At 72.2% G+C, this 45913-nt stretch carries 41 protein-coding genes and 1 riboswitch; of the genes, 21 read left to right on the top strand and 20 right to left on the bottom strand.

Annotated features, from left to right (window positions below):
* Window positions 1–172: 172 nt before the first annotated feature.
* Window positions 173–281: riboswitch (glycine riboswitch) on the top strand.
* 181 nt (window positions 282–462) lie between these two features.
* The 6 genes from gcvT to FM076_RS23580 all read left to right on the top strand — a co-directional run bounded on the left by gcvT (window position 463) and on the right by FM076_RS23580 (window position 6658).
* Complete coding sequence (gcvT, locus tag FM076_RS23605) at window positions 463–1593, top strand: glycine cleavage system aminomethyltransferase GcvT (RefSeq protein ID WP_173872947.1); 1131 nt, start codon at window positions 463–465, stop codon at window positions 1591–1593.
* 113 nt (window positions 1594–1706) lie between these two features.
* The gene (gcvH, locus tag FM076_RS23600) at window positions 1707–2087 is read left to right on the top strand and encodes a glycine cleavage system protein GcvH (RefSeq protein ID WP_173872946.1); all 381 of its coding nucleotides are present in this window, start codon (window positions 1707–1709) and stop codon (window positions 2085–2087) included.
* A gap of 64 nt (window positions 2088–2151) precedes the next feature.
* The gene (gene glyA / locus FM076_RS23595; RefSeq protein ID WP_173872945.1) at window positions 2152–3426 is read left to right on the top strand and encodes a serine hydroxymethyltransferase; all 1275 of its coding nucleotides are present in this window, start codon (window positions 2152–2154) and stop codon (window positions 3424–3426) included.
* Between the two features lie 311 nt (window positions 3427–3737).
* A complete protein-coding gene (locus FM076_RS23590; protein WP_173872944.1) occupies window positions 3738–5120 on the top strand; it encodes an L-serine ammonia-lyase in 1383 nt (460 codons plus the stop codon).
* Window positions 5121–5913: 793 nt separating this feature from the next.
* Window positions 5914–6276, top strand: coding sequence for a helix-turn-helix transcriptional regulator (locus tag FM076_RS23585; protein ID WP_173872943.1), 363 nt, complete (start codon window positions 5914–5916; stop codon window positions 6274–6276).
* Complete coding sequence (locus tag FM076_RS23580; RefSeq protein WP_173872942.1) at window positions 6266–6658, top strand: DUF6221 family protein; 393 nt, start codon at window positions 6266–6268, stop codon at window positions 6656–6658. The genes FM076_RS23585 and FM076_RS23580 overlap by 11 nt, the downstream gene beginning before the upstream one ends.
* Before the next feature lie 24 nt (window positions 6659–6682).
* On the opposite strand, the gene FM076_RS35070 is transcribed toward FM076_RS23580, so the two are convergent.
* Together FM076_RS35070 and FM076_RS35065 are read right to left on the bottom strand one after the other, a co-directional pair.
* A complete protein-coding gene (locus FM076_RS35070; protein ID WP_345945185.1) occupies window positions 6683–7396 on the bottom strand; it encodes a hypothetical protein in 714 nt (237 codons plus the stop codon).
* A complete protein-coding gene (locus tag FM076_RS35065; protein ID WP_345945184.1) occupies window positions 7383–7991 on the bottom strand; it encodes a helix-turn-helix domain-containing protein in 609 nt (202 codons plus the stop codon). The genes FM076_RS35070 and FM076_RS35065 overlap by 14 nt, the downstream gene beginning before the upstream one ends.
* A gap of 229 nt (window positions 7992–8220) precedes the next feature.
* Here FM076_RS35065 and FM076_RS23570 point away from each other — a divergent pair, with 229 nt between their 5' ends.
* Window positions 8221–9324, top strand: a complete 1104-nt coding sequence (locus FM076_RS23570) for an NAD-dependent epimerase/dehydratase family protein (RefSeq protein WP_173872941.1) — start codon at window positions 8221–8223, stop codon at window positions 9322–9324.
* Here the strand turns inward: FM076_RS23570 and FM076_RS23565 are convergent, their stop codons facing one another.
* On the bottom strand, window positions 9325–10200 hold the full coding sequence (locus tag FM076_RS23565; protein ID WP_173872940.1) for a glycosyltransferase: 876 nt from the start codon (window positions 10198–10200) through the stop codon (window positions 9325–9327).
* 82 nt (window positions 10201–10282) lie between these two features.
* On the opposite strand from FM076_RS23565, the gene FM076_RS23560 reads away from it, so the two are divergent.
* Window positions 10283–10966: a transferase gene (locus tag FM076_RS23560; protein ID WP_173872939.1), complete on the top strand. Its 684-nt coding sequence runs from the start codon at window positions 10283–10285 to the stop codon at window positions 10964–10966.
* 1341 nt (window positions 10967–12307) lie between these two features.
* Here FM076_RS23560 and FM076_RS23555 read toward each other — a convergent pair.
* The 3 genes from FM076_RS23555 to FM076_RS23545 all read right to left on the bottom strand — a co-directional run bounded on the left by FM076_RS23555 (window position 12308) and on the right by FM076_RS23545 (window position 14667).
* A complete protein-coding gene (locus FM076_RS23555; protein WP_173872938.1) occupies window positions 12308–12499 on the bottom strand; it encodes a hypothetical protein in 192 nt (63 codons plus the stop codon).
* A 92-nt stretch (window positions 12500–12591) separates the two neighbouring features.
* Entirely contained in the window at window positions 12592–13815 is a 1224-nt protein-coding gene (locus FM076_RS23550; RefSeq protein ID WP_243274615.1) for a low temperature requirement protein A, read from the bottom strand.
* 102 nt (window positions 13816–13917) lie between these two features.
* Entirely contained in the window at window positions 13918–14667 is a 750-nt protein-coding gene (locus FM076_RS23545) for an SDR family oxidoreductase (RefSeq protein ID WP_173872937.1), read from the bottom strand.
* Between the two features lie 375 nt (window positions 14668–15042).
* Between FM076_RS23545 and FM076_RS23540 the strand changes: the two genes are divergently transcribed.
* From FM076_RS23540 to FM076_RS23520, 5 genes are all read left to right on the top strand, one after another.
* Window positions 15043–15717 (top strand): LysE family translocator, encoded by a 675-nt coding sequence (locus FM076_RS23540; RefSeq protein WP_428814986.1) that lies wholly within the window; start codon window positions 15043–15045, stop codon window positions 15715–15717.
* Between the two features lie 409 nt (window positions 15718–16126).
* Entirely contained in the window at window positions 16127–17077 is a 951-nt protein-coding gene (locus tag FM076_RS23535; protein WP_173872936.1) for a hypothetical protein, read from the top strand.
* 27 nt (window positions 17078–17104) lie between these two features.
* Window positions 17105–17299, top strand: coding sequence for a hypothetical protein (locus FM076_RS23530; protein WP_173872935.1), 195 nt, complete (start codon window positions 17105–17107; stop codon window positions 17297–17299).
* A gap of 79 nt (window positions 17300–17378) precedes the next feature.
* Window positions 17379–17789 (top strand): DUF6153 family protein, encoded by a 411-nt coding sequence (locus FM076_RS23525; RefSeq protein WP_173872934.1) that lies wholly within the window; start codon window positions 17379–17381, stop codon window positions 17787–17789.
* Between the two features lie 91 nt (window positions 17790–17880).
* Complete coding sequence (locus FM076_RS23520) at window positions 17881–18543, top strand: DUF305 domain-containing protein (RefSeq protein ID WP_173872933.1); 663 nt, start codon at window positions 17881–17883, stop codon at window positions 18541–18543.
* Between the two features lie 191 nt (window positions 18544–18734).
* Here FM076_RS23520 and FM076_RS23515 read toward each other — a convergent pair whose 3' ends face one another.
* Together FM076_RS23515 and FM076_RS23510 are read right to left on the bottom strand one after the other, a co-directional pair.
* Window positions 18735–19643, bottom strand: a complete 909-nt coding sequence (locus tag FM076_RS23515) for a PDR/VanB family oxidoreductase (protein WP_173872932.1) — start codon at window positions 19641–19643, stop codon at window positions 18735–18737.
* 23 nt (window positions 19644–19666) lie between these two features.
* Window positions 19667–20296: an MSMEG_1061 family FMN-dependent PPOX-type flavoprotein gene (locus tag FM076_RS23510; RefSeq protein WP_173872931.1), complete on the bottom strand. Its 630-nt coding sequence runs from the start codon at window positions 20294–20296 to the stop codon at window positions 19667–19669.
* 177 nt (window positions 20297–20473) lie between these two features.
* On the opposite strand from FM076_RS23510, the gene FM076_RS23505 reads away from it, so the two are divergent.
* Window positions 20474–21130, top strand: a complete 657-nt coding sequence (locus FM076_RS23505) for a TetR/AcrR family transcriptional regulator (protein WP_173872930.1) — start codon at window positions 20474–20476, stop codon at window positions 21128–21130.
* 82 nt (window positions 21131–21212) lie between these two features.
* On the opposite strand, the gene FM076_RS23500 is transcribed toward FM076_RS23505, so the two are convergent.
* From FM076_RS23500 to FM076_RS23450, 11 genes are all read right to left on the bottom strand, one after another.
* Window positions 21213–21503 (bottom strand): hypothetical protein, encoded by a 291-nt coding sequence (locus FM076_RS23500; RefSeq protein ID WP_173872929.1) that lies wholly within the window; start codon window positions 21501–21503, stop codon window positions 21213–21215.
* Between the two features lie 381 nt (window positions 21504–21884).
* Window positions 21885–23813, bottom strand: coding sequence for a glycosyltransferase family 2 protein (locus FM076_RS23495; protein ID WP_173872928.1), 1929 nt, complete (start codon window positions 23811–23813; stop codon window positions 21885–21887).
* Window positions 23814–23852: 39 nt separating this feature from the next.
* Window positions 23853–25934, bottom strand: coding sequence for a SpoIIE family protein phosphatase (locus tag FM076_RS23490; protein ID WP_173874956.1), 2082 nt, complete (start codon window positions 25932–25934; stop codon window positions 23853–23855).
* Between the two features lie 277 nt (window positions 25935–26211).
* On the bottom strand, window positions 26212–26748 hold the full coding sequence (locus tag FM076_RS23485) for a Dps family protein (protein ID WP_173874955.1): 537 nt from the start codon (window positions 26746–26748) through the stop codon (window positions 26212–26214).
* A gap of 168 nt (window positions 26749–26916) precedes the next feature.
* The gene (locus tag FM076_RS23480) at window positions 26917–27447 is read right to left on the bottom strand and encodes a DUF1360 domain-containing protein (RefSeq protein WP_173872927.1); all 531 of its coding nucleotides are present in this window, start codon (window positions 27445–27447) and stop codon (window positions 26917–26919) included.
* Between the two features lie 77 nt (window positions 27448–27524).
* The gene (locus FM076_RS23475) at window positions 27525–27848 is read right to left on the bottom strand and encodes a plasmid stabilization protein (protein ID WP_173872926.1); all 324 of its coding nucleotides are present in this window, start codon (window positions 27846–27848) and stop codon (window positions 27525–27527) included.
* A 246-nt stretch (window positions 27849–28094) separates the two neighbouring features.
* On the bottom strand, window positions 28095–28388 hold the full coding sequence (locus FM076_RS23470) for a hypothetical protein (protein WP_173872925.1): 294 nt from the start codon (window positions 28386–28388) through the stop codon (window positions 28095–28097).
* A 52-nt stretch (window positions 28389–28440) separates the two neighbouring features.
* The gene (locus FM076_RS23465) at window positions 28441–28941 is read right to left on the bottom strand and encodes an ATP-binding protein (RefSeq protein WP_243275064.1); all 501 of its coding nucleotides are present in this window, start codon (window positions 28939–28941) and stop codon (window positions 28441–28443) included.
* A 397-nt stretch (window positions 28942–29338) separates the two neighbouring features.
* Window positions 29339–30130, bottom strand: a complete 792-nt coding sequence (locus FM076_RS23460) for an enoyl-CoA hydratase/isomerase family protein (protein ID WP_173872923.1) — start codon at window positions 30128–30130, stop codon at window positions 29339–29341.
* 146 nt (window positions 30131–30276) lie between these two features.
* Window positions 30277–31548, bottom strand: a complete 1272-nt coding sequence (locus FM076_RS23455; RefSeq protein ID WP_173872922.1) for an Ig-like domain-containing protein — start codon at window positions 31546–31548, stop codon at window positions 30277–30279.
* Between the two features lie 255 nt (window positions 31549–31803).
* Window positions 31804–33081 (bottom strand): L,D-transpeptidase, encoded by a 1278-nt coding sequence (locus FM076_RS23450; protein ID WP_173872921.1) that lies wholly within the window; start codon window positions 33079–33081, stop codon window positions 31804–31806.
* Between the two features lie 325 nt (window positions 33082–33406).
* Between FM076_RS23450 and glgX the strand changes: the two genes are divergently transcribed.
* Window positions 33407–35593: a glycogen debranching protein GlgX gene (gene glgX / locus FM076_RS23445; protein ID WP_243275063.1), complete on the top strand. Its 2187-nt coding sequence runs from the start codon at window positions 33407–33409 to the stop codon at window positions 35591–35593.
* 101 nt (window positions 35594–35694) lie between these two features.
* Window positions 35695–36984 (top strand): MFS transporter, encoded by a 1290-nt coding sequence (locus FM076_RS23440; protein ID WP_173872919.1) that lies wholly within the window; start codon window positions 35695–35697, stop codon window positions 36982–36984.
* 219 nt (window positions 36985–37203) lie between these two features.
* Here the strand turns inward: FM076_RS23440 and FM076_RS23435 are convergent, their stop codons facing one another.
* A complete protein-coding gene (locus FM076_RS23435; RefSeq protein ID WP_180218598.1) occupies window positions 37204–38211 on the bottom strand; it encodes an FAD-dependent oxidoreductase in 1008 nt (335 codons plus the stop codon).
* 172 nt (window positions 38212–38383) lie between these two features.
* On the opposite strand from FM076_RS23435, the gene FM076_RS23430 reads away from it, so the two are divergent.
* From FM076_RS23430 to FM076_RS23410, 5 genes are all read left to right on the top strand, one after another.
* Window positions 38384–38971: a TetR family transcriptional regulator gene (locus tag FM076_RS23430; RefSeq protein ID WP_173872917.1), complete on the top strand. Its 588-nt coding sequence runs from the start codon at window positions 38384–38386 to the stop codon at window positions 38969–38971.
* Between the two features lie 259 nt (window positions 38972–39230).
* A complete protein-coding gene (locus FM076_RS23425) occupies window positions 39231–40832 on the top strand; it encodes a M4 family metallopeptidase (protein WP_345945181.1) in 1602 nt (533 codons plus the stop codon).
* Between the two features lie 384 nt (window positions 40833–41216).
* On the top strand, window positions 41217–43277 hold the full coding sequence (locus FM076_RS23420; protein WP_173872915.1) for an alpha-1,4-glucan--maltose-1-phosphate maltosyltransferase: 2061 nt from the start codon (window positions 41217–41219) through the stop codon (window positions 43275–43277).
* On the top strand, window positions 43264–44973 hold the full coding sequence (treS, locus tag FM076_RS23415) for a maltose alpha-D-glucosyltransferase (RefSeq protein WP_173872914.1): 1710 nt from the start codon (window positions 43264–43266) through the stop codon (window positions 44971–44973). The genes FM076_RS23420 and treS overlap by 14 nt, the downstream gene beginning before the upstream one ends.
* Before the next feature lie 32 nt (window positions 44974–45005).
* The coding region (locus FM076_RS23410) for a maltokinase N-terminal cap-like domain-containing protein (RefSeq protein ID WP_430625931.1) at window positions 45006–45913 on the top strand (908 nt) is incomplete at its 3' end.

Raw genomic sequence — 45913 nt, 5'->3', positions numbered from 1 at the left:
CACAGCTCAGGCTGCCCACAGGTGCCCCCTCCCAGACGCGGCGGCCGGGCCGCCGCTGCCGCCAAGTGTAAAGAAGAGGTAATGCGATTCAAGGCGGACGGCTTCCGCTCAGGGGCAGCCACGGCGCGCTCACCCGTGCGATGATGTGCGCACCAACTGCATACCGGCCGTTCGAACCCGCGCGGGAGAGTCCCCGGCGCGCAGCGCGAGCCGCACGCCAGGGCGCCGAAGGAGCAAGATCCTCCCTTGAATCTCTCAGGCCCCGTTACCGCACGGGTGAGGCAGATCTGAAAAGCGGACCCCGTCTCGCGCCCCGTGCGGCTGCGGTGGTCCCACCCAAGGTGCAAGCCGCGCTCCGGCCGCTTCGGAGCTGTCGGCGAACCTCTCAGGTTCCGATGACAGATGGGGAGGACATCCGTTGTCACACCCCTCTTCGGAACCGATCCGCACCTGGGAGCCCGAATGACCGAGCCGGCCACCCGCAAGACCGCCCTGGACGCCACGCACCGCGCGCTGGGCGCGACCATGACCGACTTCGCGGGCTGGGACATGCCGCTGCGCTACGGCAGCGAGCGGGAGGAGCACCTGGCCGTGCGCTCCGCCGCCGGCCTGTTCGACCTCTCCCACATGGGGGAGATCACCATCACCGGACCGCAGGCGGGCGAGCTGCTGGACTACGCGCTGGTCGGCAACCTCTCCAAACTGGCCGTCGGCCGTGCCCGCTACACCATGATCTGCGACGAGGACGGCGGCATCCTCGACGACCTGATCGTCTACCGGCTGGGCCAGCAGGACGAGCAGGAGTACATGGTCGTCGCCAACGCGGCGAACGCGCAGACGGTGCTGGACGCGCTGGTCGCGCGGCAGGACGGGTTCGGCGCCGAGGTGCGCGACGACCGCGACAAGTACGCGCTCATCGCCGTCCAGGGCCCGGCCGCCGCGGGCATCCTGAAGAAGCTCACCTCCTACGACGTGGACGGCCTGCGCTACTACGCGGGCGAGCGCGACCTCGTCGCCGGCAAGCCCGCCCTCATCGCCCGTACGGGGTACACGGGCGAGGACGGGTTCGAGCTGTTCGTCTCCCCCCAGGACGCCGTCGAGGTGTGGGAGGCGCTCACCCGGGCGGGAGGGGACGCGAACCTGGTGCCGTGCGGGCTCAGCTGCCGCGACACGCTGCGCCTGGAGGCGGGCATGCCGCTGTACGGGCACGAGCTGTCCACCTCGCTGACCCCCTTCGACGCCGGTCTGGGCAGGACCGTCAAGTTCGAGAAGACCACGAACGAGGGCCGCTTCGTCGGCCGGGACGCCCTCGCGGCGGCGGCCGAGCGCGCCGCGACCGCGCCGCCCCGCAAGCTGGTCGGCCTGGTCGCCGAGGGGCGCCGGGTGCCGCGCGCGGGCTTCGCCGTGCTGGCCGGCGGTGACACCGTGGGCGAGGTCACCTCGGGCGCCCCCTCCCCCACCCTGGGCAAGCCCATCGCCATGGCGTACGTCGAGTCCGCGCACGCCGCGCCGGGGACCCGCCTCGCGGTGGACATCCGCGGCTCCCAGGAGCCCTACGAGGTCGTGGCGCTGCCCTTCTACAAGCGGGGCTGACCCGCCGCCGGCCCCGGCGGCCGCACCGGCGGCCGCGCGGCCGGCCCGGCCGGCCCGTTCCACCTGCCAAGACCGCTTTCCGTCCCACCTCACGCATCCGGGAGAATCGACCCATGAGCAACCCTGAGCAGCTCCGCTACAGCAAGGAGCACGAGTGGCTGTCGGACGCCGAGGACGGCGTCGCGACGGTCGGCATCACCGAGCACGCCGCGAACGCGCTCGGCGACGTCGTCTTCGTCCAGCTCCCCGAGGTCGGGGACACCGTCACCGCGGGTGAGACCTGCGGCGAGCTGGAGTCCACCAAGTCCGTCAGCGACCTCTACTCCCCGGCCTCCGGCGAGGTCACGCAGATCAACCAGGACGTCGTGGACGACCCGGCGCTGGTGAACTCCGCCCCGTTCGAGGGCGGCTGGCTGTTCAAGGTGAAGGTCACCGAGGTGCCGGACGACCTGCTGACGGCCGACGAGTACGCCGCGTTCGCCTCCGGTTCCTGACGCTCCCGCCTCGGGCGACCGAGGCCGCCCGCCCCGCCGCCTTTTTCCCAGGGATGGTTCTTCCATGTCGCTACTGAACGGCTCTCTCCACGAGGTCGACCCCGACGTCGCCGCCGCCGTCGACGCCGAACTCCACCGTCAGCAGTCCACCCTCGAGATGATCGCCTCGGAGAACTTCGCTCCGGTCGCCTCCATGGAGGCACAGGGTTCGGTCCTCACCAACAAGTACGCCGAGGGCTACCCGGGCCGCCGCTACTACGGCGGCTGCGAGTACGTCGACGTGGTCGAGGACCTGGCCAGGGACCGGGTGAAGGCGCTGTTCGGCGCCGAGGCGGCCAATGTGCAGCCGCACTCGGGCGCGCAGGCGAACGCCGCCGCGATGTTCGCCCTCCTCAAGCCGGGCGACACCATCCTGGGCCTGGACCTGGCGCACGGTGGGCACCTCACCCACGGCATGAAGATCAACTTTTCGGGCAAGCTCTACAACGTCGTCGCCTACAAGGTCGACGAGGCCACCAGCCGGATCGACATGGACGAGGTCGAGCGGCTGGCCAAGGAGCACCGCCCGCAGCTGATCATCGCGGGCTGGTCCGCCTACCCGCGCCAGCTCGACTTCGCGGCCTTCCGCCGTGTCGCCGACGAGGTCGGCGCGTACCTCATGGTGGACATGGCGCACTTCGCCGGGCTGGTCGCGGCGGGACTGCACCCGAGCCCGGTGCCGTACGCGGACGTGGTCACCACCACCACGCACAAGACCCTCGGCGGCCCCCGAGGCGGCGTGATCCTGGCGAAGAAGGAGCACGCGAAGAAGATCAACTCCGCGGTCTTCCCCGGCCAGCAGGGCGGTCCGCTGGAGCACGTCATCGCCGCCAAGGCGGTGGCCTTCAAGGTCGCCGCCAGCGACGAGTTCAAGGAGCGCCAGCGCCGCACCCTCGCCGGCGCGCGCATCCTCGCCGAGCGCCTGCTGCGGCAGGACGCGGTGGACGCGGGCGTCTCCGTGCTGTCCGGCGGCACCGACGTGCACCTCGTCCTGGTCGACCTGCGCAACAGCGCGCTGGACGGGCAGCAGGCCGAGGACCGGCTGCACGACATCGGCATCACCGTCAACCGCAACGCGGTCCCCAACGACCCGCGTCCCCCGATGGTGACCTCCGGCCTGCGCATCGGCACGCCCGCGCTGGCCACCCGGGGCTTCCAGGACGAGGACTTCACCGAGGTCGCCGACATCATCGCCGAGGCGCTGCTGCCCGACTTCGACGACGCGAAGGGCAAGGCGCTGGCCGCCCGGGTCTCCGCCCTCGCCGGGAAGCACCCGCTCTACCCCACACTGGGCAAGTAGGGCCCGCGCTCCTGTCCGGCTCCCCCGGCCCGCACGGGGCGGGGAGGGCCGGGCGGGGCGCCCCCGGAGAGCCGGACAGGGGCGATGCCGAGGGCGGGCAGGGCGCCACCCGGAGAGCCGGACAGGGCAACACGCGAGAGCCGGACGGGCCGACTCGCGAGAGCCGGACAGGACAACGCCCGAGGACCACCCCGCCCCGCACGCACCACCCGCCCCACCGCACACCCCACACCGCACACCCCACACCGCAACCAGCACATCCCCCGCGCCCCACAAAGGCAGACGCCCACCAGGGCAAGGAGAGCCGCACCATGGCCATCTCGGTCTTCGACCTCTTCTCCATCGGCATCGGACCGTCAAGTTCCCACACCGTGGGCCCCATGCGCGCCGCCCGCATGTTCGCGCGGCGCCTGAAGAACGAGGGCGCGCTGGCGCACACGGCCTCCGTACGGGCTGAACTCTTCGGCTCGCTGGGCGCGACGGGCCACGGCCACGGCACGCCGAAGGCGGTTCTGCTGGGCCTGGAGGGCGAGTCCCCCCGCACGGTGGACGTCGAGACCGCGGACGAGAAGGTGGCCCGCATCCGGGAGCAGGGCCGGCTGCGGCTGCTCGGCGCCGAGATCGGGGACGCGCACGAGATCGCCTTCGACGAGCGCACCCAGCTGATCCTGCACCGCCGCCGCTCCCTCCCCTACCACGCCAACGGCATGACGCTGTTCGCCTACGACGAGGCGGGCGCACCGCTGCTGGAGAAGACGTACTACTCGGTCGGCGGCGGCTTCGTCGTGGACGAGGACGCGGTCGGCGAGGACCGCATCAAACTGGACGACACCGTGCTGCGCCACCCCTTCCGCACCGGTGACGACCTGCTGCGCCTGACCCGCGAGACGGGCCTGTCGGTCTCCCGGCTGATGCTGGAGAACGAGAAGGCGTGGCGCACGGAGGAGGAGATCCGCGCGGGACTGCTGGAGATCTGGCAGGTCATGCGGGACTGCGTGGCGCGCGGCCTCGCGCAGGAGGGCATCCTCCCCGGCGGACTGAAGGTCCGCCGCCGCGCCGCCACCTCGGCACGGCAACTGCGCGCCGAGGGGCGCGCCGAGGCGCACGCCATGGAGTGGACGACGCTCTACGCGATGGCCGTCAACGAGGAGAACGCGGCCGGCGGCCGGGTGGTGACCGCGCCGACCAACGGCGCGGCCGGCATCATCCCCGCCGTCCTGCACTACGCGCACCACTTCGTCCCCGGCACCGACGACGACGCCGTCGTCCGCTTCCTCCTGGCCGCCGGCGCCATCGGCATGCTCTTCAAGGAGAACGCCTCCATCTCCGGCGCCGAGGTCGGCTGCCAGGGCGAGGTGGGCTCGGCGTGCTCCATGGCGGCGGGGGGCCTCGCCGAGATCCTCGGCGGCAGCCCCGAACAGGTCGAGAACGCCGCCGAGATCGGCATCGAGCACAACCTCGGCCTCACCTGCGACCCGGTCGGCGGGCTCGTGCAGATCCCCTGCATCGAGCGGAACGGCATGGCCGCCGTCAAGGCCGTCACCGCGGCCCGCATGTCCCTGCGCGGCGACGGCCGCCACCACGTCTCCCTCGACAAGGCCATCAAGACCATGCGCGAGACGGGGGCCGACATGAAGGTCAAGTACAAGGAGACCGCGCGGGGCGGGCTCGCGGTGAACGTCATCGAGTGCTGACCGCACCTGCTCCGACCAGGTGATTCATGTCTTCCAGCTCTGTCACGGGCTTGCTCTTCTGTACGGCGGATCGTCCCTGGGAACTCCCTGTGACAGAGCTGAAAGTCCCTGAAAAATCCCTGGGATATCGCCGCCAAGCCGGGTCGGTAATCCGGTCACGGACAGAGCTTCGCGCCACGAAGAGCACGCGTCTCCCGACCACGCCGAAAGCGCTGAGATGTCGCCGATGGCGGGAGGCTCCGTGCGCCAGAACCCCTGAGACGACGAACCGTTGACCTGCGCATCACTAGCACGCAGGCTTTCATGTCGGCTCGAGCCCGCTGATGCCGCAGAGTGGCATCGCGCCTGGCCAGAGCCCATGCATGGATCCAGACATGTCCCGCTCTCGTATCGCACGTCCCTGAGCGTCCCTTCAACCGCCGTCCAATTTGCGGCTGGACAGGACGACGGCACTGCACCGACCGACCGGTTGTCGACCCACTGCACAATGGCCTCCTTGCGCCGTCGAGGGCGGACGCGGGCTCGGACCACGTTCCTCCTGTCTGGCTCGGGACACGCCCAGCTCCGCATGCCTACCTGGCCACCGTGCATCGGGCACAGAAGGTGCATCGTTTTCACTCTGGTTTCTGGTTGCACCACGTCGGCCATCAGCCCAGCGCCGGACGCGGCCGTCCGTCCCGGAGGCGCGGGGTCCACCGGGACCTGGCCGCGTCAAGCACTGCGGCCGGGGAACATCCCCGCAGGCGCGGGGTCCACACCCCGAGAACCCTGATCCAGAGGGGGTCCGCGCTTGATGACGGTCACCGATATCGCGGAGGAGCACGGGGTCAGTCGGCAGACGGTCCACGCCTACCGTCGGCGCGGGATCTTCCCGCAGCCTGTTGAGGGCGAAGGCAGCACGCGTCCTCGGTTCCGTGCCGACGAGGTGGCCGCGTTCTTCTCGGCGAACCCGAAGCGGCCGGGCAAGCGAACCGACCTCGTCTCGCAACCCAGAGGAGAGACTGGCGTGACGAACTACATCCTGACGATGCGTGTCGAAGCGGACTCGGACGTGAGCCCGGAGGAGATCCGCAACGGGATCTACGACGCGCGTGAGTACGTCCCCTTCAGCTTCGAGATCCTCAACGTGGCCGAGGAGCAGCGCGATGGTGACTGACCTGGTGGCGTTCCTGCGGGCGCGGCTCGATGAAGACGAAGCGCTGGCACGATCTGTCCGGTGGGATGGCTCGGAGGCTAGCCTCGAATGGCAGCTGCGTGCATCCGCCGCTGTGGATGTCGGCGGCGACGAGTTCTACGCGGGCGACTGCACTGTGGCCAATCACGTCGTCCGGCACGATCCGGCCCGCGTCCTCACCGAGGTGAATGCCAAGCGCGGTGTTATCGCCCTGGCGTCCCAGGCAACCGAAGAGGCCGCATCGGAGGACTTTCTACTTCGAGTGCCAGCTCAAGCACAGCTCGGCGTTCTCAAGCCGGTGCTGCGCCTGCTCGCACTGCCCTACGCCGATCACCCGGACTACCGAGAGGAATGGCGGCCGTGAGCGCGGGTGGGTCCGAAGGCGTCGTCAGGTGATTAGCAGGCCGGACGCACGCTCGGATAGCTCGCGAGCGGTGGTGTCGTGTGGATACCGGGCCAGGCGTACGCGCATGTCCTCTGCCGCGTCCCGTACCCGCACGGACTGGACTCCTTCGGCGCAGTCCAGGAATTGCGACCAGGCGCTTAGGGCGCCGTCAAAGTCGCCTTGACGGAGGCGGATGTCCCCGAGGTGGCCGAGGACATTTGCCCGGGTGCGGCGCCGGTCGAGTCCGTATGTCTCCGTCGCGTGCTGCACGTGTTCTTGCGCGGCGGTCAGGTCGCCCATCTTCGCCAGGATCATGCCCGACGCGTAGGCCCAGCGTCCGATCGTGAAGTGGGACGACCAAGATTCGCCGGGAGGTGCGCTGGCGGTGCTCTCGATGTGAGTCTGGGAGGCGGACAGCGCCTTAGTCGCAGCGGCGCGGTCGCCGTCGAGGGCCGCGGCTTCTGCGTAGGTGGACTCGTAGTAAGCGCGGGCCCGTGGGTCGTTCAAGTGCTTCGTATAGCTCATGGCCTTCTCGGCGAGCGCATACGATTCGGCTCGTCGCCGGGGGCCGAGGGCGATGGACTGAATGGCCAGGCCGCGCAGGGCGGTTGCGGCGAGTTCGGGTTCCCGGGCTTCGTCGGCGAGGCGCCAGGCGTGTGCGTAGTAGTGGCGGGTGAGGTCCTGGTGGCGCTTGTCGTCTCCTTCATCTTGCGACATCCAGCCGATTAGATGGACGAGTTGGGAAGTGGCGGCGTACAGGGCGCGCCCGGTGGGCTTCGCTGTAGCGACCGTTGAGCCAAGGGCCGGCGTTCTGGGTGAGGTAGCGGACGGCAAGGTGTTTGACGTGCCCGCCTCCGTATTCGGCAGCGTTGTCGCCCAGCGTCTTGACCATGGTCTTGATGGCCTGTACTTCCCCTTTGCCGACTCGTATCGCGTCAGCGGGAGCTGAGCGGCACCGGCGGGTGACGGCGTCGGCGTCGGGGATGCCGAGAAACGACAGTGCGCCGCCTGAAGCGGCCAGGAAAGTCCGACGGTTCACATCGCTCCTTCCAAGGGCCAGGACTGAGGCCACGGTATCCATGGCCGGAGCCGCTTGCGTGCCGGAACCGAGGTCCGGCAGCTCAACCCCTAAGACACCCGTCACCGCGGGGAGCCACAACTGCCCCGGTGCCCTTTCTCCAGCCAGCAGTTTCCGTGCGTACTGACGTGACATGCCCCGTGGTCCCCGCCCGGCGGCAACACCGAGTTCCCGGGCAAGCTTGGATGGGCCCCAACCGCGCTCCGCACAGGCTTGGCGGATCAGCTCCGCCATCCCCTCCGACTCCGTCACCGTCCCCCCTCTCTGGGTTACAGAGGGCTACGCAGGGTTACATGGTGGGGCCTATTGCCGCCTGCTGTCAGCTAGTTGACTCCACTTCACGCCGCCGGAAGCAGTCCCGTAGGGCGCTTCGATCCACCGGCGCGTGGAGGACACGGGTCCCGTACTTCCGTACCAGCCAGGGCCCGGCCTTCGCTCTCCCACCTACCGCAAGGGAGGCAACGTGAGTGCCACGTATCTGTCAGAGGTAGCCAACCGGACCGTTCTGGTGACCGGAGGAGCTGGCCTGGTCGGGAGTCGCATCACGGCCCAGCTCGCGCAATTGGGCGCCCGCCCGCGTGTGTTGTGCACGCTGGATGCGTATCCCCGCCACACCTACCGCGACGTGTTCGGGATCGACCCTACCGACCCGAACGTCATCGTCGCCAACATCCAGAAGCCGGACGTCGTGAGGGAGGCGGTGGCCGAATCCGACTACGTGATCCACGCCGCCGCCCTCGCCGACGTCGCCGCCTGCACCCGCACGCCCACGGCAGCGATTCACACCAACATCACCGGCACCCAAGTGCTGCTCGATGCCGTGGCCGCCTGCGACCGGGTCCGCCGCCTCGTCTTCGTCTCCTCGGCCAGCGTCTACGGCAACGGTAACCCGGAGGACTGGGCACGCCCGTGCGAGGAATACCGGACCGTGCGCAAGCTGCTGGAATCCGTCTACGGGCGGGTCCCGCCGCAGTTCCACGAGCAAACGCCACTGCGGCCGATGTCGGTCTATGCCAACACCAAGGCGTGGGGCGAGACGCAGACCGCTCTCACGCTGGGCGCCGTGGACACCTCATACACGGTCGTGCGGTACTTCTCCGTCTACGGAGAGCCGCAGGTCATCAAGGAGAACAGCCACTCGTGGGTCGTGGCCTGGTTCGCCACCCGCGCCGTTCTGGGGCTGCCCCTGTACCTCAATGGCGGCGGCCACCAGGTCCGGGATCTGGTCCACGTCGAGGACATCGCCGCCGCCACCGTGCGGGCCCTTGTCGCCCCGCGGGCCCACAATGAGACGGTCAACATCGGAACCGGCACCCCCACCAGCATCCGCACCGTGGCCGAGCTGGTCGCCGAGCAGTACCCAGGCACGCGGTTCGTGGAGACGCCGATGCCACCCGGTGACCTGCTCGGCGGCTACGCGTCCACCCACCGCATGGAAACGGTGCTCGGCTGGCGGCCCACGATCACCGTCAAGGACGGAGTGGCCCGCTACGCGGACTGGCTGGACAAGACGCCCGAGGCGATCCCCGCGTGGCTGCGAGCCGAGTCCGAGGCTGCGACCGCCTGATCAGATGACCGGAGGCCGGCCGAGGCGGGTCATGCGCCACACCGTCGCCCACCGCATCGGCCGGCGGGGCGGACAGGGGGTGCGCACTCCTTCGGCGAAACCGCCCCACCACGCCCGCAGCCCGCCCCACGAGCGGGTGCGGGCGAGGGTGAGGAGCGTCCAGGTGCCCAGGTAGGCGGGGACGAGGGGCAGCGGGAGGTGGCGCTTGGCGAGCCACACCCGGTTGCGTGCCACCATGCGGTGGAAGACCGCGTGGCGGGTCGGTGACGTCCACGGATGCTGGAGCACCAGCTCCGGCTCGTAGAGCACCTTCCAACCCGCGTCCAGGGCCCGCCACGCGAGGTCCGTCTCCTCGTGGGCGTAGAAGAAGGCGTCCGGCCAGCCGCCGATCTCCTCCAACATCCGCATCGACAGCCCATGCCCACCTCCGAGGAACGTGGTGACCGGTCCGCCCCGCATCGGGTCGCCTGCGCGCAGCCGCGGCACGTGCCGGCGCTGGGTGCGGCCCCGCTCGTCGGCGATGCGGAAGCTGACGACGCCCAGCCGCTCGTCGCGCTCGTACAGCTCGACGAGCCGGGTGAAGACGTCCGGGCTGATCAGCAACCCGTCGTCGTCCAGGTCCACCACCACATCGACGTCCCCGAAGGCCGCCAGCCGGGTCAAGGCGGCGTTCCGGCCGCCAGCTACGCCCAGATTCTCCGGCAATTCCAGGCCGGTAACCCCCTCCGGGAGCGTTGGCAACGGCGCCCCGTTCCCCACCACCACCACCCGCTGAGCAGGCGTCTCCTGCACGGCGACCGACTCCAGCAGTTCCATCAGCTCGGCAGGCCGGTTGCCCATCGTCAGGATGGCGACGCCGATTCGCGGGTGATTCACAGATGAACGCTCCGTCCCTTGGGGCTTACGCAGATGCTAACGACCCGGGGACGGGACCCGACCCCCTCAAAGGAGGTTGTTCATGCCTCAGCTACGAATCGGCGACTACATCACCATGCCCGGCTCCGGGCTACTTACCGGCACTCCGTACACCGACCTAGAGCAGGCCGACCTTGCCCAATTCCTGGCGACCTGGGAGGAGTGGCACCACCAAGCGCTCAGTGTGCTCCGGCACCGCATCCATCCGACAGCCGAGATCCACCGCACAGCACTCATCGGGGATGATGTGATCATCGGCCCCGGCGTCCGCGTGTGGGAGTTCTCAACGGTACGGGCCGGATCTGTACTCGGCGCAGGCGTCAGCGTCGGCTTCAACTGCGAGGTCACCCGCGCCTTCGTGGGCGACGGAACCGTACTCGGGCACCGGATCGGCCTCAACCGCACCCTCGTCGGCGCCAGGGCTCACCTATCGGCGAACGTGACGGCCGCAGCCATCAGCTTGTGGAGCCCCCGCCTGAGTCGGCCTGAGCGCGAGATCCGTTTCCGGGTACCAGGAGGGATCTATCGCTGCGGCACGCCACGCTTCGGCGTGCTCCTCGGCGACGGTGTCCAGACCGGCAACAACATCAGCCTCGGCCCCGGCCTGGCAGTCGGCCGTGACTGTCGCATCGCGAGCGGCGTAACCCTAGCTGGGCGCACCTTGCCCGAGCGCAGCATCGTGACCGCGCCCCACACCGCCGAAACGCACGTGCGACGCAGTCGGTAAGCCGTGCTCCGTGGTGTAGAGCGCCGCGCCAAAGGAGGCATGGCCGCCAGCGACGGCATTCTGACCGCCCGTGGCGTGCGCCGTGCCGCCGAACTGGACGAGCGGGCCGTCACCTTCCTCGTCGACAACGCGTAAAAAGTGCACCGTCCGCAGACATGGCCCGCAATGACACAGCCCCGTCTGGATACTTCCGAGCGGGGCTGCGTCGTGTCTGACGATCAGGCGTCCTGGCGAGATGCCACTTCCGCACTCAGCGCTGAGACGAACGCGGCGCGTCTGCCAGCGTCATGCCGCTCGACGGCGGGCCCGCTCGCGGCGCTTGGCATCCCCCCCGCCGAGCCCGTTGCTCCGCCGCGTCCAACGCCGCTCGCAGCTCGACCAGGGAGCATCCCCGCAGGCGCGGGGTCGACACTTGCTGACCATAGCGTTTGTAGTGACGGGCAAGCATTTTCCTTCAGTTCGTTTACGAGACAGGACCTCCTGCTCCGATTCACGAGCCGGTTAACCCCGAAACTGACTCGTACGTCGCCCTTACGCTCCCGCCGGGCCATCTTGAGCTGGCCGCCGCAGACCGAGCACACTGCAACAAGTCGAAGCCGACGGTGTGCGGGGCGGTATAACGCCGCAGTTGAGGTCACCTTGACCACCCGGGAATGAGCGCGTGGCCGCTTCGATTCCTGCCTGTCAGTAATCCTGCTGAAGCGGGGAGGAGTACATGGTCGACCTGAAGGTATTCCGGGTCAGAGGTGGTCAAGCGACGGAGATACCGGGTGCGTCGGTGCCGGTGGAGCGTCAGCTGCAGTCGCTGATCGAGGCGAGCATGGAGGCGACTCGGCATCCGGCTCCTGGCCACGGAGTACCGGACTGGTCGGCACCTGGGTCGGGTCGAGTCGCTCGGGCTGGATGAGAGCGGCACTCCGGTGATCGTCGAGTACAAGCGGTCGCGGGATCAGAACGTCATCAATCAGACGCTCTCCTGTCTGGTGTCGCTGCGGGATCACCATCATGAGTTCGAGCGGCTGGTCGCCGACCGACTCGGTGAGCGGACGTCTCCGGGCCGGAGACCCCTCCCGGTACCGCTCTGCTGATCGGCGCCGCCCTCGCAACTGGCGCGCGGATCGCGGCGGTCCACCTGCGCCCGTCGTATACCCACGCCTCCGGCCGCGAGCCGAACTGGCGCAACCTCACGATCCAGTACGCCGTCCACGCTCACCTCGACGACACGGAGGCTGTGCAGGCATGGCTGGCGATGCGAACCTCGACGAGATGGCCACCGTCCACGACACACTCGTCCTCGAACGCCCAGACGGGGTGGGCAAGAGCACGCTCGCGGAGCGCTTATCAGCGCAGCACGGCTTCCAGGTGATCCATTCTCACCGGACGCCTGATCATCTCGACCTGGCCACCCGGTACCGCGAACTCCTCGACCGTGCAGGCCGCATCCTCTTCGACCGCTGCTTCGTCAGTGATCAGGAGTCGGCCGCGGTGAAGGTACATGGAGACCGCGCGGGGCGGGCTCGCGGTGAACGTCATCGAGTGCTGAGCGCCCGGGGCCCTCTCCGGGCGCACGCGCGTCACCGCCAGGTGACCCGTCCCCGCCCGAGTCCGCGCGGGCGGGGACGTCCTCACCGTCGCGCAGCCGCGGGCCCGCCCCCTCTCCCGCGGCGGCGGAACACGACGAGGTTGGCCGCCAGTGTCGCGGCGACGGCCAGGCCCATGCCCAGCACCGCGGGCCCCACGCCGAGCGCGGGCGCGGCCAGGGCCAGGGCCGACACCACGAGTGCGCCGGCCACGACCAGCAGGCCGTGTCCGACGGCGCCGGTGCCGGCCGCGCGGTGCAGGACGCCCAGCAGCAGGAGCACGGCGACCACGGGTACCGCCACGGTGAGGGCGGCGGCCCGCTCGGACAGGTGGGCGTGGTGCTCGGCGGCGTCCAGTGCCGTCTCCAGCCCGGCACCGAGCGCGGCCAGGGCGGCGAAGACCCCGTAGTGCCCGTAACCCCACACCAGGGCGATCCGCAGGCTGGTCAGTCCGGCGCCGCCGCCGGTGAAGTAGATCCACCACAGGGCGAGGACGAGCAGCAGCCCGCCGGCGGCGATCAGCACGATGGCGGCGGACAGGCCGTGTCCTGTCACCGCCGACCGCACGGCCGCGAGGCTGGCGAGGATGACCTCGCCGAGCACGATGATGGTGAACAGGCCGTACCGTTCGGCGATGTGGCCGGGGTGCCAACTGGTCGCGCCGCCCCGGTGTTCCGCCCAGGCGGGCACCGCGAGTTCGGCCGCCACCAGGACCACGAAGGTGGCCGGGGCCCCCGCGCCCGTGCTCCACAGCCGGGCGACCCACCCGGCTTGTACGACGGCGATGCCCGCCGCGTACCGCAGCGCGGTCCGGCGGCCCTCCGGGTGCTCGGCCGCGGCCCGCAGCCACTGGGTGAGCAGCGCCAGGCGCATGACGACGTACCCCGCGACGACGGTCGCGAAGTCCCCGTCGAACGCCGCCCGCACCCCCGTGGCCAGCACCAGGACCCCGGCCATCTGCACCAGCGTCAGCGCCCGGTAGGGCACGTCGTCGGTGTCGTAGGCGGAGGCGAACCAGGTGAAGTTCATCCAGGCCCACCAGATCGCGAAGAAGACGGCGGCGTACCCCGCCAGGCCGCTGCCGAAGTGGCCCTCGGCCAGGGCGTGGTGGAGCTGCACGGCGGCCTGCGAGACGGCGGCCACGAACGTCAGGTCGAACAGAAGCTCCAGCGGTGTCGAGGCGCGGTGCTCCTCGCCCGGATCGCGCCCGCGCATCACCCGCCGCAGCGGTCCGCCCCGCTCCACCGCACTGTCACCGCCGCTGCTCATCCGGCCTCCTTCGCGTGCCGGGCCCGGCCGGCCCCGGAGCAGAGGGTTGGGTCCCGTGGCGGTGCCGGGCAATGCCCGCGGGCCGGCCGGGGCGCGGCGGGGTCAGCGGGTGGTGTAGCCGCCGTTGGCGAACAGCGTCTGGCCGGTGATCCACCAGCCCTCGGTGGCCAGGAACCGGATCAGGGGGACGATGTCCTCGATACGGGTGAGCTGGTCGCCCATGGCCTGCGAGGCGTGGAACCGAGCCCGCTCCGGCGTCTCCTGCGGGTAGAAGAACGGTGTGTCCATCGGTCCCGGGGCCACCACGTTCACCGAGATGAACCGGTCGGCGAACTCCTTGGCCGCCGCCCGGGTGAAGTGCTCCAGCGGTGCCTTGCCGCCCGCGTACGTGGAGTAGCCGTCCGTGAAGGCCGCCAGCAGGGACGTGCCCAGGCTGATGATCCGGCCGTGGTCGTTGAGGCGCCGCCCGGCCTCCTGGAGGAAGAAGTACCCCGCCTTGGCGTTGATTCCGAACATGCGGTCGTATTCGTCCTCGGTGGTCTCCAGGATCGGCTTGCGCAGCACCATCCCGGTGGTGTTGACCGCGACATCGACGCCGCCGTAGGTGTCCACCGCGGTCTCGAACAGCCGCCGCACGTCCGTGACCCTCGTCAGATCCCCCTGCACGGACACGGCCTTCCCGCCGCCGTCCTGGATGGCCCGGACGGTCTCCTCGGCCTCCTTCTCCGAGGTGTGGTAATGCACCACGATCCTCGCCCCGTCCTCGGCGAACGTCCTGCTGATCAGAGCGCCCAGGTTCTTCTCGCCCCCGCCGATGACGGCCACCTTGTCGCGCAGCGTGGTGTCGGCCATGCCCAGCACCTCCTTGGAGGGTGATCCGTGCGGTGGTCGCTTCCTCCTACCTAAGCGGATATTCCGGACATGAGCCACCGGGGCCGCCGCGCAGCCCACAACAGGGCAATCGGGTACGTGACGCGGGCGGACGTGTCCGGGGACCGGCGTCCGGGGCACAGCCGGCGCCGGCTCCAGCACCCCTGCCGCACCACGGGGTTCCACCAGCACCGCCCAGTGCGCCGACAACGAGGTCAGACCCTTCGGCGAGCAGGAGGGGAGCAGGGAGGACGACACTCCCGGGGTGGGTGACTGTCCCGGTTCGACGCGCTGAGCCCCGCACGGCCGTGAGCTGCTACGTTGCACCCAGGCGAACGTATGTGCGGAGGTCATGCCGTGATCGGGCTGGGAGCGATAGCGGGGATCGCGGTGGTGGAACTCGGCATGGTGCTGACACCGGGACCGAACATGGTCTACCTGGTCTCCCGCTCGATCGCCCAGGGCCGCCGGGCGGGGCTGGTCTCGCCGGCCGGGGTCGCCCTCGGCTTCCTGGTCTACCTCGTCGCGGTGTCCGCCGGTATCGCCACGGTCTTCGCGCTGGTACCGGAGATCTACCTGGCGATCAAGCTGGCGGGAGCGGGCTATCTGCTCTGGCTGGCCTGGAAGGCCGTCCGGCCGGGCGGCCGGTCCGCCTTCGCGCCCCAGGAACTGGCACCGGACGGGGACCGCAAGCTCTTCCTGATGGGCCTCCTCACCTGCGTGCTCAACCCCAAGGTGGCCATCCTCTACATCTCGCTGCTGCCGCGGTTCGTCGACCCGGAACGCGGCGATGTCGGCCTCCAGGGGCTGTTGCTGGGGGCTCACCCAGATCGCGGTCGGAGTCGCGGGCAACGCGTTCTTCATCGTGATAGCCGGCTCCGTCGCCGGATTCTTCGCCCGCCACCCGCTCTGGCAGAGCGTGCACCGCTATGTGAGGGGCACCGCGCTGGCCGGCTTCGCCGTCCGGATGGCCACCGAACGCAACGGCGCGGTGGCCGCCCTGCGCTGAGTCCGGCCACATCCGAGGGTTGAGGGGGCGGGGCGGGGGAAGCGTTCTTCACCCGCCCCGCCCCCTCGCGTCGCATGGGGGTCGTACGGAACCGGTCCCTTCCCCAGGTCGGTGGGGGGTGGAAGTGGCGGAGGCGGAGGCTGTGGTGCTTCCCGCGCTCTCCGCACTGCCCGGGTGACAGCTTCCGTCGGTGGTGCAGCAGAACGAGGTGCCCGCGGTCCGGTCCACGAGCGTTTCCGGCATGGGGATTGCTCTCCGAGAAGCTTGTCCGGCACCTCGATACATACCCCGCGCGGTAGGTCGGCACTGACGGCGTGTACCCCCTCCCCCTGTCCATCGCAAATCGTCCTCCGACTTGACTTCTTACCCCCCGGGGGTATGTTCCTCGTGTGGCCCGCAGGGGGCCGTACCGCGCAGGGACAGGGAGCCACCATGAACACCGCAGGAAAGATCGCCGTCTTCACCGCCGTGCTCGCCGCCACCTTCTCCGGCGCGTACGGCATCGGCGCGGCCGTCGACCCGATCACCTCGCCGCAGGCGAGCGGCCACGGCGATCACGGCGGCCAGGATGCGCGCGGGAAGCCGGGCGCCGCGGAGCACGGCGGAGCCCAGGAGCCGCCCGGCGGCCTCCAGAGTGCGGAGCGCGGTTACCGGCTCGACCTGCGCACCCCGCGGCTGACCGCAGGCAAGAGCGGGGAGCTGCGCTTCGTGGTGCGCGACAAGGAGGGCGACGCCGTCGTCTCCTACAAGAAGGAGCACGAGAAGGAGCTGCACCTGGTACTCGCCTCGCGCGATCTGGCCACCTACCGCCATCTGCACCCCGAGCGCGACAAGAGCGGGGAGTGGAGCCTGCGCACCGAGCTGCCGCGCGCCGGGGACTACCGGCTCTTCGCCGACTTCGTCCCGCGCGGCACCTCCGAGGGCGTCACCCTCGGCACCGACCTCGCCGTCTCGGGGACGTACGAGCCCGAGGAGCTGCCGGAGCCCGCCCCCACCGCCACCGTCGAGGACGGATACCGGGTGTCCCTGGACGGGAAGCTCACACCGGGGTCCGCGCGGGAGCTGAGGCTGAAGGTGTCGCGCGACGGCAAGCCTGTCACCGATCTCCAGCCCTACCTCGGCGCCTACGGGCACCTGGTGGCGCTGCGCGCCGGTGACCTGGGGTACCTGCACGTCCACCCCAACGGCACGCCGGGCGACGGGAGGACCAAGGCCGGGCCGGGCGTCTCGTTCACCACCACCGCGCCGAGCGAGGGCAGCTACCGCCTCTTCCTCGACTTCAAGCACGAGGGCAAGGTCCGCACCGCGGCCTTCACCGTGCGAGCGGGCGCCGGAAAGGACGGTGCCGCACCGGCTTCCCCGCCCGCACACCACCAGCACTGAACCGAAGTCACCATCGGAAGGACGAGCATGGCACCGCGCGCGGACGCGCTCCGCAGGACCCTCGCGCACCCCGTCGTCCGCGTCGTCCGCGCGGCGAGCGCGGCGCTGCTCCGGGCGGTGGCCACTCGCCTGGAGCAGTCCGCCGGGACCGGCGGAACGGGCGGAAGCGGCGGCACGGGCGGCACCGCACGCGCTAACGGCTGCCCAGGACGCGGCCGTTGACGGCCTCCGCTACGGGTGCACCACGGCGTCCCGACCCCGTTCGACCCCCGGCGCTCCCCCGGTCCCTACGATGGGCGCCGTGAACCGGAACGAGCACCGCCCGACCCCGCAGCGAGCGCTGTGGGCGCGCGCCGTGCTCGTCGCCCTGCTCCTGGCGGGGCTGCTGGGCATGCACGGTCTGGGTTCCGTCCCCGCGCCCGGTGACGCCGGGCACCACGGCACCGTGCGCGCGGCCCAGCACCGGATGACCACGAGCGACCGGGCACAGGATCGGGCGTGCCACGGCGGCGTCCCGGCGCGGCACAGCGCGCACGCCGACGATCTGTGCGTGGCCGCCGGGACCTCCGGTGCCCCGGCGCTGCCGGCCCTGGCCGTCTCGCCGCTCCCCCTGGCCGGCCCGCCCCCTCGGCGGCAGGTCTCGGCCCCCCGTGAGGCGGAGGGCGGACGGGCGCCACCGTCCCTGTCGGAACTCCAGCTCCTGCGGATATAGACGCCGCCCGCGCCGCGCGGGCCCTCCTTTCGGGGAACGGGCCGGCGTGCGCACCGGCATGTACACATCCGCACCACACAGGAGTTCACGCATGACCACGCACCGTTCCCTCTTCCGCGGCGCGGCCCTGACCGCCGCCGCCGTGACCGCCTCGCTCGCCCTGACCGCCTGCGGCGACGACGATGCCTCCGGCGGCCACAACGGTCACGGCGGCGGCTCGTCCTCGTCCGCCTCGCCGAAGAAGGACGGGAACCACAACAAGGCGGACGTCGACTTCGCCACGGGCATGATCCCGCACCACCGCCAGGCCGTGGAGATGTCGGACCTGGCGGCCTCCCGCGCCTCCTCCGGCCAGGTCAAGGATCTCGCCAAGAAGATCGAGAAGGCGCAGGCGCCCGAGATCAGGACGATGTCCGGCTGGCTGGAGTCCTGGGGCGAGAAGGTCCCCGAGGACATGTCGGGGATGGAGCACGGCGACATGGACCACGGGAACCACGGAGATCCCGGGGACGGCTCCGGGATGCCCGGGATGACGGACCGCAAGCAGATGGAGGAGCTGGAGAAGTCCTCCGGCAAGACGTTCGACACCCGGTTCCTGACCATGATGGTCGAGCACCACAAGGGCGCCGTGGAGATGGCCCGGACCGAGAAGAAGCACGGGACGTACGGGCCCGCCAAGAAGCTCGCCGACGAGGTGATCACCGCGCAGACCAGCGAGATCACGCGGATGAACAAGCTGCTCGGCAAGGGCTGACGCGCCCGGGGCGCCTGGCGGCCCAGTGCCCGGCGCCCCTCACCCGGTGGTGAGGGGTGCGGGCACCTCCGTCACCGCCCTCCCCCACCGCCCGCCGTCGGCACCCGCCGTCGGCACTCGCGGCGCACCGGTGTCCTGGCCGGCCCCGCACATCGCCCGGCCCTCCCCGAACCGCCGGAACCAGCGGCCGTTCACAGGTCCACGACGAGCCGTTCGGACACGGCGCGCGAGACACAGGGGTACATCCGGCCCCGGGGAGCGCCGATGTCGTCCCGGTGCTCCGGCTCCCCGTCGAGCAGGGCGAGTTCGCAGCTTCCGCAGACACCCTCGCGGCACCCGGAGGCCACCGGGAGTCCGGCGTGGACCAGGGCGTCCAGCAGCGAGGTGTCCGCCGGGACCTGGACGGTGCGGCCGGAGCGGGCGCACACCGCCTCGAACGGGGTGTTGGCGGGGAACGTCCTGGCCGCCGGACGGAACCGCTCCACCTGGAGCTGCCCGGCGGGGAACGCGGCCTGTGCGGCGGCGAGCATCGGCGCCGGGCCGCAGCAGTAGACCAGGGCGTCCGGGTGCAGCGTGGCGGCCAGGGCGGCGAGATCGGGCCTGCCGTCACGCCGCGTGGCGGCGACGCGTACCCGGCCGGGGTGGCGGGAGCGCAGTTCGTCGAGGAACGGCATGCTCGCGGTCGTCCGCCCGACGTACACCAGCGACGCCGGGACGCCCGCGCCGGCCGCCGCCCGCAGCATCGGCAGCAGCGGGGTGATGCCGATGCCGCCGGCCAGGAACAGGTACTCCGCGGCGGGCAGCAGCGGGAAGTGGTTGCGCGGCAGCGACACCTCCAGCGGGCGGCCCTGGCGCAGGAAGCGGTGGACGTACTCGGAGCCCCCGCGGCTGAGCGGATCGTGCCGTACCGCCACGCGGTAGCGCTCCCGGTCGGCCGGGTCCCCGCACAGCGAGTAGGAGCGGGTGAGCCAGTTGGGCAGGCTCAGGTCGATGTGCGCTCCCGGCTCCCAAGGGGCCAGCGGCCCGTCGGTACCGCGCAGGGTGAGGGAGACGACGTCCTCGGCGACCGGCTCGATCCGGTCGATGACGGTCTGCTGCATCGGTGCTTCACCTCGGGGCGTGGTCAGTAGAGATGCCGGTAGTTTTCTTGGAGTGCCTGGTCGAGCTGCGCCGGGGGGATGTCGAGCCCGAGCTGCTCGGCCACCATCTCGCCCATCGTCGGCATCTCGCCGGCGAGCGCCTGGCTCGCCGGGTCCCACAGCCGCGACCGGATGAGCGCCCGGCCGCAGTGCCCGTACGCCTCCGCCACCTCCACGACGATCGCCAGCTTCGGCTGCCTGGCCTCGGTCTGCATACGGGCCAGCACCTCGGGCTCGTCGGTGGGGTACGCGCTGCCGTTGACCCGCAGCGTCTCCCGCATGCCCGGGATGAGGAACAGCAGCCCGATCCCGTCGTTCTCGGCGAGATTGCGGAACGAGTCGGCGATCCGGTTGCCGGGCCGGTCGGGAATGGCGAGCGTGTGGGCGTCGAGGACCTTCACGAACCCCGGATAGTCGCCGCGCGGTGAGCAGTCGGCACGTCCCGCGGCGTCCGCGGTCGCCATGGTCAGGAACGGCGAATGCGCGATGAAGCGGCGGAACTGGTCGTCGATGTGGTCGAGGATCTTGTCCTTGACCCGGCCCTCGGGCTCCCCGAGCCGGGCTCGGACCTCGGCCGGCGGCACCGGCCGGGGGCGCGTGCGGGCATGCGTCATGAAGGCTCCTTCCGGATGCGGGACAGCGCGCCGGGCGCCCGGGACCTGGCGTCGCGGCCGGGTCCGCGCCCTCTGCGATCGGCGGCACCCTTGTGCTGCGCCGCAGCTCATGGCCCTATTCTGAGCAATAACTCAGGTCTTTGCCACTCGCTTTCGAGGCGCTGCCCAGGAGGTGCCATGCCGTCCGACCGACGGGGACTTCAGCCACGTAAACAGCCACGCCAGGCCCGGGCGGAGCTGACCCGGCAGCGCATCCTCGCCGCCGCTGCTCACGTTTTCGCCGAGCACGGGTACGCCGCGGGGACCACCAACCGCATCGCCGCACAGGCGCGGGTCTCGATCGGCTCGCTCTACCAGTACTACCCGAACAAAGATGCGATCCTGCTCGAACTGATGACCATGCACCTCGACGCCGGCATGGACATCAGCAGACAGCAGCGCGACGACGAACTCCCCGACGCCCTCGAAGACATCATCCGCGGCCAGGTGCGAGCCGCCATCCACAACCACCGCCACGACCCGAACCTGCTCAGGATCATGTTCGAGCAGACACCGCGCTCCCCCGAGCTGCTGGAGAAGATCGCCCGGAACGAGCGCGAACACGTCGCCTTCGCCGAGCGGTTGCTCGCCCGGCACCCCGAGGTACGCGTCGAGGACACCCACGTCGCCGCCCGGCTCCTCGTCTCCACGGTCGAACGGGTGGTCCACCACCTCATCGCCGAACCCGACACGATCGACGCCCACCGGCTGGAGGACCAGCTCGTCGCCATGCTCACCGCCTACCTCACGGCACCGCCGAAGGGGGACGGCGGGGACGGGAAGGAACCCTCCTGACCGCCGGAGGGCACCCGCCCGTGCGGCTGCCGGGTCCGGCGGCCGGCCCTCGGCCACCGGGTCCGGGCGGTCCCGGTACCGCTCAGGGGGCCGAGGGCGCCGCCACCGGCTTGAGGACCTCCTTGGGCTTGACCAGCGCACGCCCCTGGTCCTCGTCGCCCGCGCCCGCGCCCTCTCGGACCGCGCTCCCGTCGGCGTACGAGCGCCACGAGCCGACACCCAGCACGACACCGACCGCGAGCGCGAGGGCGCCCAGCACGTCGGCCGCCTGGACACCGGGCCGCCGCCCGTCCCCGGACCGTGCGCCCGATCGGTCCTCGGCACCGCCGCCGCGACGGCCCCGCCGCGTCTCCTCGTTCCGCGGTTCGCCCACTGCTCTCACCTGCCCCGTTCTCACGCCTCGCCGACCGGCCGCCGTCCCGCCCGCAGCACGCGGACCGTGGCGGCCGAACCGCCCCGTCCGGTGATCTGATGCGCCACGCGGCCCGAAAGTTCACGGGGAACGCGCCCCGGCAAAGGCGACGAGCCGGCCGGGGGCCGGGCACCGGCAGGGCGGGAGGGCGCCGGTAAGGGGGAGGGCACCGGTAAGGGGCGAGGCGGGCACCAGCCAGGGCCAGGCGCCGGCTGGGGGCAGACACCAGCCAGAGGCAGGCACCGGCTGGGGGCAGACACCGGCCAGGGACAGACACCTGCCAGGGGCACGCACCTGCCGGGCCCGGATGCCTGCCGGGCCCGGGTGCCTGCCGAGGGCCGCTCAGCGGCGGGCCGTCGCCCGGCCCCGGTCCCGGGTCCGGCGGGCCCCGTTCTCCTGGTCGTGCGACCGCCGTCCCCGCGGAAGACGCGGCCGCGGCCGACGAGACGGCGAGGCGTCCGGCCCGGCCGACTCGGTGGCCGGGCCGGTGTGCCCGGCCGGTTCGGTCGACGCGTCCGGCGCGTCCGGTTCGTCCAGCGCGTCAGGCGCGTCCGGTGCGTCAGGCGGGACTCGCTCGGTCGAAGCGGCCCCCGCCGCCGAAGCGATCCCCGCGGCCGGGGCGGGCCGCTCGGCCCGGTCCGGGATCTGGAGGGTGTGGCCGGGCAGGGGCTGGGCGGTGCGCCAGCCGCCGACGCCCAGTTGGAAGCGGAGGTCCCAGGTGCCGGGGGCGAGGGGGTGGCCGTGGTCGGCGGTGGCCGGGTCGACGGTGAACTCCGCCTCGTAGCGCAGCGTGAGCGCTCCCGGCCGCCGGCGGCGGCCCCGCAGCAGCGAGGCCGCCCTCGCGGCCAGCCGCCGCAGCCGGCCGCCCGCCGCCCGTACGTCCTCGGTGACCGGTTCCTCGGTGACCCGCCAGGTGGCGGGCAGGTTCAGCACGGTGCCGCTCTCGCGGTGCCGCAGCTGGCCGCGGACGTTGCTGCGCCGTACGGCCCTGGCGAAGTCCGCCGCGTCGGCGACCGGGGAGACGGCCGCGACGCGGGGCGGCAGGCGCAGCAGGAGACGGCCCCGGCCCGGTCCGTCGGGGCGCTGGAAGACGAGCGGTACGGCGCCGCGCCCCCTGCCCCGGCGGCGGACCAGCGAGCTGGAGCAGCGGACCTGGAGCCGGCCGTCCCGCCACCGGGCCGACTCCGCCTTCGGGCGGTGGACGATCCCGGCCTCGAAGGCGGCCAGCTCCTCCAGCAGCGCGCGGTCACCGTGCCGGGCGAGGGCCGCGACGACCCGCAGCCGGGTGGGCAGTGCCGCGTCGGCCTCCGGCGGCATGCCGGCGGCCAGGGCGCCGACCGCGTCGATCCACGCGGCCCGGCGCTCCGGGGGCTGGTCCAGCAGCCGCTTGCCGGCGACCCGGTCGAGCGCCTTGTTGCCGTACCACTTGGCGGCGAGCCGGTGGCGGTGCCGGCCGGGCGGGACCTGGGTGTCCGGCGCGTCCAGGATGGCGAGGACCTTGCGGACGCTGTCCACGTAGGGGCCGGGCTCGATCGTCGTGTAGCTGACGTTGTGCTTGCCGTCGGTGTGCCGCACCCAGTGGTAGCAGGTGTAGTCGTGGACCGTGGCGACCCGGTCGGTCAGCAGGAAGGCGCGCAGGGTGAACATGTGGTCCTCCAGGCGCACCCTCCCCTCGGGGAAGCGCAGGCCGTGGGCGTCGAGGAAGGACCGGCGGAAGAGTTTGTGCACCGTCATCGAGGCGAGCAGGGTCGTGTCGGTGCGCAGATCGCTGGAGGTGAGCGGCTTCTCGAACAGGGCGCGCGGCGCCTTCCGCCCGTGCCCGGCCATCCGGCCGATGACGATGTCGGCGCCGGTCTCGCACGCGCGCGCGTAGGTGCGCTCCAGCGCCTCGGGAGCCAGGTGGTCGTCGTCGTCCACGTAGTGGACGAACTCGCCGCGCGCCGCGTCCGTGCCGATGTTGCGCGGCCGCCCCGGCCAGCCGGAGTGCTCGGCGCGCAGCACCCGCACCGTCTCCTGGGCGCCCTGCCGGGCGATCTCCGCCTCCAGCAGCGCCACGGTCTCGTCGCTCGACCCGTCGTCCACATAGACGACCTCGAACAGGGAACGGGGCATGGTCTGCGCCAGGAAGGAGCGCAGGCCGGTGAGCACCGCCTCCCCCGTGTTGTACGTGGGGACGACGACACTGACCTTGAGCTGCTCGGACCCCGGCTCCTGGCGGCTGCTCGCGGATGCGGATATGGACTGCACTGCGGCCTTTCGGGTGGTGGACATCCTTGTGCCGCGTGCCCGTCGCCGTGCGGTTCATTCCCCCTAGGAGGACGTGAGGGGGATCTCGCACCAGACGCGCTTGCCGTTGCCGCGCGGCTCGACGCCCCAGTCGGTGGCCAGCTCCTCGATGAGCATCAGGCCGCGGCCCGAGGTGGACTGCTCGGTGGCGGCGCGGCGCTGCGGGGAGGCCGGCGAGGTGTCGGTGACGGCGATACGCAGGGCCCGGCCGCCGTTGCGGACCGGGCGGGCGGTCAGCGTGGCGTCCCCCTCGGTGTGCAGCAGCGCGTTGGTGGCCATCTCGCTGGCGAGCAGCTCCGCGGTGTCGCAGAGGGACCCCAGCGACCAGCGGCGCAGCGCGGTGCGCAGCGCCTGCCGGGCCGCGTGGAGGGAGTGGGGGTCGTTGGGGGAGATGGAGACGGCCATCTGGGGCGCGGCGTGGCTCCTGCCCGCGGCGCGCCGGAGCAGCAGCAGGGCGACGTCGTCCTCCTGTCCGGTGAACGCGGACATGGTGTGCAGCAGGTGGTCGGCCAGCGGGTCGGGGCGCACCGGACCGGACCGCAGCGCTTCGACGAGCTGGTCGCGGCCCTGGTCGATGTCCTGGGTGCGGGACTCGATGAGCCCGTCGGTGCACAGCAGCAGGGTGGAGCCGGGTTCCAGGACCGTCTCGGTGGTCGTGTAGGCGGGGTGGGCGGAGGGTGCGGCGAGTCCGAGCGGCAGCCCGCCGGGGGTGTCCAGCCAGACGCAGCTGCCGTCGGGGCGGCGCAGCAGGGGCTCCAGGTGCCCCGCGCGGACGCTGACCGCGACCCCGGTGTGCGGGTCGAGCAGCACCAGCAGGCAGGTGGCGAACCGGTCGGTGTCCAGTTCGGCGAGGAACGCGGAGGCGCGGGCCATCACGGTGGTGGGCGGATGCCCCTCGGCGGCGTAGGCGCGCAGGGCGATGCGCAGCTGTCCCATCACGGCCGCGGCCGTCACGTCGTGCCCCTGGACGTCGCCGACGACGGCGGCGATCCGCCCGTCCGGCAGCGTCACGGCGTCGTACCAGTCGCCGCCGATGCCGCCCCTGGTCCGCGCCGGCCGGTAGCGGGTGGCCATGGTCAGGCCGGGGAGATGCGGGATGTGGCCGGGGAGCATGGCCGTCTGCAGTCCGGCGGCCAGCTCGTGTTCCTGGTCGTAGAGCAGTGCCCGCTGGAGTGACTGGGCGATGGTGCTGCTGAGCGCGGTCAGCACGGTGCGCTCGTCGTGGGTGAAGCGGGCCCTGCCGTGGAAGGTGAGGCCGACGGCGCCGATGGGCAGGTCGTGCGCGATCAGCGGCAGGTAGACGGCGGCGGTGGCCCACGGCACCATCCGCAGGTAGCCGCGCAGCCCCGGGTAGCGCCGGACGAACTCCTCCCGGTCGGTGACGAACACCGGCTGCCGGGTGCGGACGGCCTCGCTCAGCGGCAGCGGCTGGTCGATGCGGGCCAGGTGGAAGTCGCGGACGAGGTCGTCGGGTACGCCGTTGGAGCCGACCAGTCCCAGACGGCCGTTGTCGACCAGGCCCAGGATGATGCTGGCGGCACCGAGCCGGTGCAGCAGCCGGGTGGAGGTGAGCGCCTCGGCGACGTCGCCCACCGTGACGGTGGGGGCGAGGGCCTCGTTGACGTGGCCGACGATGTCGGCCTGGCGGCGCCGGTCGCTCTTGGCCTGGCGCAGCTCCCTCGTCTGGTCGACGGCCCGCAGCTCCTGGCTGGCGTCCCGGATGATGCCGATGACCTGGCCGGGGCGGCCCCGGTCGTCGGAGACGACGGTGCCCTGGGTGTGGGTCCAGCGCAGCGAGCCGTCCCGGTGCCGGACCCGGAAGTAGAGGCTGTAGCCCGTCCGCTCCTTGAGGGCCCGGCCCACCTGGGCCTGGATCTCGGGGAGTTCCTCCGCGAGCATGTGCCGCGCCAGTGTCGCCGGGCGGTTGTCGTACTCCCCGGGCAGGAAGCCCATCACGGCCAGTCCGGCGTCGTCGAACCGCATCTTTCCGGTCGTCAGGTCCCACACGAAACTGCCCATGCCGTTGACGGCGAGAGCGACGTGGGCGGCGACCGGGGGGTCGCCGCGCGGGCCGGACCCCCTGTTCGGTTCGCGGAAGCGGTGCATCGCTGTCTCCCGGTAGCGCGGCCCCGGAACGTCCCCGCTCAGCGGCAGCCCCGGTAGCCCCCTGACCGAGGCCACCTCCCCCATCATGCGGCGGCGGTGCCGGGCCCGCCCGTCGGGACCCGGCACCCGCGTGACCCCCGCACGGGGGAGCCGCCCACCGGGGCGGCCGGACCGGCGAGAGCCCCGCCGGGTGCGGCGGGGCTCTCGCCGGTCGGTGCCGGAAGGCGCACGAGGGGGCGGTGTGCGGGAGGGTCAGGGGCAGGCCGGGCCCGGGCGGTCAGGGCTTGCCGCGGGCCTGGTCGGCGGCCTTGCCCGCCGCCGCCTTCTCCGAGTCGTCCGGGCCGGTGGAGAGCCCGCCCCCGGAGTTCTCGATGTGGGCGCGGACGAACCACTGGAAGAGTTCCAGCTGGCGCAGGTGCTCGATCAGCAGGTCCTGGGTGACCGGGTCGGAGGTCTCGGTGGCCTGCACCGCCTTGCGGTGGTCCTCGATGACTCCGGTGTAGACGACATCGAGGGCCCCGAGGTGTTCGATGGCCTCGGCCCGGCCGAGCGCGTAGTCGTCCCAGGTGCGCTCGGCGACCAGCCGCCCCGGGGTGCCCCAGGGGGAGCCGCCGAGGGTGGAGATGCGCTCCGCCGTGTTGTCGATCATCTCACGGACGGCCTCGACCTGGGGGTCGAGCATCTCGTGGACGGCGATGAAGTGCGGCCCGACGACGTTCCAGTGGACGTGCTTGAGGGTCAGCGCCAGGTCGTTGAGGGCGTGCAGGCGCATCCGCAGGAGCTGGATGACGTCGCCGCCGTCGCTCTTGGACATGCCAGGAACGGTGTAGGACGGGGTCGAGCCGTTGTTGGAAGCGTTGGCTGCCACGATGCACTCCAATCCTCAGAGTCCTCAGAGATCGCAGACGTGAACGGGGGGATACGGGACGGGGTCTGCGCGGCCTGCGCGAGGGCGGTACCGGCGGGGCCGCCGGCGGTCCGGTCAGTCCTGTGGCGAGTGCCGCTCCTGCGCGGCGGCGTACGCGAACTGGAGGAAGTCCGAGCCCGCGACGGCCGCCAGCCCGCTGAGGCAGGTGCGGGCGGTGGCGGGGGACGCCGCGTGCAGGACGAGCAGCGCGGAGGCCGCCCAGGGGGCCAGGCAGAACGGGCAGGTCACCAGCTCCCCCACGGCGTGCCGCAGCCCGGTGCCGCGGACCTCCTCCGCCACCTCGGCCGGGGCACTGGTGCCCCGGTACCGGGTGAAGGGCGCCCGCAGCGGGCTGACCACCGCGTCCTTGGCGAGCATCCTGGAGAGCTTGTGCGTGGCCAGTGTCAGCAGCACCAGCTCACGGGGGCTCAGGTCCTGCGGAGCCCGGCGCCCGGCGCGGCGCGCGGCGAGCGCGGCCCCGGCGATGCCGGTGCCGAAGGACGCGAGGACGGTCAGATAGCCCGCGAGCGGCCGCTCGTCGTCCGGCGCGTAGTGGTGCTCGTGCTTCCGAGCCACCTCGCGGGGTGTCCGCGGCTTGTCCGGCATACAGCGCTACCTCCCATACCGTGCGCCACGGGGTTCCCGTCCGGCCTGCGGCCAAACGCCCGCCCGGCCCGGGGTCCTCAGCGGCCGAGCGCGCGCTGGAGTTCCTGCTTGTTCATGTGGGAGCGGCCCTTGACGCCACGCTGCCTGGCCTCGTTGTAGAGCTGGTCGCGGGTGGGGCCGCCGGAGCCGGTGTGGGAGCGCTGCCCCCCGCGCCGGGGTGCGGACTTGTCGCGCACGGAGGTGCGGCTGGCGCTCTTGGACTCACCCTTCTGGGCGCGCTCCTTGTTCACCGTGCGGGCCGCGATCTCCTTGGCCCGGCCGGTGGAGGTGCCCCGCTTCCTGGCGCCCTCCTTGATGTGCTCGTACTGCCGCTCGCGCTTGGAGTTCGACCCTGCAGGCATGGTTCCTCCGTACCGTGTCGTGCGTACCGGTTCACCCGATATGGGGCTTTCGTTCGCCTCCATCGTCGGCCCTCCCGGGCCGGACGGCGACCGCACCGGCGCGTTCGACGGCGCGGGTTCCACGCACACGGAGCGCCACACATGAACCGGCCGCCGGGCCGGGCACGCCGGGCAGCAAGCCGAATCCCGCGAACCGTGCCCCCGGGAACCGTGCCACCCCGGCCGAACCGGACCGGGCGAGCCGGGTCAGGGGCGCCGGGCGTCGCCCGTGCGGGTGTAGCGGCAGGTGAACTCGACGGGCTGCTCCAGCTCCAGCACCGTGCGCCCGTCCTCCTCCCCCAGCCGGTACCCGGTCTCCAGCGTTCCGTCCGCCGGGACGGAAGGGCCGCCGCCCTCGGCGAGGGACGTCTCGCGCAGCACCAGCAGGCCCGGACGCGGGCAGCTCCAGGTGAGACGGGTGGTGTCGTCGGCACCGGCGGCGTTCGTCAGCCTGCTCCAGCCCGTGCCGTCGGGCGCGAGGACGAGTTCACTCGCCTCCATGGCCCCAGGGGCGCGTCGTCCCAGGCCCCGCACAGGGCCGGGTCGAGCGCGCTCACTCCACGGCCCGCATCTCGAACCAGGTCGTCTTGCCGCGGGGCAGCAGATCGACGCCCCAGCGCTCGGCGAGGGTGTCCACGAGGAAGAGGCCGCGTCCACTGGTGTCCAGCTCGCCGACGGGCAGCAGGCAGGGCAGCCCGCGCGAGGGATCGCGCACCTCCACGCGGATCCATCCGGAGCGCCGCAGCATGCGGATGCCGATGGTGTGCGCGCCGGTGTGCCGCACGGCGTTGCCGACGAGTTCGGAGACGAGCAGCACGGTGTGCTCGGTCACCTGCGCCGGGGCGGCCCACCGCTGGTGCAGGACGGCCCGGGTGAGGCCGCGCGCCAGCCGGGCCGACTCGGGACGGTTCGGCAGCGGAACCTCCCGTACGGTCGGATCGCCCGCCCGGTCGAGGACGGTACTCACCGGCTCGGCGTCCGGTGCCCCCGCGGGGTCTTCTGGAACCCGTTCGGTCACGCTCGCCACATCTCCCTGACCCGCCATGGCCCCCATCATGACGCCAGGTGACACGCCTCGTGGCCGGTTCCCGGGTTTCCGGAGGCGGGCGGATGCCCGCTCCGGATGCCCGCGGACGCCGCCCGGATGCCGGCCCGCGCCGCGCAGTCACGCTCTGACCTGGCAGGACAACGGGTGCCCAAGTGATCACAACGCGCCACAAGCGGGCGGCGGGACCGGGAAGAGGTGCGGAAACCAATTCCCCCACACGGTGGGGCGCTCGCAGACGACATGCTTACGCCACCCCCGACCACCCCACCCGGCTCCCGGCCGGAGCCACGCTCCACGAGGGGCCCGGGAGAGGCCGCGAGGGGCCGTGAGGGGCCCGCGCGGAGCCCGCGGAGGGCTGTGAGGGGCCCGTGTGGTGCCCGGTTCCGTCCGGGAGCCGGCTCCGTCAGGTGAAGCGCGCCTTGCCGGGGCCCTCCTCGACGAAGCTGCGCATGCCGATCTCCCGGTCCTGAGTCGCGAACAGGCCGGAGAACCAGGTGCGTTCGAGCGCCAGGCCCGTCTCGATGTCCGCCTCCAGGCCGAAGTCGACCGACTCCTTCGCGGCGCGCAGCGCCAGTGCCGGGCCGCGCGCCAGCCGTGCGGCCCAGGCGTGTGCCTGCTCGTAGACCTCCGCGTCGGGCACCACGTGGTCGACCAGCCCGATCCTGTGGGCCTCGGCCGCCTCCACCATCCTGCCGGTGAAGATGAGGTCCTTGGCCTTGCTCGGTCCCACCAGCCGCGACAGGCGCTGGGTCCCGCCGGCCCCGGGGATCAGCCCGAGCAGGATCTCCGGCTGGCCCAGCTTGGCGCTCTGTCCGGCGAACCGCACGTCCGCGCAGAGCGCCAACTCACAGCCCCCGCCGAGCGCGTAGCCGGTGACGGCCGCGGCGACGGGCTTGGGGATCCGCGCGACGGCGGTGAACGCCTCCTGGAGGCCGCGGGAGCGCAGGACCATCGCGGCGTGGTCCATCTCGCGCATCTCCTTGATGTCCGCGCCCGCCGCGAACACCTTCTCGCCGCCGTAGAGCACCACGGCGCGGACGTCCTCGCGGCGTGCCGCCTCCCCGGCGAGTTCGCGCAGCAGGTCCTGGGTGGCGATGTCGAGGGCGTTCATCTTGGGCCGGTCCAGCCGGAGGGTGCCGACGCCGTCCTCGACCTCGAGGCGCGCGGTGGCGCCGCTGGCTTCGTCAATCGTCATGCGGGGAAGGTTAACGGCCGTTCCGCGCGGCGGACCCGGTGCCGTTCCGCACGGCACCGGGACCGGACGACGGCGGACCCGGTCGTGCCGGCAGCCGGCGGCGGACCGCCGCCCTCAGGCGTCCCCGGCGACGCCCGCGTGCCAGGTCACTGCGGGGCCGTCCACTTCTCCCACGACATGTTCCAGCCGTTGAGCCCGTTGTCCGGTCTGATCGTCTCGTCCTGGGAGTTCCTCACCTCGACGACATCGCCGATCATCGAGTTCTGGAAGAACCAGGCGCCCGGGGAGCCGTTGGCGCCGCCGCCGCGCAGATCGTGCAGGCCCACGCACCCGTGGCTGGCGTTGACCTTGCCGAACTGGAACTTGGGCGTCCAGTAGTTGCCGTGGATGAAGGTGCCCGAGGTGCTCAGCCGCATCGCGTGCGGCACGTCCTTGATGTCGTACTCGCCGCCGAAGCCCACGGTCTGCCCGTTCATCCGGGTGACCTCGTGCTTCTCGCTGATGACCATCCTGCCGTTGTAGGTCGGGTTGGCGGGGCTGCCGGAGGTGATCGGAATGGTTTTGATCTTCTTGCCGTCGCGCATCACCGTCATGGTCTTCTTCCTGGCGTCCACGACGCTGACCTGCTGCCTGCCGACGGTGAACCGCACCGTCTTGCGCTGCGTGCCGTAGACGCCGTCGGCGCCCTCGACACCGCTGAGGTTGAGGTCGAGGGTGACCTTCGTGCCCGCCTTCCAGTACTCCCGCGGCCGGAAGTCGAGGCGCTGGCTGCCGAACCAGTGGCCCTCGACCCGCACCTTCGGGTCGGCGGTGACGGATATCGCCCTCTCGACGGCGTCCCGGTCGGCCACCGGGCGGTTGAAGGTGACGGAGACGGGCATGCCGGCGCCCACCTTGTCGCCGTTCTCCGGCGTGAAGTAGCCGACGAAGGTGTTCCGCGGCACGAAGGTGGTGAACGAGGCGTGCTTGGCGGAGGCCCTGCCCTCGGCGTCCTTCGCCACCGCGTCGACCGTGTACCTGGTGCCGGCGGCCAGGTGCGTGGCGGGCTTCCAGGCCCTGCCGCCGTCGGTGAGGCGGCCGGCGACCTCATTGTCCTTGCTGTCCTTGACCGTGACCTCGGTCAGCTTGCCCTCGGCCGCGGCCACCTTGAGGGCGCCGGAGGTCCTGACGCCGTCGGCGCCGTCCTTGGGGGAGATGGTCACGACGGCCCGGGAGGGGCCCTTGGCGGCCTGTTCGCCGTCCTTGCCCTTGGCCCGCGCCCCGGACCCGCCACCGCCCCCGCAGGTGGTGAGGGTGAGCAGCAGGACGACGAGCAGCACGACGAGTCCGGCGGCGGAACCGCCTATCACCCGGGCGCGGCCGTCCCCGCGGAGCGTCTCCCACTTGAGCTTGTCCCTGGCCACGGTTCTCAGATCCACGCCGGCCCCATCCCTCACGTCCTCACACGGCTTCGCGCACCCGTGTGCGCCCCCGAACACGCGTGGACGCACCGCCGCCGGGCCGGTGAACGGCAGCTGAACGACGGCGTGCGTCCGCCTTGTTAGATAACCACACCGGAGTGACAGGTCACTCGCCCCGCGGGTCACCGTTCGGTCGCGGTTTTGGGGAGGCCGGAAGGAGGCGGGAAGGAGGCCGGCCCGGGCCGGACGGCGTCCGCCGCCGGCCGGACGGGGTCACCGCAGGGCCGAGCCCGCCACCCACTTCTCCCAGGACATGTTCCAGCCGCCGAGCCCGTTGCCCGGCGCCACCGTCCTGTCGTGCGAGCCGCGCACGGTCACCAGGTCGCCGACGAGCGAGTGGCGGAAGAACCGGCCGGCGGGCGACTTCGCGTCCCCGCCGCGCTTGTCCGCCAGCCCGATGCAGCCGTGGCTGGTGTTCTTCGTGCCGAAGATGCGCCGCGGCGCCCAGTAGTTGCCGTGCAGGAAGGTGCCGCTGCGGGTCAGCCGCATGGCGTGCGGCACGTCCTTGATGTCGTACTCGCCGCCGAAGCCCACGGTCCTGCCGTTCATCCGGGTCTTGACGAACTTCTCGCTGATCACCATGTGGCCGTTGTAGGTGGGGTTCTTCTTCGTCCCGGCCGTGATCTTGAACCGTTCGACGGTGCTGCCGCCCCGCTGGACGGTCAGCGTGCGCCGGCCGACGTCCACGACGCTGCGCTGGTCGCGGCCGATGGTGAAGCGCACCCTCTTGCGCTGGGTGCCGTAGACGCCGGGCGCCCCGCGCACGTCGCGCAGCCGCAGATCGAGGGTGACCCGCGTACCGGGCTGCCAGAAGGTGCGCGGCCGGAAGTCCAGCCGGCCGGGGCCGAACCAGTGCGCGGCCACCGGCACCCGGGGCTCGGAGCTGACCCGGATCGCGCGCTCGACGGCGGCCCGGTCGGCGATGGGGCGGCTGAAGTCGAGGGAGACGATCATCGCGGTGCCCACGGTCTGGTTGTGCTCGGGGCGGAAGTAGCCGACGAAGCGGTGCGGCGGAACGCGGGTGGAGAACGTGGCGTGCCGGATCACCCGGTCCCCCTCGCCGTCCACGGCCACCACGTCCACCTCGTAGGTGCTCGCCAGTTGGAGCACCCTGTCCCCGCGCTGCCCGCCCGCGCGTCCGGCGGCCTGACCGGCGGAGGCGGGCAGCGGGCGCCAGCTGCGCCGGTCGGCGGAGAACCGGCCCGCGACGGGACGGCCCGCGTCCTTGCCCACGCGTTGCATACGGACGCTGCGCAGCCTGCCCTCCGGTACGGAGACCTCCACCCGCGCGTCGGTCGGCACGCCGTGCGACCGGTCCTTCGGGGTCACCCGGATGGCGTCCTCCGGCGGCTTGCCGTCGTCCATGACGCCGCAGCCGGCGGGCGCGGCGCACAGCAGCGCCAGCAGTGCCGCCAGCACGCGCATCACCCAGGCGGTGGAGCGCGACGCCCCGCCGTCCCCTGCCGTCGTACCCCGTGCGCCCCGTCCCATGGCCTCCCCGTTCCTGTGTCGCTGCTGTCCGGCGCGTTGGCTGGTGCCCTTGATCGCGCGCGGGTGCCTCCCACGCGGACGTCCGGACCAACGAAGCGCGTGCGGCGGGGACACCTCGCTCACACGTGTGAGCGAGGTTTCGCCTCCGGGAAGGATGCGGAAAAGGGGCACCTGGCGGGAGCGCGGGACGGTACGGCCCGCGCGCAGCGGGCGCCGCACGGTCCCATCCGGCCGGGAGACCACGGGAGGCCGCCACGTGTCGTACCCATCCGAACCCCCCGTGAAGCGCGCACCGGATCCGGCCGCCGCCGGCGGCCCGGCGCGGATGCGGCCGGGCGTCCCCGACCCGCTCGGCGCCCGCTGCCGCACCGGGCCGGACGGTGTGGCCGGGACCGGCTTCGCCCTGTGGGCGGGCGGCGCCGAGGCCGTGGAGCTGTGCCTGTTCGACGACGACGGCTCCGAGAGGCGCCACCGGCTCGCCGGACCGACGCTGGGCGTCTGGCACGGCTTCCTGCCCGGAGTGGGCCCCGGGCAGCGGTACGGGTACCGGGTGCACGGCCGGTGGGACCCGTGGACGGGGGCGCGCTGGAATCCGGCCAAACTGCTGCTCGACCCGTACGCGCGCGCCGTGGACGGGGACTTCGCGCCGCCCGGCGCCGTGCCGGGGCAGCCCGCGGCACTGCCCGCCGAGGTACACGGGCACGTCCGCGACTGGCCGCAGCGCCGGCACGCCGACACGGTGCGCGACGAGCGGGACTCGGCCCCCTACGTCCCCAAGGGCGTGGTCGTCGGCGACGCGGCCCCCGTACCGGAACGGGAGAGGCCGCGGGTCCCGTGGGCCGACTCGGTCGTCTACGAGCTGCACGTGCGCGGCTTCACGATGCGGCACCCCGGCGTTCCCGAGGAACTGCGCGGCACCTACGCGGGGCTGGCCCACCCGGCCGCCGTCGCCCATCTGCGGACGCTCGGCGTCACGGCGGTGGAGCTGCTGCCCGTGCACCAGTTCGCCCACGAGGACCACCTGCTGCGCCGGGGGCTGCGCAACTACTGGGGCTACAACCCCGTCTGCTGCTTCGCACCCCACGCCGGCTACGCCGCCTCCGGCACCCGCGGCGAGCAGGTGACGGAGTTCCGGGAGATGGTGCGGGCCCTGCACGCGGCGGGCATCGAGGTGCTGCTCGACGTCGTCCACAACCACACCGCGGAGGGTGACGAGCACGGCCCGACCTACTCCCTGCGCGGCATCGACAACCGGGGCCACTACCGGCTCCCCGCGCACGACCCGCGCCGCTGCACCGACCACACCGGCTGCGGCAACACCCTGGACGTCTCCCAGCCGCACGTGCTGCGCCTGGTCACCGACTCGCTGCGCTACTGGGTACGGGAGATGGGGGTGGACGGCTTCCGCTTCGACCTGGCCTCCGCGCTGGCCCGCCGGGCGCACGGCGTCGACATGCTCTCCCCGTTCCTGTCCGCCGTCGGGCAGGACCCGGTGCTGCGCCGCGTCAAACTGATCGCGGAGCCGTGGGACCTGGGACCCGGCGGCTACCAGGTGGGTGCCTTCCCGCCGCCCTGGACGGAGTGGAACGACCGCTACCGCGACACCGTGCGCGACTTCTGGCGCGGGGCCCTGCCGGACCCGCGCGACCTCGGCCACCGGCTCTCCGGCTCCAGCGACCTGTACGGCGGGGGCGGGCGGCACCCCTGGGCCTCGCTCAACCACGTCACGGCGCACGACGGGTTCACGCTCCGCGACCTGGTCACCTACACGCACAAGCGCAACGAGGCCAACGGCGAGGGCAACCGCGACGGCGCGCCCGAGAACCGCTCCTGGAACTGCGGCACCGAAGGAGAGACCGACGACCCTCAGGTGCGGGCCCTGCGCACCCGCCAGATCCGCAACCTGCTCACCACCCTGCTGCTGTCCACCGGGGTGCCGATGCTGGTGGCCGGGGACGAGATGGGACGCACCCAGGGCGGCAACAACAACGCCTACTGCCAGGACTCCCCCACCAGTTGGGTGGACTGGTCGCTGCTGGCCGAACCGCGCTGGCGCGCGCTGCTGGAGCTGGCCGCACGCCTGGTGCGGCTGCGGCGCGCGCACCCGGTGCTGCGGCGCCGCTCCTTCTTCTCGGGACAGCCGCGCGCCGAGGGCGGACTGCGGGACCTGGCGTGGTTCACCGCGCGGGGCGAGGAGATGACACAGGCCGACTGGTTCGCGCCCGGTGCCACGGTGGCCATGTTCCTGTCGGGCCGCGACATCCCCGAGCGCGACGAGAGGGGGGCTCCGGTACGCGACGACAGCTTCCTGTGCGTCCTGCACGCGGGCGCCGAGGACCTGGCCTTCCGGCTGCCGGGACCGCCGTGGGGCGCCTGGTACGAGCCCGTCGTGGACACCGCGTGCGAGGGCGAGCCGGACGCCGGGCCGTACCCGGCGGGGGACGAGGTGCTGGTGGCGGCCCGGTCGGTGCTGGTGCTGCGGGTCCGCGAACGCGGTACGGCGGAGGTCTGAGCCGACGGGCGGGGCCGGCCCGCGCCCCCCTCCGGCGTGAACCCGCGCGCCCCCTCCGGCGTAAAAGGGTTCGCGCGGGCGTACCGGCCCGGCCAGACTGGATGGACGTGACCTCTCCCGCCGTCCCCGCGGCCTTTCCGCGTTCACGGAACTTCGCCCTCTTCTTCACCGGCAGGGCCGTCGCCAAGCTCGGTGACGCCATGCTGCCCCTCGCGCTGTCGGCCGGGCTCATCCAGCGGGGGCACGGCCCCGGTGCGATCGGTGCGGCCCTGGCGTCGCTGACCGTGTTCCTGGCGGGGTTCGTCGTCTTCGGCGGCGTCTTCTGCGACCGCTTCAACACCCGTGTCCTGATGATCGGTTCCGACCTGGTACGGGTCGGCACCCAGGCGCTGATGTCCGTGCTGTTCCTGACCGGCAATGTGGTGCTGTGGCAGGTGTGCGCCATCGGCGCGGTCAACGGCATCTGCGCGGGGCTCTTCCAGCCAGGCGTCGCCAGCACCATTCCGCGGGTCGCCGCCGATGTGCAGGGCGCCAACGGGCTGATACGCACGGCCGAGTCCCTGGCCATGCTGCTGGGCCCGGCGCTGGCGGGCGCGCTGGTGGGCGGCTTCTCGCCCGGCGTGGTGTTCGCCGCGCACGCCGCGACCTACGCGCTCAGCGCCCTGTGCCTGGCACTGCTGCGGCTGCCGGCGCCGGCCGGACGGGCGGCGGAGCGCTCCAGTTACCGCGCCGATCTCGTGGAGGGCTGGCGGGAGTTCCGGGCCCGCACCTGGATGTGGAGCGTCATCCTCATCTGGATGGTCTACGTGGTCACGGTGTCCGGCCCGCTGGTGCCGCTCACGGCCTCCGAGATCATCCCCGACGACGGCCCCGGCGTGTACGGGCTGGTCAACTCGGCCCTCGGAGGCGGCACCGCGCTGGGCGGGCTGCTGGCGCTGCGGTTCCGGCCGGTGCGCCAGTTGCGGGCGGGCTCGCTCGCGCTGGCGGCGTGCTGCCTCTTCCCGGCCGCCGTCGGGCTGGGCCTGCCGCCCGCCGCCATGATGACGGCCGCCTTCGTCTGGGGGGTGGGCGGCGGCGTCTGGAGCGTGATGTGGGCGACCAGTGTGCAGACGCAGGTGCCCGGCGAGATCCTCAACCGCATCCACGCCTACGAGGTGGCCGGCTCGCTCGCCATGATGCCGGTGGGCCAGGCGCTGGCGGGCCCGGCCGCGCACCTGCTGGGCGGGCGGACGGTGCTGGTCGCCGGGGGCGTGATCATGGTGGGGGTGAGCACGGCATTGCTGTCGGTGCCGGCGATCCGCGACCTGCGAGCCGTCACCGCCCCGGCACCCGCCTCCTCGCGCGGCGGCCCCCGCGAGAGCCCCGACCGCGTCCGGGGCGCCGACGCCTGAGACGGCGCCCGGGGCGGGGCGGCACCCGGGGCCGGGGCGCGAGGTCGGCGCGGGGTGCCGGGCGATGCCGGGACGGCCGCGCATCGGGGCACGGCCTCGGCCACGTCTGAGGGCAGGAGCCGCAGCCGGGCGTCGCGGCCACGTCTGAGGCGCAGAAAGCGCAGCCGGGCGTCGCGGCCACGTCTCAAGGGAGGAGCCGCAATCGGGCGGCGGCCCGTCTCAGGGCAGGAGCCGCAGCAGGGCGTCGCGGGTGCGGGTGTGGCGGGTCGTCATGAGGCGGTGCAGGGTGCGGGAGGCGAGGGCGACGCGCTGGGCGGCGCGGCGGCGCTCGGTGTCGTAGGCGCGCAGCGCCTCGGGAAGGGCTCCCGGTCCGGCGTGGCGGGTGACGGCGCGGGCGAGGGCCTCGGCGTCGAGGAGGGCGGTGCAGGCGCCCTGGCCGAGGTTGGGGGTCATGGCGTGTGCCGCGTCGCCGACGAGGGCGATGTGCCCGCCGTGCACGAAGGAGGGCAGCGCCGGATACAGGTGCCGCATCTCGTACCGGATCCAGCCGGCCGGGTCGGTTCCGCCCAGGATGCGGGGCACCGGGTCGTGCCAGCCGGTGAACAGGGTGCGCAGCACCTCGGCCGTGGTGGCCCCGGGCGCGGTGGCGTACCAGTTGGTGCGGCCCGGTTCGACGGGGGTCAGGCCGAAGAAGCCGCCGGCGCCCCAGGTCTCGCCGTGCAGCGGGCTGTCGAGGTCGGCGGTGCCGATCCAGGCGGCGGTGCCGAGGCGCCGGGGGCGGCTGCGGGTGCCGAAGAGGGCGGTGCGGACGGCGCTGTTGATGCCGTCGGCGCCGACGACCAGGTCGTACTCGCGCGCGAGCACCGCCGGGTCGGGCGCCGCCCGGCCCAGTTCGAGGGAGACCTGGCCGGTCTCCTCCAGTGCCGCCAACAACGTGTCGATCATGTAGGGGCGGGAGATGAGCAGTTCGGGGCAGCCCGCCTTCCGTTCGATGCGCTCCAGGGGCAGCCGGGCCAGCCTTCTGCCGTCGGGCGTACGGATGTGCGCGTCGCGGTAGGGCACGGCGAGGTGGCGCAGGGCGGCGCCGACGCCCTCGCCGAGCCGGTCGAGTGCCGCCTGCGCCGTGGGGTGGATGCCGAACGCGGTGCCGTACCGCTCCAGTCCGGCGCGCCGCTCCAGCACCGTCACCCGCCAGCCGGCCCGCCGCAGCCCCAGCGCGGACGCCAGTCCGGCCACCCCCGCCCCGACGACAACGGCGGTGCGCCGTCACACGGTTGTGCGCATGGGGCCTCCCCCGGTCCGGGTACCGGCACGACTCCGGCACCACCACACCTGTGGTACCACGGTTGGGGTAGTGTCGCCAAGTGCCAGCAGGAACAGCCGGAAGGGGAGGGCACGCGTGAATCCGGACCGCCGGGACCGGCTGCGGGACGCCGCCATCGCCGTACTGGCCGAGGCGGGCGGGCGCGGACTCACCCACCGCGCGGTGGACGCCGCGGCGGGGGTGCCCGCGGGTACGGCGAAGAACTACTTCCCCAGCCGTGACGCGCTGCTGCGCGGGGTCGCGGAGCGGTGCGTCGAGCAATACGGCGCCACGGTGGAACGGCTCGCCGCCCAGGCGCCGCCGTCCGGGCGCAAGGCCCTGGCGGAGCTGCTGGCCGGCCTGCTGGCCGACGTGGCGGGGCCGGGCCGGCCGCGGCTGCTGGCCTACTTCGAACTCCAGGCCGAGGCCGCACGGAAGCCGTGGCTGTCGGAGGTGCTGGACCCCATCGGCGGCTCGGACTTCCCCGCCTTCGAGGCCGTGCAGCGCGCCGCGGGCCTGCCGGTGACGCCGCACCGGGCCGCCGTGGTGACGCTGGCCCTGCACGCGGCGATCCCGCACCTGCTCGCGGGCGGCACCCGCACGCTGGGCGCCTGCGGACTGGACGATCCACCGCGCTTCGCGCGCAACCTGCTGGAGGCCGTCTACCCGGAGTCCGGCGGCTGACCCGTCCCGGCGGCGGAACGTCCGTTATGCGGGCACCGCGTTCGTAGCAACGAACAGAAATCCGGCCATCCTCCGCTCGCAGCGCGGTGCATTGGTGACATGGACATGCAATCAGTGGCAGGCTGCCGAGCGCGCGGTGCGGATCTCGTACGCCAGTCCGACCTCCGGTCGGAAATCCGCACGGTGCACCGCACTTCGGTTCTGCCCGGACGGCTGATCACCCATGCCGCCCGGCCCCCACGGCAGAAGGAGCCACCACGTGAGATCCCTCTCCTCCAAACAGCGGATATCCGCCCTCGCCGCCACCGCCGCCCTCGTCGCGGCGGGCGTCACCGCGGGAACCGCCGGCGCCGCCCCCAGCGGGGACGTCTCGGCCAGCGGCGCACTGCCCGCGAAGCTCACCTCGGCCCAGCACACCTCGCTGGTCGAGGCCGCCGCCACGAAGGCGGCCAAGGCGGCCGACGCCCGCGCGCTGGGCCTCGGCGCCAAGGAGAAGCTCCACGTCAAGGACGTCATCAAGAACAAGAACGGTGCCACGCACGTCCGTTACACGCGCACCTACGACGGTCTGCCGGTGCTCGGCGGCGACCTGATCGTCCACAAGTCGGCCGACGGCAAGCGGACGGGCACCACCAAGGCGACCGACGCGAAGATCGCGGTGAGCACCGAGGCGCCCGCCGCGCACAAGCCGGCCACCGCCGCCGCCAAGGGCAGCAAGGCGCCCCGCAAGGTCGTCTGGGCCGCCGAGGGCACGCCGCGGCTGGCGTGGGAGACCGTCGTCGGGGGCGTGCAGAAGTCCGGTGCGCCCAACCAGCTCCACGTCATCACGGACGCGAGGACCGGCAAGAAGCTCTTCGAGTTCCAGGGCATCAAGGAGGGCACCGGCAACAGCCAGTACAGCGGCAAGGTCGAGATCGGCACCTCGGGCTCTTCGGGCGCGTTCACTATGACCGACGAGAAGCGGGGCGGCAACAAGACCACCAACCTCAAGAACGGTGAGAGCGGCGACGGCGAGCCGTTCACCGACGAGGACGACACCTGGGGCGACGGGACCCCGAACGACCCGGCCACCGCGGGCGTCGACGCGCACTACGGCGCGGGTGCCACCTGGGACTACTACAAGGACGTGCACGGCCGTGAGGGCATCGCGGGTGACGGCAAGGGCGCGGTGAGCCGGGTCCACTACGGCGACAACTACGTCAACGCGTTCTGGGACGACTCCTGCTTCTGCATGACCTACGGCGACGGCGAGGGCAACAAGAAGCCCCTCACCTCGCTGGACGTGGCGGCGCACGAGATGTCGCACGGCGTCACCTCCACCACGGCCAACCTGGAGTACGCGGGCGAGTCGGGCGGTCTGAACGAGGCCACCTCCGACATCTTCGCCGCGGCGGTCGAGTTCCACGCGAACAGCCCGGAGGACACCCCGGACTACCTGGTCGGCGAGAAGATCGACATCAACGGCGACGGCACCCCGCTGCGCTACATGGACCAGCCCAGCAAGGACGGCCAGTCGCTGGACTACTGGTCGCCCGAGGCCGGGGGCGTGGACGTCCACTACTCCTCCGGCATCGCCAACCACTTCTTCTTCCTGCTGTCGGTGGGCAGCGGGGAGCGCGAGGTGAACGGCGTGAAGTACAACTCGCCCACCAAGGACGGCTCGAAGGTCGACGGCATCGGCATCGACAAGGCCGAGAAGATCTGGTTCAAGGCGCTGACCGAGCAGATGACCTCGACGACGGACTACGCGGCCGCGCGCACCGCGACCGTCAAGGCCGCCGAGGACCTCTACGGCAAGGACAGCACCGAGGTCAAGACGGTCAAGGCCGCCTGGACCGCGGTGAACGTCACCGGCGGCTGAGCCGGCGCCGTCCGGCGCGGCGCTCCCGCCCGGCCACCCAGGCCCCGTCCCCCTCCACCCGAGGGGGGCGGGGCCCTCGCGCGCGGGCGGGCACACCGGGGCCGGCTGCGGCGGCGGCGCCGGGGGACCCGCACATACGCCAACTCCCGCATATGCGGCCTGACTTGATCACGGATCTGCCTCTTGCGGTCACGGCCGGATAACGTACTGTCGGAAAAGACGGCCCTTGTCGAGCGTTCCGTACGTGACGCCCGTATCGGCACAGACCCGCCCGAGTGACGCGGGCGAGAGCCGTCCTGCCCACACCCGCACAGCAGTCCCCGAACGGTAGGAAAGTACGGAGTCCTCAGCCCGTTATCTCCCGTTATGCCCACAGGTGAGCCCATGATCGGTCGCATTCCCGTGCTCGATGTCCGCCCCCTCGTGGAGTGCGGAAAACGCCCGGCGAAGGCCGTGGCCGGCGAGACCTTCCCCGTCACGGCCACCGTCTTCCGGGAGGGCCACGAGGCGGTGGGAGCCAACGTCGTCCTGCGCGATCCGGAGGGCCGGCCGGGCCCCTGGACGCCCATGCGCGAACTGGCGCCCGGCACCGACCGCTGGGGCGCCGAGGTGACCCCCACGGTGGAGGGCCGCTGGAGCTACACGGTCGAGGCATGGAGCCACCCGGTGGCCACCTGGCGGCAGCACGCGCGGATCAAGGTTCCCGCGGGCATCGACGTCCCGCTCGTCCTGGAGGAAGGCGCCGCACTCCACGAACGGGCCGCCGCCGGGGTGCCCCGGGGCGCGGACCGGGACACCGTGCTGGCCGCCGCCGAGGCGCTGCGGGACACCGGCCGGCCGCCGGCCGCCCGGCTGGCCGCCGCACTCACCCCCGAGGTGACGGCCGTCCTGGAGCGCCACCCGCTGCGCGACCTGGTCACCGCCTCACGCCCGCTGCCGCTCCACGTGGAGCGCTTCCGGGCGCTGTTCGGCTCCTGGTACGAGCTGTTCCCCCGCTCCGAGGGCGCCGTCGTACGGGAAGGCGAGCCGCCGGTCAGCGGCACGCTGCGCACCGCCGCGGGGCGGCTGGACGCCGTCGCCGCGATGGGTTTCGACGTCGTCTACCTGCCGCCGGTCCACCCCATCGGTGAGACCCACCGCAAAGGCCCGGACAACGCGCTGTCGGCCTCGGCCCACGACGTGGGCTCCCCCTGGGCCGTGGGCTCGGCGGCCGGCGGGCACGACGCCGTCCACCCCGATCTGGGCACCATGGCGGACTTCGACCACTTCGTTGCCCGGGCCCGCGCGCTGGGCATGGAGGTGGCCCTCGACTTCGCGCTCCAGTGCTCCCCCGACCACCCGTGGGTCAAGGAGCACCCGGAGTGGTTCCGCAAGCGTGCCGACGGCAGCATCGCGCACGCCGAGAACCCGCCCAAGAAGTACCAGGACATCTATCCGCTCTGCTTCGACGACGACCCCTGGGCCGCCGAGGGCATCCTCCGTGAGACGCTGCGGGTGCTGCGGCTGTGGATGGACCACGGGGTGCGCATCTTCCGCGTGGACAACCCGCACACCAAGCCGGTGGCCTTCTGGGAGAAGGTCATCGCCGAGATCAACCGCACCGACCCGGACGTGCTCTTCCTCGCCGAGGCGTTCACGCGCCCCGCGATGGTGCACACCCTGGCGCGGATCGGCTTCCAGCAGTCGTACACCTACTTCACCTGGCGCACCACCAAGCAGGAGCTGACGGAGTATCTGACGGAGCTGACCGGTGAGGCCGCGGCCTCCATGCGGCCCAACTTCTTCGTGAACACCCCGGACATCCTGCACGCCTACCTCCAGCACGGCGGGCGGCCCGCGTTCGAGATCCGCGCGGTGCTGGCGGCGACCCTCTCCCCGTCCTGGGGGATGTACGCGGGCTACGAGCTGTGCGAGAACACCCCGGTGCGGCCGGGCAGCGAGGAGTACCTGTCCTCGGAGAAGTACCAGCTGCGGCCCCGCGACTGGGCGGCGGCCGACCGCGAGGGCCGCTCGATCACCCCGCTGATCACGCTGCTCAACCGGCTGCGCCGCCGCCACCCGGCGCTCCGGCAGCTGCGTGACCTGCGCTTCCACCACGCGGACAACGACAACATCCTCGTCTACTCCAAGCACGGCCGCCGCCAGCCGGGCGAGAGCCACGACGACACCGTGCTCGTCGTCGTCAACCTCGACGCGCACCACACCCACGAGGCCACGGTGTCGTTGGACATGACGCATTTCGCAGCATCCGGACTGAGCCCCGCTCAATTGAGCGGAGCGGAGTCCTTCCCGGTGCGCGACCAGCTCACCGGGGCGACCTACCACTGGGGCAGGGACAACTATGTGCGGCTGGCGCCGGGAGGTGAGTCTCCGGCCGCGGCGCACATCCTCACTCTGCGACCGTCCTCACCGACCGGAGGGTCAGCCACTCATGAGCGTCAATGAGCCCGTCCCCGACACGTTCGAGGACACCCCCGCCAAGGACCGGGACCCGGACTGGTTCAAGCGCGCCGTCTTCTACGAGGTCCTGGTCCGCTCCTTCCAGGACAGCGACGGCGACGGCATCGGTGACCTGCGCGGCCTGACCGCGAGACTGGACTACCTCCAGTGGCTGGGGGTGGACTGCCTGTGGCTCCCCCCGTTCTTCAGCTCCCCCCTGAAGGACGGCGGCTACGACGTGAGCGACTACACCTCCGTGCAGCCGGAGTTCGGGGACATCGCCGACTTCGTGGAGTTCGTGGACGCGGCCCACCAGCGCGGCATGCGGGTCATCATCGACTTCGTCATGAACCACACCAGCGACCAGCACCCGTGGTTCCAGGAGTCCCGGCGCGACCCTCACGGCCCCTACGGCGACTACTACGTCTGGGCCGACGACGACAAGCAGTACCAGGACGCCCGCGTCATCTTCGTCGACACCGAGGTCTCCAACTGGACCTTCGACCCGGTGCGCAAGCAGTACTACTGGCACCGCTTCTTCTCGCACCAGCCGGACCTCAACTACGAGAACCCCACGGTGCAGGACGAGATGATCTCGGCGCTGCGCTTCTGGCTGGACCTGGGCATCGACGGGTTCCGGCTGGACGCCGTGCCCTACCTGTACGCGGAGGAGGGCACCAACTGCGAGAACCTGCCGCGGTCCCACGCCTTCCTGAAGCGCGTGCGCCGCATGGTCGACGCCAACTACCCCGACACGGTGCTGCTGGCCGAGGCCAACCAGTGGCCGGAGGACGTCGTCGACTACTTCGGCGACTACGCCAGGGGCGGCGACGAGTGCCACATGGCGTTCCACTTCCCGGTGATGCCGCGCATCTTCATGGCCGTGCGCCGCGAGTCCCGCTACCCGGTCTCGGAGATCCTCGCCAAGACACCGCCCATCCCCTCCGGCTGCCAGTGGGGCATCTTCCTGCGCAACCACGACGAGCTGACCCTGGAGATGGTCACCGACGAGGAGCGCGACTACATGTACGCGGAGTACGCCAAGGACCCGCGCATGCGCGCCAACATCGGCATCCGGCGCCGACTGGCACCGCTGCTGGACAACGACCGCAAGCAGATCGAACTCTTCACCGCGCTGCTGCTGTCCCTGCCCGGCTCGCCGATCCTCTACTACGGCGACGAGATCGGCATGGGCGACAACATCTGGCTCGGCGACCGGGACGCCGTGCGCACCCCCATGCAGTGGACGCCCGACCGCAACGCGGGCTTCTCCTCCTGCGACCCCGGCCGCCTCTTCCTGCCCACCATCATGGACCCGGTCCACGGCTACCAGGTCACCAACGTCGAGGCGGCGATGAGTTCGCCCAGCTCGCTGCTGCACTGGACGCGGCGGGTGATCGAGGTCCGCAAGCAGAACCCGGCCTTCGGTCTGGGCTCCTACGAGGAGCTGTCCTCCTCCAACCCGGCCGTGCTGGCCTTCCTGCGGGAGCTGAGGCTCCCCGACGGCGGCGACGACCTGGTGATGTGCGTGCACAACTTCTCCCGCTTCCCGCAGCCCACCGAACTGGACCTGCGGGAGTGGGAGGGGCGGGTGCCCGTCGAACTGATCGGCGGCGTGCGGTTCCCCGCCATCGGCGCCCTGCCCTATCTGCTCACCCTGGCGGGCCACGGCTTCTACTGGTTCCGCCTGAGGAAGACGTAACCGTCCGCTCCCCGACTCTGTGGAGGGTCACCATGCCTGACCGCTCCTTACGCCTGGCCACCGGCACCCCGCCGGCGGACCCCGGCGGCGAAGCCGCCCTGCGCTCCCTGACCTCCGCCCTGCTGGACTGGCTGCCGCGCCAGCGGTGGTTCGCGGGCAAGGGACGCCCCCTGACGGGACTGTCCCTGGTGGCCGCCACGGAGGTGCTCCCCTGCGGGGCGGGCGGCACCGCCCCCGGCCTGCTCCACCTCCTGGTGCGGACCGGGCCCGCCGCCCACCCGGAGGACGGCGGCGACTGCTACCAACTCCTGCTCGGTGTACGGGACGTGCTCCCGCCCGAACTGGCCCCGGCACTGATCGCCCGGCCGTCGTCGGGACCGCTGCGCGGCAGGGCGGTGTACGAGGCGCTGGGGGACCCGCGGCTGGCGGGCCTGCTGCTGGAACGGCTGCGCGTCCCCGGCACCCTGGGCACGCTGCGCTTCCACCGGAGCGGCGGCGCCACTGTTCCGGCACGCCCCCGCCCGCGTCCGCTGGGGGCCGAGCAGTCCAACACCTCGGTGGTCTTCGGCGACGCCGCGATACTGAAGGTGTTCCGCCGGGTGGAGCCCGGCATCCATCCCGAGCTGGAGCTGACCTCGGCGCTCGCGCGGCACGGCTGCGCGCAGGTGCCGCCGCCGCTGGCCTGGTTCGAGAGCACGGCGCCGGGTCCCGGGGCCCAGGAGGCGTCCGGCCCCCGCACGCTGGGCGTGCTCCAGAGGTATCTGCCCGGCTCCCGGGACGGCTGGCAGCTCGCACTGCGGGCGCTGGAGGCGGGCGAGGACTTCACAGGGGCGGCCCGCGCGCTCGGCCGCACCACGGCGCGGGTGCACGCCGGGCTCGCCGAGGCGCTGCCCACCGCGACGCTGTCCGGCGCCCGGCTGGAGCGGACGGCGGCCGGGAT

The organism is Streptomyces albus subsp. chlorinus, assembly GCF_013302895.1.
Taxonomy (GTDB): Bacteria; Actinomycetota; Actinomycetes; order Streptomycetales; family Streptomycetaceae; genus Streptomyces; species Streptomyces chlorinus.
This window is presented reverse-complemented; position numbering and strand designations above follow the sequence as displayed.

Coding starts and splice junctions, on each gene's coding strand:
- gcvT (WP_173872947.1), top strand. CDS start 463: ATGACCGAGCCGGCCACCCGCAAGACCGCCCTGGACGCCACGCACCGC.
- gcvH (WP_173872946.1), top strand. CDS start 1,707: ATGAGCAACCCTGAGCAGCTCCGCTACAGCAAGGAGCACGAGTGGCTG.
- glyA (WP_173872945.1), top strand. CDS start 2,152: ATGTCGCTACTGAACGGCTCTCTCCACGAGGTCGACCCCGACGTCGCC.
- FM076_RS23590 (WP_173872944.1), top strand. CDS start 3,738: ATGGCCATCTCGGTCTTCGACCTCTTCTCCATCGGCATCGGACCGTCA.
- FM076_RS23585 (WP_173872943.1), top strand. CDS start 5,914: ATGACGGTCACCGATATCGCGGAGGAGCACGGGGTCAGTCGGCAGACG.
- FM076_RS23580 (WP_173872942.1), top strand. CDS start 6,266: ATGGTGACTGACCTGGTGGCGTTCCTGCGGGCGCGGCTCGATGAAGAC.
- FM076_RS35070 (WP_345945185.1), bottom strand. CDS start 7,396: ATGTCGCAAGATGAAGGAGACGACAAGCGCCACCAGGACCTCACCCGC.
- FM076_RS35065 (WP_345945184.1), bottom strand. CDS start 7,991: ATGGCGGAGCTGATCCGCCAAGCCTGTGCGGAGCGCGGTTGGGGCCCA.
- FM076_RS23560 (WP_173872939.1), top strand. CDS start 10,283: ATGCCTCAGCTACGAATCGGCGACTACATCACCATGCCCGGCTCCGGG.
- FM076_RS23555 (WP_173872938.1), bottom strand. CDS start 12,499: ATGACGTTCACCGCGAGCCCGCCCCGCGCGGTCTCCATGTACCTTCAC.
- FM076_RS23550 (WP_243274615.1), bottom strand. CDS start 13,815: ATGAGCAGCGGCGGTGACAGTGCGGTGGAGCGGGGCGGACCGCTGCGG.
- FM076_RS23545 (WP_173872937.1), bottom strand. CDS start 14,667: ATGGCCGACACCACGCTGCGCGACAAGGTGGCCGTCATCGGCGGGGGC.
- FM076_RS23535 (WP_173872936.1), top strand. CDS start 16,127: ATGAACACCGCAGGAAAGATCGCCGTCTTCACCGCCGTGCTCGCCGCC.
- FM076_RS23530 (WP_173872935.1), top strand. CDS start 17,105: ATGGCACCGCGCGCGGACGCGCTCCGCAGGACCCTCGCGCACCCCGTC.
- FM076_RS23520 (WP_173872933.1), top strand. CDS start 17,881: ATGACCACGCACCGTTCCCTCTTCCGCGGCGCGGCCCTGACCGCCGCC.
- FM076_RS23515 (WP_173872932.1), bottom strand. CDS start 19,643: ATGCAGCAGACCGTCATCGACCGGATCGAGCCGGTCGCCGAGGACGTC.
- FM076_RS23510 (WP_173872931.1), bottom strand. CDS start 20,296: ATGACGCATGCCCGCACGCGCCCCCGGCCGGTGCCGCCGGCCGAGGTC.
- FM076_RS23505 (WP_173872930.1), top strand. CDS start 20,474: ATGCCGTCCGACCGACGGGGACTTCAGCCACGTAAACAGCCACGCCAG.
- FM076_RS23495 (WP_173872928.1), bottom strand. CDS start 23,813: ATGTCCACCACCCGAAAGGCCGCAGTGCAGTCCATATCCGCATCCGCG.
- FM076_RS23490 (WP_173874956.1), bottom strand. CDS start 25,934: ATGCACCGCTTCCGCGAACCGAACAGGGGGTCCGGCCCGCGCGGCGAC.
- FM076_RS23485 (WP_173874955.1), bottom strand. CDS start 26,748: ATGTCCAAGAGCGACGGCGGCGACGTCATCCAGCTCCTGCGGATGCGC.
- FM076_RS23480 (WP_173872927.1), bottom strand. CDS start 27,447: ATGCCGGACAAGCCGCGGACACCCCGCGAGGTGGCTCGGAAGCACGAG.
- FM076_RS23475 (WP_173872926.1), bottom strand. CDS start 27,848: ATGCCTGCAGGGTCGAACTCCAAGCGCGAGCGGCAGTACGAGCACATC.
- FM076_RS23470 (WP_173872925.1), bottom strand. CDS start 28,388: ATGGAGGCGAGTGAACTCGTCCTCGCGCCCGACGGCACGGGCTGGAGC.
- FM076_RS23465 (WP_243275064.1), bottom strand. CDS start 28,941: ATGGGGGCCATGGCGGGTCAGGGAGATGTGGCGAGCGTGACCGAACGG.
- FM076_RS23460 (WP_173872923.1), bottom strand. CDS start 30,130: ATGACGATTGACGAAGCCAGCGGCGCCACCGCGCGCCTCGAGGTCGAG.
- FM076_RS23450 (WP_173872921.1), bottom strand. CDS start 33,081: ATGGGACGGGGCGCACGGGGTACGACGGCAGGGGACGGCGGGGCGTCG.
- glgX (WP_243275063.1), top strand. CDS start 33,407: ATGCGGCCGGGCGTCCCCGACCCGCTCGGCGCCCGCTGCCGCACCGGG.
- FM076_RS23440 (WP_173872919.1), top strand. CDS start 35,695: ATGGACGTGACCTCTCCCGCCGTCCCCGCGGCCTTTCCGCGTTCACGG.
- FM076_RS23420 (WP_173872915.1), top strand. CDS start 41,217: ATGATCGGTCGCATTCCCGTGCTCGATGTCCGCCCCCTCGTGGAGTGC.
- treS (WP_173872914.1), top strand. CDS start 43,264: ATGAGCGTCAATGAGCCCGTCCCCGACACGTTCGAGGACACCCCCGCC.